This is a genomic window from Pectobacterium sp. PL64 (assembly GCF_022477975.1).
GTDB classification, from domain to species: Bacteria; Pseudomonadota; Gammaproteobacteria; order Enterobacterales; family Enterobacteriaceae; genus Pectobacterium; species Pectobacterium jejuense.
In genome coordinates this window covers 230686-288356 of the sequence record NZ_CP092070.1, presented here as the reverse complement: position 1 = coordinate 288356, position 57671 = coordinate 230686, and the positions used below count along the sequence as shown (strand labels likewise).

Below are 57671 nucleotides of genomic sequence, written 5' to 3'. Positions count from 1 at the left end.
AGCACGGGCGTCGCCACCGTGTTATCAACAATCACCGGGACGCCGTGACGATGCGCAATCTCCGCGATTTTGGCAATATCGACGATATTCCCCGCCGGATTCCCGATAGATTCACAAAAAACAGCGCGGGTGCGCTCATCAATCAGCGATTCCAGCGTCGTAAAATCATCAAAAGAGGCCATCCGTACTTCAACCCCCTGACGCGGCAGCGTGTGGGCAAACAGGTTATAGGTGCCACCATACAGTTGGCTGGTGCTGACGATATTGTCCCCAACCTGCGTGAGCGCCTGAAGCGAATACGTAATTGCCGCCATACCGGATGAAAGCACCAACGCACCGATGCCGCCCTCAATGGCCGCCAGCCGCTGCTCCAGCACCGCATTCGTCGGGTTCATGATACGGCTATAGATATTGCCCGCCACCTTCAGATCAAACAGATCGGCGCCGTGCTGCGTGTCGTCAAATGTGTAAGAGGTCGTCTGGTAAATCGGCACGGCTGCGGACTTCGTTGTCGCTTCAGATTCATAACCATGATGTAGCGCGAGGGATTCAAGTTTCATCTTACGGGCCTTTTTGTTGATCGTTGGAGTGAGGAAAATATCCAGACAAAATAGCAGACAGCGATCGGGAAACGCACTTGATGATGTAGAAGAAATGGAGATAAGTTAGTAAAAACAAGACTAAATTTCAGCGTTACATTATTACGCTGAAGCCGCCTCACAAAACCGAGCTCCACCGCTGAACCGAATCTGAAAAAGCGATAAAATTTGCGCAGAGAAAAAAACGTGCGCACCGTAACCTATCTGCGCGTCACGTATTGCACCGCCTGCAAATCACAGCTACTTTTAACGTTATAAATCCCCCCACCCGAAGCGCAATAAATGACTGATAAAATAAAAAATATCGCTACCTGCGAATTGCCTGCTAGCGTCCAATTCCCCCACTACGATCGTAAGGCGCTGAAGCCACGCATCGTCCATATCGGTTTTGGTGCTTTCCATCGCGCTCATCAGGCACTGCTCACCGATCGCGTGCTGAATATGGTGGGAGGAGACTGGGGAATTTGTGAAGTCGTGCTGTTCAGCGACGACACCATGATCACTGCGCTGCGCCAACAGGATCATCTATTTACCGTGTTGGAAAAAGCGGCGACGGGCAATCAGCCGATTGTCGTCGGTGCCGTGTGTGAATCATTACATGCAAAAGTAGAAGGCATTGCCGCCATTATTGAGAAACTCGCCGCACCCGAAACCGCCATCGTTTCCCTGACGATTACCGAAAAAGGCTATTGCATGGACGGGACGAGCGGCAAGCTGGATCGGACCAACAAGCTGATTCAGCAGGATCTCATCGATCCTCGTCATCCAGCCTCAGTGCCGGGGTTGCTGGCGGAAGCGCTGCGCTTGCGTCACGAACGCGGGATTGAGCCGTTCACCATCCTCTCATGCGATAACGTGCCGGAAAATGGCAAAACGGCCAAAGCCGCCGTGCTGGAATCGGCGGGGCTCAAAGATCAGAGCCTGATCGATTGGATCGAGGCTAAGGTTTCTTTCCCGAATACGATGGTGGATCGCATTGTCCCTGCCGCGACGCCAGAAGCGTTGCAGGAAATTGCCGATCACCTTGGCGTCGCCGATCCCTGTGCGATAGCCTGTGAACCCTTTATTCAATGGGTGATCGAAGATCATTTCACTGCCGGACGCCCTGAGTGGGAAAAAGCGGGCGTGCAGCTGGTGCATGACGTACTGCCGTTTGAAGAAATGAAACTGCGCATGCTGAACGGCAGCCACTCGTTTTTAGCCTATCTGGGCTATCTCGCCGGCTATGATCACGTCAGCGACTGTATGAATGACGAGAACTATCGCCGCGCCGTGTCTCATCTCATGCTGCTGGAGCAGGCACCGACGCTCAGCGTGGTGGATATCGACCTGAAAGATTATGCCGTTCAGCTACTTACTCGTTTTTCCAACCCCGCGCTCAAGCATCGAACCTGGCAAATCGCGATGGATGGTTCACAAAAGCTGCCCCAGCGCATGCTGGAATCGCTTCGCTGGCACGTGCGTAATGGAGGAGACTATCGCTGTCTGGCATTAGGGATCGCTGGCTGGATGCGTTATGTCAGCGGGAAAGATGATGCAGGCAACCCTATCGAGATCCGCGATCCGCTGGCTGATACACTCAGACAGGTTGTTGCGGAAACGTCAGATAGCGCAGAGCGGGTCAGCGCGTTTCTTAATATTCGTTCTATTTTCGGCGAGGATCTGTCAGCAAACCACGATGTCTTCAACGCTATCGCACAGGCTTATCTGAAGCTGCGCGATCACGGCGCAAAGAACACCGTGGCCGCACTGGTACAAGACTTTAAATAACGATAAATCCAAGCAGCGCAAGGTATAACGCACTCTGGACACCCAACACCAGAGTGCGACTTTTCCCCTTTGTTTCATCCAGCCACGGCAGCGCTGACCAGCTCATTCCCCCACCGATGACCGCGATCACTAACATCGCCACGGCAACCAACCAAACGAGCTTGTCCAACAGCGAATTGGGAAACAGAATTTGTAGTGCGGAAACGACGAGAAACAGCGTAACGCAACGCAATACCCCGACCAAAATACCTGCACGATCTCTCAGCCCACGCGGGGCGGACGAAGGCAACCACGCCTGAAAAGCAAACAATCCAACCACGGCAATAAAAATCACATAAATAATGGCATAGACCAGCAAATGACTCACGTTACGGCTCCTGATGAGGGAATACGATAAAGTAAACTGGGCGGGATGATGACGACATTTCCTCTCTGCGGTCAATGCGTTATTTCACATCACGCTATCGATTTGTGGGGTAGCGCCCACTATCACTTCGTCACCAATCTGCACGCGCGCCGCTTTTCCGTAATAAATCTACATATTTTGTAAATTAAGAACACAAATGCACTATCAAAAAATCATAAAAAGCAAATTAAAATATCTTATTTCATGATCTGTCTGACAGATCGTCATTAAAAGCGCGCTAAAGCGTGATCGTCAGTTTACTTTCTTTTCAATAGAGCAAATGATAAAGAAATGATAGTTCAATAGAACTGAAATATTGTTTCATCTTTGTAATTAGGCTGATCATGAATAAACCAATCTCTTTTAAACACACGTTCTGCTACGGCAGCGCGAACCTGCTTGGCAGTGGCGCGCTTGCTATCAGCGGCGCATGGCTGATGTACTTTTACACCACATTCTGTGGATTAACATTGGTTCAGGCTGCCGCTATCTTCTCCGTTGCCAGCATCATCGATGCGATCAGTAACCCCATCATGGGATACATCAGCGATAACTTCTACAACACCCGGGTTGGTCGCCGATTTGGCCGCCGCCGCTTCTTTATTTTGCTGGGTGTCCCGCTGGTGCTGGTCTACCCCATGCTATGGGTTGAAGGCTTTGGCTTCTGGTACTATCTGGCGACGTACGTGCTGTTCGAGCTGATTTACACCTCGATCATGGTGCCGTATGAGACGCTGGCTACCGAGATGACCTCTGACTTTAAACTGCGCTCTAAGCTGACAGGTTCTAAAGCCATTTTCGGTAAAATCGCCAACTTTCTGGCTGCGTTCATTCCTGGGCAGTTTATTGCCATCTACGGTAAAGATTCGGCAACGCCATTCTTCTACACCGGTCTGGTCTACGGTGCCATTATGTGTGCGGCGATGATCGCGCTGTATATGACATCCTGGGAGCGTCCGGTCAATGAAATCGTCCGTGAAAGCACATCCAGCCTGTGGCAAGCGATGAAAAAGCTTAGCGTGGATATGGTTTCCACCTTCCGTCTGCGTATTTTCCGCAAACATCTAGGGATGTACCTGTTTGGCTTCGGCGCTGAGTGGCTTTTCGCTTCCGCGTTCACCTACTTCATCGTCTTTGGTCTGAAGCAGAATACGGCGCTGGTATCACACCTCAATAGCTTCAGCTCAATTATGCAGCTCATTTCTACCGCAGCCTTCATCGGTATCTGCGTCAAAATGGGCTTTGCTCGACCATTCCGTCTGGCTCTGATGGTGGTGATTGTCAGCGTGATGGCGTATGCCGCGCTCTATTTCGCTAACTGGTCAGAAGACATGACCATCTTTGTTCTGTTCGCGATTACCGCCGTATTTGGCCTGAGCACGGGCGGTATCTACTACATTCCCTGGACGGTTTATACCTTCCTGGCCGATGTGGATGAAGTTCTGACCGGGCGTCGTCGTGAAGGGATTTACGCCGGTGCCATGACGTTTGCCGGTAAAATGGTTCGCTCTGTGATTGTCTTCGCGATGGGCTGGACGCTGAGCCAATTCGGCTTTGTCTCTGGGCAGTCAGTGCAGCCGGAAACTGCCGTACAGGCGATTGTTGGCGTGTTCTCGCTGGGTGTTATCGGTCTTGCGCTGGTTGCGATTTACTACACCACGCAGATGAAGCTGGATCGTAAAAACCACGCCATTCTGTTGGAAGAGATTGCACGTATCAAAGCGGGCGGCGCGATTGCCGATGTCCCAGCTCATGCTCGCGCTGTCGCAGAAGAGCTGACAGGCTGGGAATATGAGAAGTGCTGGGGTAACAACCCATTAGGCGTTCAGTCAGAAGAGGCTAAACCGCAGGTTGCCACTGCACAGCATTAATTGAAGACAGGTATCAGGTAAAGCAATCAGCCCAATCTCGTATTGGGCTGATTCATTTAGTGCGCCATGTTTTGATTAACCGTTCGGGCGGGATTAAATCAACGCAGCTTCTTTCAATTCGCTTTTCAGGTAAGCGTAATATATCGGAGCTGCAATAACACCGGACAAGCCAAACGCCGCTTCAAACACCAACATCGCCAGCAGGATTTCCCACGCGTGCGCTTTGATCCTCGTCCCAACGATTTGTGCATTCAGGAAGTACTCGAACTTGTGAATCAGCATCAAATACACCAGCGCGACCAGCGCAATCGGCAATGAAAGCGATAAGCCAGACAGGAAAACGATCGAATTGGAGATCAGGTTACCAATCACGGGTAGCAGGCCGAAAACGAAGGTAAGCACCACCAGCGTTTTGGCAAACGGCAGATGGACGCCACACAGCGGCAGCGCGCCAAGAATGAAAATGGCAGACAGCACCGTGTTAACCGCAGAGATTTTCACCTGAGCGAAAACGATGTTGCGGAACGAAGCCGACAGCAGAGAAACCCGACGGAGTAACTCCGCTTTGAGTAACGGTTTTTCCGTATCTTTATCGACGTTATAAAGCGAGACAATCGCGCCAAGCACCATACCAATCAGCATCGTCACAAAGCCATGTAGAAAACTTTTCCCCATGTTCTGCAACATCACAATATGCGCCTGAACCCATTGCAGCAGCTCATGTTGGAGCTCTTCAATACTGACTGGCAGATACCCCGGTAAGTAATGGACGATCTGCTGCTGAATATCATTGAGGATATAGCCAATGCGCACATTGAAGGCCGCCGTATCCTTCATTTCCTGCATCAACAGCCCGACCAGACTGCCAAACAATAGACTCAACAGGCTGACGACCAACGTGCTTATCACGGCGACCACAATCCAGCGGGCGCGCTTACCGCTGATGACCCGTTGAAAATAGGGCGTCAGTAAATTCACAATTTCATACACCAAAAAACCGGCGATAAAGCAGGCCAGCAGGCGTAAAGGCAGCAATAGAAGCAGGCCGCCCATAATAAAGAAAAAGCTCAGCAGGCGAGCTTGTTTCAGATTCAGTAACTGCATGATGACATCCCGTATGAAGAGGCAACGCTGAGGGTACTCTTTGTGGAGTATGTTACGCCTTTTTCGGTACCAACAGATTGATATATATGCGCCAGATTTACGTCTATTCTGTGAGTGATAACAAACGAGGGATATTTTTGGTGTTTTATCAGCGAAATACCAGCCGTGTTTTAGCTAGGACGGATATCCACCCACCAGGAAAAACGCCGGCTCACCTTCACTGGTAGCGTCCGCACAACGGCGTCAAGCAGGCGATCGGTTTCATGTAGCGGAAAAACGCCCGAAATCCGTAGCGTCGTCACCGCAGAATCAACATGAAAATAACCGTGGTGATAGCGGGCAATTTCATTAACGAACTGTCCTAACGGCATGTTATCCGCGACCAGTTGCCCTTTGCGCCAGCTCTGGCGGAAATTCTCAACGGGCGCGGGTTCACTGCTCCTGTCGCGGGTAAAGATAACCTGCTGCCCTGTCGTCACGCGCTGCGCAGCGGGTACAGCCGTTTGTAGCAAGACCTCACCGCTAAAAACGGAGAGAACGCTGTGGGCGGACGTATAGCGCAGCGCTAATTGACAGGAATGCGCAGAAGCTGCGAGATCGCCATGGGGCGTGGTCAACCGGGCGGCGTGAGCCGTTCGGTTATCCAACATCAATTCACCTTTGAGCAATTGAAACGTCAGCGGCTGAGACAACGCGGGGTTGCCCTGCTGATTCAATGCCGAATCCGTATTGAGCCAGACGGTCATCCCCGTTTCGATGTTGAGCTCACGCGTTTCGCCCGTTTCCGTGTGGTAATCCGCCGCATAGCTTTCCCACGGCAGACTAAAGCCCACGCCTCCGGTAAGGCTGGCAATCGCCAACAGTTTGAGCATGCGCCGACGTTCCCCACCCCGCTTGCTCAGCACCGAAGAGGCTAATTGGCTGTCTACCGCGTGGAAGCGGGCGTGAATCTGTTCAACCTGCTGCCAGGCAAGCCGGTGGGTATCATCCTGATGTAACCATCGCTGCCATGCCTGACGCTCGTGTTCGGAGCAGTCTTCGTCATACAGCGTGGCATACCACTCAGCGGCGGCATGAAGAACATCTTTCGGAATAGAAGAAGTAATAGAGGAAATCATAAGTCCTGACACAATAGACAATTCAGCATTGCCTGTGCCATATATTTTTTCACCATCCGCTCGGAAACGGCTAATTGTTCAGCAACCTGCCGATAGGTTAGGCCATCAAGATGCACAAGCAAGAATGCCTGACGCACTTTGCCCGGCAGCGTCGCCAGCATTTGGTCGATGGCCATCAGCGCATCCACCACCATAGCCTGCTGTTCCAGCGAGGGAGAAAAAGTAAACTCCTGCTCTGCCAGCACCTGAAGATAGGCATTCTCGATGTCTTTACGTCGCCAGTGATTGACCACCAGCCCGTGGGCAACCGTCGTTAGCCAGGCACGCGGTTCACGAATGCGATCGGCCTGATGCTGGCAGATCAAACGTAGAAACGTATCTTGCGCCAGATCCGCGGCCTGCTGAGAACACCCCAAACGTCGACGCAGCCACGCCTGTAACCAGGCATGATGGTCATGATAAATCTGCTGAACGTTTAAGGTTTCAGGCTGATGGGGGCAGGCAGCGGCGGGACTCTTCACGGTATTCGCTCAATGTGACAGCAATGAAATGATTTTCATTATCATTAAAAGCAAAGTCAACGACTATTCGCGTTTATCATGTCGATTACGCGAAAAAGGAGGGCGTGTAGGGATTGCATGCAAAAAGAAAGAAGCCCGAGGGCTTCTTCCAGTGAGAGTCGAGAAGGAGGATTACCAGCGATAGCTGACATTCGCGCTAACGTTACGGCCTTCACCGTAGTAGCACCAATAGTTACAGGCGCTGACATACTCGCGGTTTGTCAGGTTGGTTGCATTAACCTGCAACCGCCAGTCTTTGCTGAAATCATAGGCGATCATCGCATCCCACAGCGTATAAGCTGGAACCTTCATGTCCGCTGAATTGGCAATGTCACCGTAAGAGCTGCCAACATAACGCACACCGCTGCCGATACTTAATCCTTCCAGCTTGCCGTTAAAGGCATAAGTCGCCCAGCCAGATACGATCTGTTCAGGCAGTCCCGGTAGGCGTTTACCCACTTCACCGACGGTACCTGATTTGGTCGTTTCCACTTCGTTATATGTGTAGTTTGCCGTCAGCGTCAGACCGGTATACACCTCACCGCTCAATTCTAATTCAAGGCCGCGTGAACGTGCTTCACCCGCCTGAATAGTCAGACTTGGGTTTTTAGGATCTGTCGTTTTAACGTTTTTCTGTTCCAGATTAAACAGGGCAGCAGAAGCATAGCCGTTAAAGCCTTCTGGCGTATATTTCACGCCAACTTCCGTCTGCTGGCCTTCTTCCGGTACATAAGGACGTTCGTAACCATCACGACCCGACACTGGCAGAAACGATTCCGAGTAGCTGACGTAAGGAGAAATACCGTTATCAAACAGGTACATTACCCCAGCAGTCTTGGTAAATTTGGTATCGTCGGTGCGAGTATCAGCGCCTGATGAAAAATTACGGTCGCGAGACTTCGCCACGTCGTAACGTCCACCCAGCAAGAAGATCAGACGCTCGTCATACTTAATCTGGTTCTGAACATAATACCCGGTCTGATGGCGGCCAGAGCGGTGAGCAAACAGTTGGCTGTCCGGCGACGTATAGTTGCCGTAAACCGGATTAAAGATGTCGATAGGGCTACCAAAGGCGTACAGGTTTCCATCGCGACTTTGCGTATTGGCACGGCGGTAGTCGAACCCAAGCAGCAGGGTATTTTCAATGTCTTCCCACTGCCATTCCCCCACTAAACGGTTGTCCGTAGCCCAGTTTTGTGCAAAGCCGTCACGGTAGGTCAGCCCACGATTAGCCTGACGATCGTTCGCCATACTCAGCGCATAAGCATTGCGCAGATCCAAATTCAGATAGGCGTAATTCACATTCTGGTGGAACGTCCAGGTGTCGTTCAGATGATGCGTGAATTCATAGCCCAGAGTGAACTGCCGGGTATCATGGCGGTTCATACCCGGTTCGCCCAGCGACGTTTTATAGCCGACTTTGCCAAACGGCGTGCCCTGTAGTGTACCGTACGGCAGCTTAAAGCCGTTGGTCGTGTCGGATTTCGTATCCATGTAGCTGGCTAACACGGTCAATTCCGTGTCTTCTCCGAGGAACGTGACGCTCGGTGCCAGATAAAGGCGCTTGCTCTTCGAGAAATCCATCTCGCCCGAGGTATCACGCGCTAACGCAACCACTCGATACAGCACCGAGCCGTCATCATTTAGCGGACCTGCGCTATCGACAGCCAGATGGCGATAATCGTTAGAGCCGTATTCCAGCTCGACTTTCCCCTGCGGCAAACGCGTTGGTCGTTTGGAGATGACGTTAACCAGACCGCCCGGCGGGTTTTGCCCGTACAGAACGGAGGCTGGGCCTTTCAGGACTTCGATACGCTCGACGCCGAACGGCTCAATCTGCTGGCCGTAGAATCCATCTTCATTCAGCGTCGCCAGGCCATTTTGAAACCGAGACTGATCGCTAAATCCACGAATAGTCACCCATTCGGCTTTATTGTCCGGCCCGTATGGCGTCGCGAGAATACCGCTGCTATAGCGCAGCGCCTGATCGATCTTTTGCGCGCCGCGCTCTTCGATCTGCTTCTCCGTCACCACCGCCACCGCACGTGGTGTCTCTGAAATCGGCACATCCAGCTTCATTGCTGTATTCGGTGGAGCAGTAACGACGATCCGATCGTTTTTAGCGGTAGCAGGTGCTGATACAGGAACAGGCTCACTCGCCGTACGCTGCACCAGCGTCACGCTACCATCGGCACTGTACTGTGCGCTTAGGCCGCTGTTGCTGAGGATCTGCTGGAAACCCTGCTCAACGCTGTAGTTCCCCTGCAACCCCGCACCGCGCTTACCCGCCACGACAGCCGGATCGTAAGACAGTAATACGCCAGCCTGCTGGGCAAATTGATTGAGCACCTGATTGAGCGGGCCAGACGACACCGCATACTGCTGGACAGGTGCCGCAGACGCAGCATAGGCCGCCGCCATTGGCAGCACTGAGGCAAACGATGCCCCAAGTACCCCGGCACGTAAAGTACGCGCCAATAGGTGGGTACGGAATTTAACCATTATTTATCCCCTATCGCATAAGAAACGCTTGTTTTCAGAAGCTATGCCAATTGAGAAAGTAAAAAGGGGAACCAGAAATCGAAAAATAATTAAAGTAATCGTTATCAATCAGAAATATTAGGGAAAATACGTTGCCAATATTGGTAAACCGATACGGCGACTAATAAAAACTGACGTCGATTTTATCAAAACGTGCTATATGGCGATAAGCGCTATATAAGCTAAACCACATCCATAATTAGACGATAGTCTAATTATTTATTCGTCATCCTTTCGGATTCAACACGCTAAAAATAAAGAAAATTTACAGAGCTTATTGCTAGCGTTTAATAAACCATGGTGTCTACAGGAATAATTCACGCGTAATCAGAAGGGAGAGTGAATAGGCAAGAAGCAGGGTTGGATAAGAGCGAAACGTTTCGCTGATTATTTTAAACAGGCATAATATATGCAATAAAATAGTTAACCATCTATTTTTATTAATTTTTCACATCATTGTGGCTAATAAAGAACGCTTTTTATTCTCCATCCACAAAAGCTACGTGTTGCTTTATCATTCTGCTGGCCGTCAGTGAGTATTAGAGAAATCGATTACTTGAGAGAAAACGGGGCTAAGTTAGCCATAGCAACGTTATTAATAGCAACAATTTTTCTTTTGTCGTTATTTTTCACTGAAAAATACACAACTCTACTCTTCCGGCCAGATAATCTACGATTACTCAAGCTCACGACGCCAGATTTGTCGAAGGCTCAACTGCATCCTGGTTTAGGATCAGCAAAGAAAGCACCCGGTTTTCGACGTTCAGTTTCGAAAAAGACAGCGTACTTAGCTGCTTTTTGGTAAAGCCATCAGACAACAAATCCGAGACCACGCGCGTACTCAACATGTTGGAATTCGTCATAAAATCGTGATAGGCAAACTTCACGTTGATAGGTAGTACATCATCAATTGAGACGGGCGTATTCATTTCAGCACGCAATCCAAAATGGGCGTTGAAGGCAGAATTCGCACAGACGACCTTACATTTCTCGTCAATCACCGCCACTGCACGTCTATCATTCTGAACTGGTTGAGAAAGCATGCCTAAAATCTCATTCCGGCCAAATATCAGACTCATTGTTTCCTCTGCATCATGCTATGTAAAAAGATATCTCACAGCGCGCTATGACGCCACGGCGCACCATTGATAAGCAATCAACCTACCGGAATTTAAAAGGTTTCCGGACTAATAGTGTTCTTCCCCACCCCAGAAAATCACCTAATGAAAATAGTGAATTTCGCTAACCGGAACCGTTTACACGTTCTCAGGCTACCGGGGCTCAAACATCTGCCGCCTTACTCAGCGTCAGTGATGTTGGGTATATCTATGTTATTTATTTTTGGAAACCGAATATTTCTGAATCAGATACAAAAAATAACACTTCATTTTTCTTTTTCAGCGGCTAGCACACGGCATCTTTACGCTTTTAAGAAGGTCGACATCTGTGCTGTGGAACCCACCTAAAGTGTAGATTATTCACACTTATCCGCCCGTTGATAATCAGATAAATCTATTTCATTAATAGTCTACATATAATTAACAACTGGAACAAAATTTCAACACATCAGCCATAGTTGAACGCGCTAAATAGCTGGCCTACGTAGGAATATACTCTGAACAGGATTTTTACTATCGGCTGAATAAGCGGGATCTTTATGCCTTTTGATCGTAAAGGGCGATCAAAAACTTGATAACAATAGATATAATCTATTGAAAACAATGAATTGATCGTTTATGACATTATAACAGCCCTGATAATTCTGCTGGCAGTCATATTGTGACATACATCACTTACTGCATTTTGGCTACCACGAAAAAGTTGCCTGTTTTCTGAGCCGAAAGACTATCTTTTAAGTAATCCCCCACTGCTTTTCCTGCATTGCGTGATCAATCGCGCAAAAAAGAAACAAAGATAACTGGTTAACTAGAATTAACCATTATTTGACATAGCATTAACATGTTTAAGGAGAAGCGCTATGACACAACATAATAAACACGCTATTCCCGCTTCAATTGCGGAAAATGCACTGATAAATGCCCAGCAATACAAAAATATGTATCAGCTGTCCGTTGACGACCCCGACGCCTTTTGGGGCGAACAAGGAAAGATCGTCGACTGGATCAAACCTTATAGAACGATCAAGAACACCTCATTCGACCCCGGCCACATCAGTATCCGCTGGTTTGAAGACGGTACACTCAATGTGGCAGCAAACTGCCTGGATCGCCATCTGGCCGAGCGTGGCGATCAAACCGCCATCATCTGGGAAGGTGATGACGCGACAGAAAGTAAAAAAGTCACCTACCGTGAGCTGCATCAGTCCGTGTGCCGCTTCGCCAATGTGCTGAAGTCGCAGGGCGTCAAAAAAGGCGATGTTGTTGCTATTTATATGCCAATGGTGCCGGAAGCGGCAGTGGCAATGCTGGCCTGCGCCAGAGTCGGGGCGATTCATTCGGTGATCTTCGGGGGCTTCTCTCCCGAAGCGATTTCCGGGCGCATCATCGATTCCAATGCCAAATTAGTTATCACTGCCGATGAAGGCGTACGCGCCGGACGAGTGATTCCGCTGAAGAAGAATATTGATGAGGCGTTAAAGAACCCGAACGTCACCACCATTTCCAGCGTTATCGTTTTCCGCCGCACGGGTAAGATCGGTGAATGGCAGGACGGGCGCGATCTGTGGTGGCACGATCTGGTTGAAAAAGCAGACGATCATTGTCCGCCAGAAGAGATGAATGCGGAAGATCCGCTCTTTATTCTTTATACGTCAGGTTCGACCGGCAAACCCAAAGGCGTGTTGCACACCACTGGTGGCTATCTGGTTTATGCTGCCCTGACCTTCAAGTATGTCTTTGACTACCATCCTGGCGACATTTACTGGTGTACGGCAGACGTTGGCTGGGTGACGGGGCACAGCTACCTGCTGTATGGTCCGCTGGCATGCGGGGCGATTACGCTAATGTTTGAAGGTGTACCAACCTGGCCGGATGCCAGACGTATGGCGCAAGTGGTCGATAAGCATCAGGTCAACATTCTCTACACCGCCCCCACCGCAATCCGCGCACTGATGGCTGAAGGTGATAAAGCGATCGAAGGAACATCGCGTGAATCACTTCGGATCATGGGTTCCGTCGGTGAGCCGATCAACCCAGAAGCCTGGGAGTGGTATTTCAACAAAATCGGCAATGGCAAATGCCCTATCGTCGATACCTGGTGGCAAACGGAGACGGGCGGCTTCATGATCACCCCTCTGCCCGGCGCGATTGAAGCGAAAGCCGGCTCCGCGACGCGGCCATTCTTCGGCGTACAGCCTGCGCTCGTCGACAACCTCGGCAACCCACAGGAAGGCACCACGGAAGGCAATCTGGTCATCGTGGATTCCTGGCCGGGTCAGGCACGAACCCTGTTTGGCGATCACGACCGCTTTGAGCAAACCTATTTCTCCACCTTTAAAGGCATGTACTTCAGCGGTGACGGCGCGCGTCGTGACGAAGATGGCTATTACTGGATCACGGGTCGTGTTGACGACGTGCTGAACGTTTCCGGGCACCGTCTGGGGACGGCGGAAATCGAATCAGCGCTCGTTGCACACCCCAAAATTGCCGAAGCAGCCGTGGTCGGCATTCCGCACCATATGAAAGGGCAGGCTATTTACGCCTACATCACGCTGAACCACGGCGAAGAGCCGTCCAGCGAGCTGTATACAGAAGTTCGCAACTGGGTGCGTAAGGAAATCGGTCCGATTGCTACACCGGACATCCTGCACTGGACTGACTCTTTACCCAAAACGCGGTCCGGTAAAATCATGCGTCGTATTTTGCGTAAAATCGCCGCCGGTGACACCAGCAATCTGGGGGATACCTCAACGCTGGCCGATCCTGGCGTCGTCGAAAAACTGCTCGAAGAAAAGCAGGCTATGAGTACCGCCTCTCAATAACTCTCTGACCCACCACTCTCTCCATTCCCGTAAGCCATGATGTGGCTTGCGGGAATGTGGGTGGCGATAAGTCAGAAGGTGACGTCGCGGTCGCACTCAACCCTACAGATTACTGGAGACTTACGATGAATGATGCCATTTATCAACGGATTGAAAGTAACCCCTTATTCAGAGAACTGGTCAACAAGCGACAGCGTTTTGCCGCTTTTCTTTCACTCATCATGCTAGTGCTTTACGTCGGCTTTATTCTGCTGATCGCCTTTGCGCCTGGCTGGCTGGGAACGCCGATCGCTCCAGATTCCAGCATTACCCGCGGCATTCCGATTGGTGTGGGATTGATTGCGATTTCCTTCATTCTGACCGGCGTCTATGTGTATCGCGCTAACGGTGAATTTGATCGTCTGACCAAGCAGTTACTGGATGAGGTAAAGCAATGAAAATACGCTTTATGATGCTGTTCGGGCTTTTGACGCTGCCAGTGCTTGCGTGGGCCGCGGATGCCCTCACAGGAGATGTTCAGCGCCAGCCGCTGAATATTCAGGCCATCGTGATGTTTCTGCTGTTCGTCGGCGGCACGCTGTATATCACCTACTGGGCGTCGAAGAAAACCCGTTCACGTAGCGATTACTATACGGCGGGCGGCAACATTACCGGCTTCCAGAACGGGCTGGCGATTGCGGGCGACTACATGTCTGCCGCATCCTTCCTCGGTATTTCTGCGCTGGTCTATACCTCCGGCTACGACGGCCTGATTTACTCACTTGGCTTTTTGGTCGGCTGGCCAATTATTCTGTTTCTGATCGCAGAGCGGCTACGTAACCTCGGGCGCTATACCTTTGCTGACGTCGCATCCTACCGTTTGCAACAGCGCCCGATTCGCAGCCTCTCCGCCTGTGGTTCGCTGGTGGTTGTGGCGCTGTACCTCATCGCACAGATGGTGGGCGCCGGGAAACTCATCGAGCTGCTGTTCGGCCTCAATTACCACATTGCCGTGGTGCTGGTCGGTATTCTGATGGTGATGTACGTGATGTTCGGCGGCATGCTCGCCACCACATGGGTACAGATTATTAAAGCCGTCCTGCTGCTGTTCGGTGCCACCTTCATGGCTGTCATGGTCATGAAATCCGTGGGCTTCAGCTTTGACACTCTGTTCAAACAGGCAATGGCGGTTCACCCAAAAGGCGCGTCAATCATGAGCCCCGGCGGACTGGTTTCCGACCCGATATCCGCGTTGTCCCTTGGGTTAGGTCTGATGTTCGGTACGGCTGGTCTTCCGCACATCCTGATGCGTTTCTTCACCGTCAGCGATGCGAAAGAAGCACGAAAAAGCGTGTTCTATGCCACCGGATTCATGGGTTATTTCTACTTCCTGACCTTCATTATCGGTTTTGGTGCCATCCTGCTGGTCAGTGCGAACCCTGCGTTTAAGGACGCAACGGGTGCGCTTATCGGTGGGAATAACATGGCGGCGGTGCATCTGGCCGATGCGGTCGGCGGTGACTTCTTCCTCGGCTTTATCTCTGCCGTGGCCTTCGCTACTATCTTGGCAGTGGTCGCCGGTCTGACGCTGGCGGGTGCCTCTGCCGTGTCCCACGATCTCTACTCTAACGTGATCAAGAAAGGGAAAGCGACGGAGCGTGATGAGCTGAAAGTCTCGAAAATCACCGTACTGGTGCTGGGTGTCGTGGCTATTTCGCTCGGTATCCTGTTTGAGAACCAGAACATCGCCTTCATGGTCGGGTTGGCGTTCTCCATCGCCGCGAGCTGTAACTTCCCGATTATTATCATCTCCATGTACTGGTCGAAGCTGACCACGCGCGGCGCGATGATCGGCGGCTGGGCGGGCCTGTTAACCGCCGTCATTTTGATGATATTAGGGCCGACTATCTGGGTGAAAATCCTCGGTCATGCTACGCCTATTTACCCTTACGACTATCCAGCGCTGTTCTCGATGCTGGTTGCGTTTATCGGGATCTGGTTCTTCTCCATCACCGATCGCTCCGAAGCCGGACAGCAGGAACGCGCACGCTTCCACGCACAGTTTGTCCGCTCACAAACCGGCGTCGGCGCATCAAAAGGCAGTTCCCACTAATATTCCTCTCTCTGGCCCGCGAAATGCGGGCCAGTTCTTCTCTGCAATCCAACGCTTTGCGCTATTGAAAGATTTTTGCGGGGCGGCTTCACGATAGTTATCGGCCTTCTGTTCTTCCCTGAACGTTCCGCTAGGGTGTCTGCATAAACATCACAGGGAAAGGATGCGATGCAACCTCACGACGCCATCTTCAAACAGTTTTTGAGTGATATTGATATCGCCAGAGACTTTCTTGCCGCCCATTTACCACCCGCTATTCAGCAGCAGTGCGATTTCGGTACATTGCAGTTGGAATCTGCATCGTTTATCGAAAATACATTACGTTCGCGTCTGTCAGACATGCTGTACTCACTGCAAACCCGTTCTGGCTCTGGATATATCTATTGCGTCATAGAGCATCAAAGCCGCCCCGACAAGCTCATGGCTTTCCGGTTATTGCGCTATTGCCTTGATGCTATGCAGCAGCATTTATCCCAAGGCCATCAGTCGTTACCCGTGGTTATTCCGCTTTTGTTCTATCACGGCAAACGCAGTCCTTATCCGTATAGTATGCAGTGGCTGGATCATTTCACCGATCCACCGCTGGCAGCACAGGTTTACCATCATGCCTTTCCGCTGATAGACCTGACCGTTATTCCAGATGAAGAGATCAAAACGCACCGCCGTGCTGCGCTGCTGGAACTTGTGCAAAAACACATCCGAACACGGGATATGCTGGAATTAGCACACGACATCGGGCTATTATTTGAACACTGGAACCTGTCTTTGCCACTGCGGCACGCGTTATTACTGTACGTCGCGACAGTGGGCAATACATCTGACATAGACAGGTTCATTGACTCAGTGGCTGAGCCCCTGTCAACGCATAAGGAGGACACAATGACCATTGCACAGCAATTACACCAAAGGGGATTTGAGCAGGGGATGCAAGCAGGGCTACAGGAAGGTATGCAAGAAGGGATGAAAGCCAGCGCACTAAGCATCGCTCGCCAACTGCTGCAAAGCGAGATGGAGCAGGAGCTAGTTCAACGCGTTACCCAACTGTCCGATGAAGAAATGGCGCAGTTGCTCCGCAGCGAGCAGAAATAATTTTTTATCGTGGGCTATCCCTGCCCACGCCCCTTCGGGCCAACGCTACGCGTTGTTGAAAATCGCTCCTGCAATTTTTTATCGTGGGCTATCCCTGCCCACGACTCTGCGAAACCCAGTGCTACGAGTTATTAAAACGGGATTTATTCCTCGCTTAATGTCACCACGTCATACATCACGCTACCGCCTTTTAATTGCAGCGTGATCGTGTTGTTGCCGTTTTTCAGAAAGCGGGATGACACAGGGATACGGGCGATGTGATAACGACCACTCTGTAGCGCACCGCGATAAATGGTTTTGTCGTTTTCGTAAGTCAGCGTTTCCAGCATGCTGCCGTTTACCGCTACCGCCAGCTGTGGCATGGTCGGTTCGCTCATGCCACTGTTGCTCGCGGCCGCCAACGCGATGTTCAGGAAATAGGTTTTCTTCTCAGGTTGCAGGACAAAACGGATATCCCATTTTCCCGGTTTGGTCTGCGCGTAATACCAGTCGCGTTGATAGTCGCTGTGGCCAATATCGAACGTCAGGTTTGCCGGCACCTCATGCTGCCAGCGGGTGTTGCGGGCTTCATTGCCAAAGCGGAATTCACTCGCCTGCCGATTGGCCTGTCCAATGGCCCACACAACCGGTTCGGCTTTGGGTAGGGTTATCACTGGCAGCGCTTGTTTATCACCGGAAACGGACAGCGTTTGTTCTGCCAATATCCCTGGCTGCGTACCGCTGTTGGCGTATACCGCCAAATGGTAATTGCCCGGACGGACATGGGGAATCGCAAAATGCCCCTGAGTATCCGTGGTTGCCTGATACGAATAGCCGCGGGTTTGCACATCAAACGGTTCATCCAGCGATGACGAAAGCACCACGGTTACGGGCTGCTGGCTGGCAACGCGTCCACTCACCTGCGTGCGATCGCGCACATAGCGGGAATCGTCCACCCATTTGTACGGCCAACTGACGGTTTCCGTCAGCGCCTGACGCTGAGCATCCGCCAGCATGTGTCCGGTATCTCCCTGATTGATATATAGCAACCACGGACCGTAGAATTTTTTCCAGCCCGGTGGGGCCACCATATCCGGCGTGCCGAAGTGTGAGCCCGTCATGTAGTTCAGGATGATCGCATCCTGATGCACCAGCAGATCCTGCTTGAGCGCATCGCCGGAGAAATACTCCCGATTACCATGAATCAGCCACGCGCCTACGCCATTACCGAAAACGCCCCAGAAAGGCGCGGCACGCATGTAACCGGCGAAATCATACTTGGAATAAATGCTGCCATCCGGCAATCGCCAGGTTTCATCCTGCACCTTCGGCGACGCTTCAAGCTGGCTGTAGAGCAGCGGTTTACCCTGACGATCGCCATTGTAGAGATGATCTAACCGGGCGGGATCGAAGCGATAGACGTTACGCAATTCACTGACTTTAACGTCCTGAGTTCCGCTATTCTCAGCGACGACATAGCTATAAAGTCCGCTAACACCGCGACGCATAATCAGGTGATATTCAAGCCGTAACAACCCGTCCCGATCGTCGATATAGGCGACATGTGCCATATCACTATCGTTGCGCAGCACCTCTACCCGCTCGGGGACAAAATCTTTGACGCCTTTAGCATGAGCATCGTTAATACGGTCATTATTAATATAGTAATCGAGATAAGCGCTACGCGTTTTGCTTGGGTCGCGCGCTGCACCGGACAAGTTGGTAACGATATTCTTACCTCCGGTCACCATGCTCGTCGCGCTGCCGTCCTCCCCGAACGCGACTTTTAGCAAGCCGTTATCCAGAACAGTATTCAAACCAGAAACGGATAACGACACCGCATTATCCTGCGCGCTATAGCTGTAGGGTGCCAGCATGGCCCCTACCAACAACAAGACAGATCGCTTCACAGTCAGCCCTCTTGTGTTCAATTGGTTAGACAGAGTTTTTATCGCATCCGTTCAGGCCACTGCCGCTTCAATATCGAGATACTCGGGGCTACCACGGTGCGAGGTATCCCTGCGGGAACCTCATCACCGTGTTTCCCCTAATATCCAAAATTGGGTGTAGCCTGAGATATCAAAAAAATTCCCGCTATTTGAAATATATAGCCGTGATGGGAACAACATAATCGAGGGGGATAAGCGCCCTCCTTCACGCTACTGCCAGCACAAACAAGAATCTGGCAATAACGGGAAGAAAGTCAGGATCGACATCGCAGAAATCAAAACTGATCAGAATGACAGTTCGCGGATCAGTACGGCGGACACCACTTTCCAGCCGCGAATCAACAGGCTTTGCGCCTCACCGTCCATCACCACCGTGCCGCGCAGCACCTGCGGCTGAGCACGATAGTCGTCAGGCAGGCTGAGCAGCACGCGATAAACGGCCTGTTCAGGATGCAGCTTGCGCTGTGCATCGCTCAGCGTGGCAATATCACCGCCATAAATCGATGCCAGTTCCGGCGCGGCATTCAGATCGCGGGTTGCCGTGCTGGCAATCTCCACAATGGTGAGCGGCAGCGACGAGCGGCTGACATCCTGTAAATAAAACGTCCCCTTTGCGCCCGTGTGGAGCCGCTGCCAGTCTTTTTCCGAGACGAACGCTTCCACCAGTCCGCCGGTTGGCTTGGTGACAACCGCCAGCCATTCGCCCTGCCCCAGCCACTCGCCGATTTCCAGCGGCGTAGTCATGTCTGCCACCACGCCGTCTATCGGCGCACGCACCGTCAGCTGTTCAGACTGACGCTGCAAGACCTGTAACTTTTGCAGCGCCGCTTCATGCTCCTGCTTCACCCGCTGGTGATCGCCAGCCGCTTCCTTGTTGAATACCTGAAAGGTGCTTTGCCAGTTCAGCGTAGCGATTTGTCGCTCCAGCTGTTGCCGTTCGTGCGTCAGCGCGTCAGACGACAGCGTAAACAGCGTTTGTCCCGCTTGCACAGGCTGGCCGACCTTCACGTCAATGCGTTGAATCATCGCAGGCACGGGCATATACAGGCTACTTTGCTGTTCCGCCCGCAGCAGCGCCGGGGCGTACACGCCGCGCTGCCAGGGAATCATCAGCAAGAGCAGAACCACGGCACTCACGACCAGCGTTGTCGTCATATTACGATTCATACGGTAATCCTTACGGCGTTTACTCCATTCGCGCACTTCATTTACCACCGGCATCACCACGAAGTAGCCGATTTCAATCGCGAAAAGCAGCATCCCCAGCAGTTTGAACGTCATGTGATAAACCAGAATCGCGATACCGGTAAACAGGAAAAAACGGTATATCCACACCGCGAAGGCATAGCCCACCAGCGTGCGTTGCAGCCAGCGCGGAAAGTGCTCCGGTGGCGCATCGCCTAAACCGAACAGCCATTCCCGCATCTGCCAGCGGCCGATAGCGAAGCCTCGGTTTTGCAGGTTCGGCATCTGCAATCCATCGGAAAGCAGGAAATAGCCGTCGAAGCGCATCAGCGGGCTGAGGTTAATCGCCAGCGTCATGATCCAGGTCGTCGTCGCCAGCATAAATGCAGCGCTGCGCAGCATGCCGTCCGGCAAGAAGCTCCATGCCAGCGTCGCCCATGCAGCCAGCACCAGCTCGGTCATCATGCCCGCCGCGCCAATCGCCATCCGCTGCCGACGGCGGGTGAGCTTCCACGAGCCGGACGTATCGGTGTACAGCACCGGCATCATCACCAAAAACGCGACGCCCATGGTGGCGACCCGCGCACCAAAGCGCTTGCAGGTGTAAGCGTGGCCGAACTCATGCAGAATCTTGGTAAAGCACAGCGTCAGCCCCGCCAGTGCTGCGCCTTCCAGCGTGAAGAAGTGCAGGAACGTATGCTTGAAGGTTTCCCACTGGCGTCCGGCGAGGAAGAGCCCCAGCACGGCCACCAGCAGCGTCAGTTTAAGGAAAGTCCGGCTGAAAAACGGTTCGACCCACGGCAGGGTCGCGCCCAGAAAGCGATCGGGGTGCCATAAGGGAATGCGAAAAAACAGATAGTTCTTCAGCAATTTGCGCCAGATAGAAACGCGCGACTGCTCTACCTGACGGGAAAACTGCGCCAGTGCGTCATCACCGGAAACGCGCGTCAGGCTGTTGGCCTGCAAGAAGCGGTTGAAGTACTGCACGTCACTGTCATCGAGCGTCAGCGCGGAAGTCTGGTTAATCTCGGCTACGATCTGCGCCGCGTTCCCCATCGACCAGCGCGATAGCATCGCCATTTCTGCCCAGCCGATACGAAAATAGAGGCCGCGCAGCGGATCTTCCAGCGTCCAACTGGGCGATCCGTCGCGGTTAGCCGGCCCGGCGTGCAGGATTAGCTCATCACGCAGCGGGCTGAGCCCAGCGGCTGGCGTCGCGCCTCCGGCCATCGTTAGACACCCAGCCAGACGCGCAGGGAGGCCAGCGGTTTACGCAGCAGATAAACGAACAGCACCGTGCGTTTTCCGTATAGCTTAGCGGTACCCTTCAAGCCCACGCGCAGCTGCGGGTCATCCTGTGTAAAACTGGCCCGCAGCCGATAGGCCATCACATTATCCGGCGTCGGCGCGGCGCGATAGCCAATCTGCTCAAGCCGCGCTTCCTGTGCTGAATTCGGCGCAACGTTGAGGAACAGGCGCACATCCGCACCGTTTTCCAGCGCAATCGCATCCGCTGCTGGCAACTGGATCTCCAGCTCAACATCGTGCGGATCGGCGATCATCATGATGCGTTCCCCCACCGCCACCGAGCGTCCAATCCAGTCGCTGCTATCGTCAAAAATCGCCACACCGTCACGCGGGGAAGCGAGCTGCATGCGTTCCTGCTGACGTTGCAGAAAATCCACATCGCTCTGCGCCTGCTCGCGACGGCTTTGCAGCACGGCCAGACTGGCTTTGCTATTGGCATCGAACAGCGCCTGCTGCTGCGCCTGACGATACTGAGCATCGGCAGTAGCAAAAGCCTGTCGGGCCGATTCCAAGCGATTTTCCAATTCACGCACGTCCAGTCGTACCAGCGGCTGATTGGCGCTGACGGACTGATTAGGGCGAACCAGTATGTCATCCACCACGCCCGCCACAGGCGCGCGCACCATCACAGGACGATGCGCGACGATCTCTGCCGGCGCCAGCACCGATTGGCGAACCGGGATCAACAAGATCAGTACCAGCGCCACGATCGCAGCAACGATCAAACGGCGTCTGGCAGGCGGCGTTTTCGACGGGCGGCGACGCACTTTGCACAGGCTCGACCAGGCGTGTGCATAGGCATCTGCCATTTTTTCCAGCAGCACAATCTCGGCAGGCAGCCACGCGCTGTCCCGCGCTAACACCAGCACCAGCGGCGTATCGCCCTGCGACAAACGCAGCGGCAGCAAGAGTAAAAATTCCGGCAGATGTTCCTGCCACAAAATCTGGTCATCGGCAGGCAGCTCGCGACATTGCAGCGCCTGCGTTTGACGCCCTTCTTCCTGCCACTGGCGGCACAGGCGGCTAAATTCGGTACAAAACGGCGCGTTGTGATCGAGCGAAGCCAGCCCGGAAGCCGCCTGCAAGCGCTGTTTATCGCAGTCCCACAGCAGCGCCTGCCGATACTTCACTAAATTATGCGTCTCGTTGACGATGAAAAACGCCAGCTCATCCAGTGTCTCACGCGCTCTGGCACGGCTTTGCAGCTGTAACAATTCGGCCAGCAGTGCCAGCCGGGTATCCTGTTCAGTTTGTGCTGCCGTCGTGTTCCGTTCGGTCATGGCGACACGCTACCGGCATCAGGCGGTACGATTTGCGCCACGCCGCTCATGCCCGGCAGCAGTCCAGCGGTAGACTGGGTAATGCGGCCAAAGACTTTTACCGACTGACTAACCGGATCGATCGCCGAAGAAAGGCGGCTGATTTCCGCCGGATAGCTCAGGCCGGTTTCATCCAGCGTGACCTGAAAGGCGCTACCCTGCTTTAACCACACCAGCCAGCGCGACGGCACGATCATTTCCAGCTCGAACGCGCTGTCATCATAAATCGCCAACAGCTCTTTGCCTTCCGGCACGGATTCCCAACGCTTCACCTTGGTTTCCGTCACGCGACCGGAGAACGGCGCTTTAATGACACAGCGTTGCAGCATGGCGCGATTGACGCCGCTTTCGGCCTGCGCCATCGACACCGACGATCGCGCCTGATCGACATCCGACAGGCTGATCGAATTGAGCTTATCCAACCGATCGGCAATCGCCAGCTTCTTACGCGCGGCATTCTCTGCCGCGTTTGAGTAATTCAGCTTTTCGCGCAACACGGTACAGTCAAACGTCACCAGCGTATCGCCCTGTTTGAAGTGTTCGCCCTCTTTCACCGCAATATCCGTCACTTTTCCGGCAATTTCGCTGGATAACACGGTATAGCGCTGTGCGCTAAGCTGTACGCGAATGTCTCCCGTCGTCGCAGCCTGCCCCAACAGGGGCAGACCTAACGCACTGACCAGCAATAGCGGACGCATCATGCCGAAAGCCATTAACGCGAACCTCCCGCCTGTAGGGATTGCAGGTTATCCCACATATCCGTGTTCACCACGCGATAAGGTTTCCCCGTGCTAGCCGACGATGTCGTCGTCGTCGAGGCAGCAATCGGCTTCGCGACTGGCGTAGAGGATGGAGTAGAGACTGTTTTAGTCGACGCCGTCGTGGTGGCTGGCGTAGCCGGTGTTGCCAGAGACAGGCGTGGTACCGCAACGCCGCCTTTCTCAAGGTTACCCGTGGTGCGGGCAATCGAGTTGCTCAGCGCAGCCAGACTAACATCGCTTACGTTATCCGGCAGCACATCCAGTCCGGCAGCCTGATACACCGCTCCGAGCGCGTTCTGCACATCGGCAAAGCTGCGGTCGCGTGCGCGGGTCGTCAGAATCGTTTCCGTGCTGACGCGTACCTGTTCCATCTGCGTTTCGGCACGATGCTGTACGCTGAGCGTGGTCTGATTAAGGATGCCGCGCTGAATCCGCGCCAGTTCCTGATAGCGGCCAAACATCTGCGTGCTCTGTTGGTATTCCTGCCAGGCGACGTTCACCTGCGTCAGCACCGCCATGCGCAGCGCCTGACGACGAACTTCCGCCAGATCTTCATTCGCCTGTCCGGCGCGTTTCACCGATGACCACGACAGCACGTTCAGCAGGTTGCCGCTGACCTGAACGCCCGCGTTCGCCCACTGGTGATTGACCAGATAGCTGTTGCTGTCGCCGTTGATACCAGCAAACAGCGACACGCCCGGCAGCAGACGCAGCAGTGATTTACGGGTTTCCAGTACGCTATTGCGCGCCAGATAGCTCTCTTCGCGCACTTCAGGACGTTTCACCATCGAGAAGTTTTCCAGATCGTCGAGCGAGTAGGCCATCTTCGGCGCGACCAGACTGCTTTCGCTCGGCACGACGACATCGTATTTGCTCGACGGCGGCAGGTTCATCAGCGCCGCCAGACGGGATTTCGCCACCACCAGATCGCTGTCGACAATTTCTAACTGGCGCACCATCTCCAGCATGTTTTTCTGGAAACGCAGCGCCTCAACCGGTGCCAGCAAGCGCTGCTGTTCGGTCTGACGCGCATATTCCAGCGCCTGACGCGCCTGCGTCAACGCAGTGGTCACTTCTGGCTGCAAACGCTGTGCCGTTGCCGCTTCCCAATAGGCCGTCCGTACCTGGCGGGTGATATCCGCAACTACACGACGACGACGCTCTTCCGCCGCCAGCGATTTGTTCGCCTGTACTTTGGCATTGAAGTAGCTGATACCGAAGTCCAGCACATTCCAGCTCATTGTCAGATCGGCGGTACGCATGGTTTGATCCTGACTGGTCGACGCTTCCAGAGACTGCCGACCGGTGGTCACTGACTGGCTGCTGGAACCGGCCACGTTGTCGCGGGTTTGTAGCCCGGCGCGCGCGGTCAGTTTCGGTAACAGCATATCCAGATTCTGTACGCCCAACAGGTCATCTTCCATCGCCTGTTCTAGCAGCGCGACCCGCTGTTGCAGGTTATATTTCAGCGCACGGGCAATCGCTTCATCCAGCGTGATCGTGCCACGCACCGGTTCCTGATTGGCGAACATCTGCGTTCTGTCGCTCAGCGCCTGTGCAACCTGCTGTTCGATCGTCACCGGCTCAGGTTTGACGGCACAGCCAGCCAGCCCCAGACAGGCCAGAGCTACCGCGATCCGTAACGCCCGGGAACCCGCGGTACGTGGTGTAGCCTCGTGTTGAACGTTCTGCTGCTGACTGTCGTGTTGCTGGCTATCCCAGAAATGCGCTATGTGCTGATTCACCCGGGTTCTCCCCATCTTCTATTTGTCTGTTCCCTTCATCTTGCAGGTGGTGGTTTGGTTACCGCCTGCAAGCGCCCGGGTTAGTGGTTAAGTAATAAAATCTCGTCTCGATATTCGATCTGCGCTTTACCAGGTTTGCGCTTGGTTACGCGCGCAGACTGCTCAGCTCACTGAGCGCCGCCAGCAGCGCATCCTGTTCAGGCTGATGCTGACGCAGCTGTTCGGTAAAGGCGGTTTTCCCCGCAGGCGCTAACCGCTCTGCATCGCGGTTTTCTGCAGGGAGCGCATCAGAGTGGGCAGGCAGTTGCATCGCGCCACGGTCAGTTGCCATCTCTGCGCCATCGCCCTGCCCGGTTTGCAGCGTAATCGGTACGATCCGGCTGGTGCCGTCTGCGGCCTGCGCTTTCAGCGCCAGTTGGATCTGATTCACCTGCACCGCGCTGGCATCGGTAATACGCACCACGCCGTTGCGGGCATCGAACTGCACCCACGCAGGCAGCGGACGCCCGTTCGCCAGTTGCAGCGTCAGCGTGGCATTGCCTTCACGCACGCTGAACATGCGCTGCGGCAGGCTAAAGGCGAGTGCACCGGAGGCATCCGGCTGTAACGCGCCCTGCACGCTGCTGAAAGCCGATTCCAGCGCTGTTGTCTGACCGCGTACGCTCAGGAATAAGTTGGAATCAGCCGGACGCAGCGCGGCGTTATCACGTGTAGACGCTTCAGCGCGCGAAGAGAAGTTGACCTGCTCCAGCGTCGGCATCAGCGATGACATGACAGGATCGAGCACCCAAGGGGCATCCGACTGACGTGCCGTGTCGGCATCGCGCTGACGCACAGGTTCAGCGATGATGTTGGTTGGTAGCGGTTGCGCTTCCGGGCGAGACAGATCGGCGACAATCGCTCCCAGCGGCTGGTCGCGTTCTCTTTCGCTCAAATCAACAGGCAGGCTCACGCCCTGCTGCACCAGAATCACCGGTGCCGCTGTGGTGGTGTTATCAGGATTGACTGGTTCTGTTGGTGTGCCGGGGTCGACTGGCGTTGAAGCGGCATTGACCGTCAGCGCCACATTCATTGCCGTCGCGTTGCCTGCGCTGTCCGTGGCGGTAATTGTCAGGTTGAACACACCGGCTGCTGACGGTGTGCCGCTGAACGTCCGTGTTGCACTATCAAAGCGCACGCCGTCTGGCAGTTGCGCATCATTAACAGTAAACGTCAGCGCATTATTTTCAGGATCGGTAAATAACGTACCCGGTAAGGTATAAGACCAGTGGGTGCCCGCCTGTGCCGCTGGCGGCGTGAACTGCTCAGCATGACCCACTGGCGGCAGGTTCACCTCTCTAGACAGCGTAACGCCGAGCGCCTGCGCGGCAGAATCGGCTACACCGTCATTAAGCACCAGCGTCAGCGATGTCGCATTCCCCGTCAGCGGGGCGCTCGTCGCCCAGCTAATCTGGCGTGCCAGTGCTGTCGCATCCGCACGGGAAATGGCAGCAGTGAAGGTCACGGTGAGCTTGCCGTCTGCCTGCGTGAAGGTGGCTACCGCTTGCCCGTCTTTGCTAATGACGCCATTCGCTAAGGTGAAACCGTTGCCCGCAGTAAAATCGAAGCGATCGCCGGCTGATGCCGTTTCACCACGCTGTAGCGTGATGGAAGCCCCCTGATAATTTCCCGCACCGCCGTTCAATGCATCCAGTTCCGCATCGCTGAGGACGATAGACGGTGCAACGATAATTGCCGAGCCATCGACGCGATAAACCGGCAGACGAGAGACTTCATCCAGCACCGACACACCGTTGCCAAGCGCAATCAGACCACCGTCAACCGGCAGCAGATGAGCGAAGCTCGTACCCGCGTTTTTCAGCGTATCGAGTTTTGTCAGCGTTTGGTCGTTCAACACATAGCGAGTGAGCGCACCGTCGCTTTGCGTGACGTACAGCACCCGCGCATCCGCAGAAAGGGCAATATCACTCACCGTGCCTTCTGCCGCGACGCGAGCCAGATGCGTGAAGGTGCCCGTAGCGGTATCCAGCGAGAAGGCATCAATCTGCCCTGCGTTGGCGACAAAGATGCTACGTCCATCGGCGCTGACCGTTATCTGCTCCAGCCCTGAGAGTTGTACGGTATTACCTGTCGCGTCGGTAAAGTCGCGGACATGTCCCAACGGCGTCAGTTTGCCGCTGTCGTCACGCTGATAAACAATCACCGTCGAAGTGTCGTTGATTGCCGTGGTGACAAACAACAGATTACCGCGGCTGAGGATGCTGGTCGGGGCCCACAGGTAAGGCTCGCTCCACATACTACCGCCCAGCGCCTCAACATAGGTTAATGCACCGGTCGCAGTGTCGCGGCTGAAATAGGCTAACTGGTCGCTGTAGCTATTGATGAGATAAAGATTCTTCCCATCATCAGACAGAGCAATTCCTTTGATATTATTCAGATTGCCATTATCGATATCATAATCACTTGCTATCGTGGCTTTATGGGTCAACTCGCCGTTCGCATCGCGGCTAAACCAGACAATCGCATTGCCGTCGGCACGCAGCGCATACACGCTGTTACCCTCGGCGGAAACCTGTAGCTGGCTTATTCCTGTCACGCCCTCTGCGGCGGCAAAGGTACGCACATAGGTTAATTCGCCGCTGTTCGCATCGCGCTGGAATAAGGCAATCGCGCCTTTATCATCGCTGACATACAGCGCCAGCCCGTCTGTCGTGCGAGCGGCAGCCGTCAACGTGCCCAGTCCGCTAATGGCGGTATAGGTATTCACCAGACGCAGTTCATCGGCAGAGAGCACGGGATCGTTCGCCACAACCGGCGTGTCGTTGATCGCGGTAATCGCCACCGACAACGTTGTGACCTGAGAGTCCAGATAGCGATCGGACAGCGTCACCGTCACCGCAACCTGCGCGGCTGGCGTACGGCTGTCGCTGGCGTAGGTAATCTGGCGCAGCGTATTCTGCACATCTTCAGTGGTCGGGATCGTGCCTGCATTCGCGTTGAAGCGAATCGTCAGCACGCCATCCTGGTTACTGACCTGACCAATGGTGACACCGTCTTTCTGAAGCGTATTGCCCGATAACGTCAAGCCGTTATCAGCACTGAAGCCCAGCTTATCCAGCGCCGTTTTACCGTCACCCAGCGTAATCTTCAGCGTCGCGCCGTCGTAGTTGCCCTTGCCACCGTTGAGTTTATCCATCTGCGAATCGAACACCGTCGCGTCCGGTGCCAGCACGATAGGTTCGGCACGTTCGGTATACGTTGGCGTCGCGCCCGGAACCGTGATAACTGGCGCAGTATTGGGTTCTGCCGCAGGCACCAGCGTCAGCGTAATCGCCTGATCCAGCGTGGTTTCCGGTGCGCTGCCGTTATAGTTATTTTCCACAATCTTCAGGGTGACATGGCGTTCCCCGTTGGACTCACTGCCCAGATAGTTGTAGCCGATGCTGTCAATAATCTCGGCGGTTCCACTCCCGTCTCTCGCGACATACAGGAGTACCGTCGCTTTCCCGTCTTGTACCGTAACAGAATATTGCAACCCGCCAGCTGTGTGCGGCGCGCCCCTGGAGGCTTCAAGTACGATCGTCGAACCATCCACGCTGATCGTTTCGTTAGGCCCTGAGACATCAAACGTTAACACGACCTGCCAGATGGTTTGTCCACTCTCGATGGTGTCGACATGGGTATCTTTAAACAGCTTAACGAACTCACCATTGCCCGGAATCTGTGGATTGAGCACCGTCGTCGTCAATTCTGCCGGATTATTCACGCCAATAAGATTGACGGTGATATCCATACTAGTGGTGTTATTGTCGCCGTCATTAATGCTGAAGGTGAATGCTGGCGACGAGCCCGCCAGTTCAGGATCGTTACTGGTGTTTTGATAGGTAATCTGGCGCAACACGTTCTGCGCATCGGCTTGGGTTACCGCGGCAATAAATTTAACCGTCAGCGCCCCATCCGCCTGGGTAAAGGTCGCGATTACCGCGCCATCTTTTAGGATATTGTCGCCATCGAGCGTTAAACCGTTATCCGTCTTCAGGCCAAAGGTATCTTCCGGTTGCCCACCTTCCTGTCGACCCACCGTGATGGTGGCACCGTTATAATTGCCCACACCGTTATTTAGCGCATCTAGCTGCGGATCGGACAGGCGGCCTGATGGCAGTAGCACCGTGGCATCATTGCCTTCGGTATAGGTTGCGCCAGCCGTCCCGACATTCAACACATGAACCTTATCGCCGCCAATCAGGTACAGCTGTTTGCCATCTGTACTCAACTCTATGTTTTGTAACGATGAGAAACTAATGCCGAGTGAGCTATCCCAGCCGCTGCTAACCGTCTGTTTCAGCGTCAGGCTGCCATCTTCAGCGCGGGAGAAGATAGTGATGTTCTTCCCGATCACAAATAGCGCAGTACCATCAGCGGAAACTACCAGGTTGCTTGCCAACGCCTCACCGGAATCGCCACCGTCATCGGCAAACAGCTCCGTCGATACCAGCGTGAGTGCGCCATCCGCACCTACCGTTATCGTATTGAGCATGTACTGAATTCCATCAGCATTAATCGCATACAGGGTTTTGCCATCAGGTGAGAGGGCAAGCGAATTGATGTAATACAGGTCATCGCCTTCAGCACGAATCTGGGAAACCTGAGTTAGCTTGCCCTCTGCATCAATACTGAACCCAGTGACACCAACTGTATCGCCTAAACCCGATACGAACAGGTAACGCCCGGTTGGATCAAGCACCAGACGGCTCGCCCCAATCAGATTATCGGTCTGAGAAACCGCCGTCAGGAGACCGTCTGCCCCGCGCTTAAACACCAGCACGCTGCGGCTATCATTATCACTGCCAGACTGGGCAGCGGTGAGATAGAGGTAATCGCCCTGAGAAACAATCTGGGAACGCACATCCAGCGAATGCCCGCCCAACTCCGCCTGATCCAGAACGTCCGCTTGCGTCAATTCACCGTCGCTGCCAACACGGAAGATTGTCACCGCGTTGCCTTCACTGCCGACCACATACAGGTATTGTCCATCAGAAGACAGGGTGACATCTGATGCACCCGCCAGTCCTGCATGGTCAACAACCTCATCGTTTTGTTCCGTCTCAGCGTTATAAACGGATCGATAGTTAAAGAAGGTCTTCGACAGTGTGAAATTGCCTTCCTCATTGCGCACAAAGACGCTCAGTACCGCTGATCCACTCTCCGGTGAACTCACGACATAGAGCGTTTTGCCATCCGCAGAGAGTTCGCTGTCTTTCACCCCGCTCAGCACATCCACATAATTATTGGAGTCGTAGCCATCAAGGGTGCCGATACTCTGCAGGGCGCTGGATTCGCCGCCGATAGTTGGGACTTGCGCAGGATCGGATGCAATACTCAGCGTTAGCGTCTGCTCAGCCTGCGCGCCCGATTCATCGCTTACGACGACGGTAATAGCAAAGGATCCTGCACCATTAAGCGCTGGCGTACCGGAAATCGTACGTGTTTCAGGCTCGAAGGTTAACCCAGCAGGAAGGCCGCTGACCTGCCACGTCAGCGCTCCATTCTTAGGATTGAGGAACAGGTTTTCTGGCAGCTCTTCATTATACGATTGCCCTACCGTCGCAGATGGTGGAGTGTACTCATCGTTATCCACCACAGGTGCTTTGCTCGGTACCATCATCAGTAACAGACTGGTATCTTTGCCACCGTCGCTAAATCCGATCTTCAGAGAAATTGCTGAGCCTGCCGTGTCGCCCTCGTTACGGTAGGTCACCTGATGCAGAACCTGATTGACTACCGTCTTAGTGACGCTCTCGGTAAAGACAATCGTCACCGTACCTTCACTGACGTTAAAGGTGGCAATGGTCGCCCCCTGATACTGAATCTCGCTGCCGGACAGCGTCAGTCCGCTTCCGTTCTGAAAAGCAAAGTGGTCATTTGCCGATACTTCACCGTTACGGCTAATGGCGATCGCCACGCCTTTATAGTCGTCAGCAACGTCCAGATCCTGGTCCGACAGCGTGATGCTTGTGGTAAACGGCATCGCCACCGCCTGACTATAGTCCGCGTGTGCCGCTGCACTGGACGCCATCACACCCGTATTAAAATAGCGGGCCCCGGTATACAGCGATTTACCATCTTCTGATACCGTCAGCGTGGTGATAGGTCGGCCAACCGCCAGCTTTCCGGTTTCGGCGAGGCGGCCATCAGTTCCTATCGCATAAACCGTCACGGCACCGCCATTGGTGCCGACATAGAGCGTTTTGCCATCCGAAGTGGCGGTCACGCTCCATGGATTGGTAAACTGCCGCGCCTCAACCCGATTGACGGCATTCGTTTCGCTGTCGTAATGCAGCACCGTGAGACGATTCCCCACGTTACTGGTCACCACATAGATATATCCCTCATCCGTCACACTAAAAGCAGCATTGGCGTGATTCAGTTCATTACTGGTTTCCAATGTTCCGGCGCTTTTCTGGTTACCCTCACTGTCGGTATAGGTAAGCGTTACCCCATCCTCACCACGCGCCAGTTGCCCGGCATAACTCAATGCCCCCGTAGCGTCAGTCGTGTAAATCGTGATCTTGCCACTGCTACCCAATACATAAGCCGTACCGTTGGCATCAACAGACAAGCCAATCGGCGTCGTGCCATTAATTTGATCGAATGTCGCTGTATTGCTCAGTGTGCCACTTTCACCAATGGTATAGTGGTACAACGTACCGGACGTTAGCGCATACAGGCTTTTCCCGTCATCGGACCGTGCCATCTTCAACACATTGCCAGCTAACCCTTCCACACGCGTCGTCAGGCTTAACACACCGGTGTCAGCATCTTTACTGAATACCAGAACCGTCGAATCGGCACTCAGATAAACCGTGGAACCATCCGCCGAGAAAACGGCTGCGCGTCCGATCAGTCCACTGACTTCCAGACCGTTGTCTGCGTTGCCATCATCCTCTCCCGGAATAAAGCTCTGCGATAACGTCAATTTCCCCGTATCGGGATCGCGCTGGTAGAGGCTTACCCGGGCGTCACCACCATAATTGGGGGACGTGGTGCCAATGACCAGTAGCGTGCGGCCATCGTCGGATAGCACAATGCTACTCACATGGCTGCTATAGCCTGTGAGCAAGCCGTTTTGAGTAGTACAAATTAGGATCGACGGGGATATCGGTCTGGATGGTGGGTGCATTATTAATAGCTAACGTCAGGGTCGCGGCGACATTGAGCACCGCCGTATCTTTATTCTGCCCTGTCGAACCCCCGTCGTCGCGCACGCTCACGAGCGTCACAGTACGGTTGCCCGTTGTCGCCTTTGTCGTCTCATTAATGTAGGTGACATCGTTAATCAGCGTCTGCGCTGCCGCCATCGTCATGCCAGCAGCATCATCAATCTTCAGCACGCCGTTACCCTCACTTAACGTGTAGGTGTAGGCGTAGCCGCTTGTCGTTGTGCCCTCGCCAGACTGTGTCAGATCAATTCGCGTGCCATCAACTACCAGAAATTCGTTAGCAGCCTGTGCCAGACCGCCAACATTCAGGGTGATATTCTGTATTTTTTGTCCCGCTTCGCCCGCACTGATTTGCGTGTTGGCGAACAAATTAACCGCTGTCGCCGTCGTGTCGTAGCTTGAGAGCGGTGGGGCGGTCACCGTCAATGCCGGTGCAGTATTGGTTGCCACCATCACCGCCAGCGTCACCGACTGGCTATCCAGTTTGCCGTCATTCGCCCGCAGAGACAGCTGCACAACACCGCCATCGGCAGTATCGGTGTTCTGATAAGTGATCTGCTGTAAAACCGAATTCGCCTCTGCCCGGCTGACACTCGACAGGAAGGTTATCGTCAGTGTTCCACCACTTTGGCTGAATGCCGCAACAGCACGATCGCCCTGAAAAATCTGACCATTTTCCAGCCGCAGATCATTTGCGCTGTTGAAATTAAACACATCCTTGTCTGAAGCACCACCGTCACGCGATACGATCAATTGCATGCCAGCATAGTTGCCATTTCCCGCGTTCAAGGCGTCAAAGTTAGCATCTGATACGCTCAGGCCACTGCCAATCACGACCCCCATTCCGGGAACTTGGGTCAAAACCGTCGAGTAGCGGCTCACCCCGTCACCTGCAACGAGTAATGAACGGCCATCCTGCGATAACGCAATATCTCCGCCAGTCGTACTTCCCGCGACCTGACCCAGCAGTGCCAGAGTACCGGAAGTCGCAACCGCATAAACGGAGACCTTACCCTCCGTCGTTGCCGCGTACAGTCGCGTGCCTTCAGCATTCAACACCATGCTGCCGACGGGCGCGCTGGCGAAAGTATTCACTAAGGTCGGTTCGTTATTCGCCCCAAGACGATAGAGGGCAATGTCATTCGTTACGGGGTTCGCGACATAGATAGATTTCCCATCGGCCGTGACAGCCAACGCATAATCGACGGGGGATTGTCCACTTATGCCGAGAGAGATACGGCCCAGTAAGGTCAGTTTACCCTCACTATCACGCTGGTAGACTTGCAACTCATGATTGTCAGTTACTATCGCGCCGCTGTGCGCAATGTAAACATAATCGCCAACTGTCGCGATCACCCCATTACGGTGGCGGAGTGAGTCACCACGCGTTAGCTCCCCTGTCTCGATATTGCGCTGATAGACAAGCACATCGCGCCCAAAACCACCGCTGGCATCGACATAAACCTGTGAACCGTCATCGGCAATCGCTAGCCCGCCGTTCGATCCTCCCCCGACGGAGATCGTTGCGGTATGGCTGAGCGTGCCATCCTGAAGGCTAAACTGCATCAGGTTGCCGTTGCCCGATAGGGTATACAGCGATTTACCGTCGGCGCTGACCTCCACACCGTTAATTTTGCCCAAATTCTCAACCGACAAAACCTGCTTCTGCGTCAAACGCCCCAGATCGCCTACGGTAAAGACCGTGATAGTGTCATCCGAACCGACGACAAAAACCTGTTTCCCATCGGCGGAATAGGCGATGTCCGTACCGGCGGTTAATGACTCAGCCTCCAGTAACACTTCCCCCGCCACCACCGGTGCAACATTGATCTTGCTGTCTATGGTGACCGTCGCGTCAATATTCAGCTCGGCAGTATCGCTCTCGTCGCTGAGGCTTTTCAGCGTGACCACCACATCACCGCCAGCCACGGTGTTATCTAGCGGTTCATAGGCGATACCGTCAATTAACGCCGTGGTATCCGCCAAGTCACTGGTAAAACTGTCGATATTAACGGTTATCGTGGTCGTTTCGCCGCTCACCACCACGTTGTATGCGAAGCCATCATTCTCTGCTCGTGTCGTACCACTTCCCGATACCAGTGCGATACTTTTACCGTCAATGACTAATGCCTGATTCGCTCCCGTGCGGTTGACGGTAATCACCAGATCTTTCAGTTCCTGCCCGTCTTTATCTGCTGACACGCGAACATCGCTGAACAGATCGACCGCCGGGAAGCTGTCACTGGTATCGGTAATCGTGACTGTCGCCTTGGTGGGTGTCGCATCAACACCCGGCGCGGTATCCGTTGCCACCACAACCTGCGCGGCTACATCCGCCACCGTTGCCACGGCAGCGGCATCAAACATCATGCGCGGTTCCAATACCCACGCCTGACGCGGCGTGCGCGTTAAGCCTGAACCAGATTTTGAGCGGGAAAAAGTCATCGTGTCATGTCCTGTAATAAAGGGGCAAATCGCGTCATTCCTGGCTACCTTCAGCGGTCATTCAACCAGCCGAACATAGCCGCCCTCGGTTTCGATCTGGCCGGCAATACGATCCAGACGTCGGATCAATTGATCCTCAACGCCCTCGGCACCGAAGCCTGCACCGTCGATAAAACTCATGCGTTTCTCACCCTCGGTGCAGACCAGCAGGCCTGGCGTCGCTTCGGCGTCGAACAGGTTGCGGCCAAAATCCTCTGGGTCGCCGGGGCGAATGCCGACAAAATAGAATTTGATGTTGCGCGCGCGGAAGCTGGAACACAGATCGCGGAAGCGCTGCGCAGCAAAGGTACGGGCGGGATCCGTGCCGGTTTGACCACTGAATGCATTTCGGTTGAAGTTGTAGCTGTCGGTGTCGAACCAGTTACCAATCGTGTTAGCCATCATCACGATCACCTTTTGGCCGTCACCGTTGCCGTCCAGATTGAAATCCAGCGGCAGCGTGGCATCGCCCCAGCCGTCTGAACCACGCATAGCGGGCGACAGCGCCGCGCCCGCCCATGACATCGCGATGGCGTAATTCGTATTGAAACGGGCAGAAAACTGTTCGATACGCTGATTCAGCCTGTTTTCTTCATTGGTCAGCGGCATCAGTGCGGCATTGGGGCACCCTTTGTCTGCCACGATCCAGCGGGTATCCACCGCATTGTTATCGTCAAAATCAGGATTAGGGCCGCGCCAGGAGATCGGCGGTGCGCCGGGACTGCCGTTTTGCGGCAAATCGTGGCGGTAATAGATCTGGAATTGAGCAACGGGAGGTTCATCCCAGAAGAAATTTTCTTCCCGCCCCAGCCCGCGGTACATGCACAGCAGGTTAGCGCGACGATCCGGGAAACGGCGGTCGGCCATGCTACTGACCACGCCGCTGGCAAACAGCGAACGCAGCTCTGGCGGGTTCAGCGCACCCGGTGCAGACCAGCGCCGAATGCGGTTGGCGTCTTCCGCATCGTACACATTCACCGACTGGCTGTACGGCACCAGCGATAGCCACAGATTGTCACGTTTGCCGTCTGCGCTACTCAGCATGCGCTCGACGAAACTGCTGCTAACACTTTTCAGCGAACGGATATCCCCTTCGCTCATATCCCCCGTCACTGGCATGACAAAGGCCACTTCGGTCGGGCGGTTGATAACTTCGGCGGTCGAGTACACTTCCTGCTTCCTCGCCCCGAGGTTCAGCAAACTGGGCTTGGTTTCGAAGGCGACGGTGACGGTATAGGTTTTACGCGTCTCGCTGTTGCGCCCTTCCGTGACAGCCACATCGCCCACCACCAGTTTTTCACTCAGGGCATTATTCATCCCCAGATTATTTTTGACGTAGTCATACGCCAGCTTATTGGTCTCTTCCTGACTGTATTCTTCGCCATTAATGGTCGCCTGATGCCCGACGGCCAACGCGGCGGCATCCGTCGCGCGCTTGATCTGCGTTGCATCACCGGTTGCCGTGGAGGTATCCACGATAAAAGCCGCTGTCACCAATAACGCCATCGCACCCAGTGCATAGAATCCGGTGCCCGCGCCTTTTTCCTGCTGAATAAAGGCAGACAGGCGTTCACGCCAGAACAGAGTAATTCCGGTAGCGTCTTTTTTTACTCTTCTGTTCTGTAAGGTTTTTTTCATTCCTTCCTATCCTGTATTCCTGGATTCAGCGCGTACTCAACCCGCCCATAAAACGGGAAAATAAAAACGACATTGCTCATATGCCTATAGATTTTTAATGGTTTCATTATTCCGGTAACGAGAAGCTCGCTGCCGTTTGCGGTCTATTGCCGCTTCTGTGTTTTGTATAAAACCTGTAGCTATTGATCTTTTTCTTCCAGACCGGCCTCTTTTCTGAGTACCTCATCCAGTTCAACCACGTCGACAGCGACCCGGTTGACCGACGACGCATGCAGCAGACCGCCCAACGACAGGCCGCCCAGCAGGCTCACATCTTTCCCCTGACGGCAGATCTCGACCACGATCATGGAGATATTCTTGCTACCCTCTTCACGGTCTCTTTCCGGCAGCTCAGGAAGGTACTCCTCGCCCGGCAGGGTTTCACTTTCTTCGCACAGCGCCTCTGCCGTGCCTCTGCTCAACTGCCAGTGCAGCTCACCGGTCTGGCGCACGTTGCTGATTAACAGTTGGTAATTTCCTACACCTTCCGTTGGCAACATCGTATCGAGCAGCCCCTGTAGCCCACTCTCATCCAGCTTCTGCTGCATCGCTAATACTGACGCGATGGCGCCCGCACGCTGTTCCATGCGTGTACGCTCAAGCCCGACAGTGTAGATATCCGCGCACAGCGACCCAATCGCCAACACAATCGGGAACGCTAACGCCGTTTCTACCGCAGTAGAAGCACGGCGAGAAAACCAGAAGCGGCGTATCCCGCTCAGTAAACGACTGGTTTTCAGTAAACGATCAGTCATTGCGCAATTCCGTCCCAAACACATGCTTGTACTGATAGCGGAAGGTGTCACCCAGCGTTAACACTTCCGGCAGCGGCGTAATAAACGCCTTTTTAATCTGTACCGTCACGGACCACACCGGCAGCGTCGTCGTTTCCTCGCCATTCGGGTTGTCCTGATTGCCATTTCCGTTGGTCAGCCCGCCAAGCTGGCTCAGATTGTCGAAATGCAACACGCTGACGGTTAAATCGTCTTCTTTGAGGTAGCCGTATCCCGCTTCAACCATGCGCGCCTTTAGACGGGTTCCCATCTGTTCCGCGCTGTCCGATGCGAGGTTATCAAGGCGGAAAGCCTGCACGGCCTTATCCAGCGCGGCGCTGCCAGCGGCGATCACCAGCCCGATACGTGCCAGTTCAAACAGCATCATCACCCCGACCAGCACCACCGGCACCAGAAACGCCACTTCCGTCGCGATCACGCCGCGCGTACTGCGCCAGTGGCGTTCATGGCGCGGCACAATACTTTGCACTGCGCTTTCATCACGCCACGGGCCGAGATTACGAAGCCACGCCATTACTCAGGCGTACTCAATTGCAGGCGTTGACGGCTGGATAACAGCAGCGCTTCACCACGTGATTTATCCTGCTGCATCTGCTGTAAACGCTGATTCAGCTCGTCAATCAGGCCATCAATACGCTGTGGCTGTGCAATGGTCGCCAGCGCCGAACGCGCTTCATCGTCTTTGCCGCCAGAGAGGTAGGCCAGTGCCAGATTCAATCTGCCCGTCGCGTTGCTCTCATCCACTGAACGCAGTAGAGAAATCGCTTTGTCCGCGTTGCCGCTTGCCAGCCATGAGAGCGCCAGATTGTTGAGTGCCGCGACATCTGCCGGGTTTATCTGCAATGCTTTTTCAAACAGCTGACGCGCTTCGGCGTGTTTACCTGAAGCATCCATCACCACGCCCATGCCATTGAGTGCACCAGCGTCGTTCGGTTGTGCTTTCAGCGCACAGGCAAAGTCGGTTTGCGCCATCGCATTACGTCCTAATGCTAACTGTGCACGCCCCATTCCCAGACACACCGCCAGTGCTTCTTCCAGCGTCATTTTGTTGGTATCGCCACCCAGTGCCTGACGTGCTCGTCCGTACAGCTCCAGCGTTTGCTGCGGTGAACGTGCCAAAGCCGCCACGCTGGCATACTCCAGCATCTCTGCGCCTTTCAGCGCATCGCGGCTGTCGAGGCGCGCGTACACTTCCGTCGCCGCTTCAACACGCCCTTGATCGCGCAGCAGACGTGCCAAACGCAGGCCTTCATCTTTACTGCCTTTAATCGCCATCGAGCTGCTGCATCCCGCCAGCACGGTACTGACAATCAGCAGTGCCAGCATGGGCGCGCCGCGCTTAAGTTTTGCTACCAGATCGACCATCTTCGATAACTCCATCGGTTGTAACCGTTGTGATTTCCGGCATATACCGGGAATCGATGATTTTAAAATAAACACATTAAAATCAATGTGTTGCAAATAAAACGCTACTGCGCCAGCAGGCGGACCACTCGCACCAGTGCAGGCGACGCCATAATGGCGATAATCGGTGGCAGGATCAGTGCCATCAGCGGCACGCTCAGCTGCGCAGGCAATTTACCCGCCTTCTCTTCCAGACTCAGAATCAGCGTCTTGCGGCTTTCATCCGCAATCGTACGCAGCGCCTGAGATAGCGGCGTACCGTAGCGCTCCGCCTGAATCAGCGTCGCCACCATGCTTTCGATCTCGCTGACGCGTGTACGCTCCGCCAGATGTTTCATCGCCAGCGTACGATCCGACAGGATCTGTAATTCGGCGGCGGTGTAGTGCAGTTCATCCGCCATTTCCGGTGAAGACAGCCCCAGCTCTTTCGATACCACCTGCAATACGCGTCCGATAGGCAGACCGGCTTCGGCGCAGACCACCATCAGATCCAACGCATCCGGCACCGCTCGTGCCAGCTTTTCGCCCCGGCTTGCCGCACGCCACTTCAGCCACCATTCCGGCACCATCGAACCGACAAAGAAGCCAATCAGCCCCGCCGCGACGCCCGTCAGGCCTGCACGGTCAGCAGGTGGCAACCATCCCCACACCAGCGCGATAGCGAGCAGCGCCCCGGCAGCAAATTTTCCCATCACCAGCCAGCCCACCGCTTCGTTGCGGCGGAGCCCGGCGAGATCCAGCAGGCGGCGCAGATTGCGGCGATCGCGATCCGATCCTGAAAGGCGCTCGCCCTGCGTGGCGAGAGGCTGCAACAGCTTTTCCAACAGGGGAGATAATGTGGTTCCCTGGCCTCTCAGGATGTTTTCCTGAGAGGCCGCCTCTATAGAGGCGCTGGGTAAATGCCCACGCATGCGGATTTCCAGCTGTTTGTATTGCTGGATTTTATGTTGTGTACGGGCCAGATAGATTCCAGCCACCATCAGCACAAGCGCCAGCAGCAGTAAGGGATCGTCAAAAACAGTCATGAGTGGATCTCCCTTTACCCTATCCGTTTAACCATCACGTGCGTGATCAACATGCCGACCGAGACGCTGCACAAGGCGTAAATCAGTACCGTCGTTCCTACCGGATCGGAGAATAAGAAACTGAAATCCTCCGGTGACTTCATGTACAGATAGGCCAGACAGCCTGGGAACAGTGCGGCGACAATCTTGGCGGACGCCCGCGCTTCCGACGTTTTGGATTGCACTTTCAGTTGCAATTCACGACGTTCACGCAGCGTCGCGGACAGACGCTCCAGCGTTTCCCCCAGTCGCCCACCCGCTTCCTGATTGATGATCAAAATCACCACGAAGAAACGGTATTCGGACATCGGCACCCGCGTAGCTGAGGCCTGGATTACCTGACGCAGCGGAATCCCCAGCCGCAGCCAGTGATCGATCGTCTTGAATTCATTCGCCAGCGGCCCGGTCAGGTGCTCCGCGACAATTGAGAAGGTATTCGCCACCGGCACACCGGCACGGCAGCTGCGGGTAATGGCATCAATGGCTTCCGGCAGGCTCTCGCGCAGCGCTTTCAGGTGTTTTTGCAGCGTCGAACGGAATAGCAGCATGCCGATGCTGATAAACAGCACCAGCGTAAATATCAGCCCCATCGTGAGCGGCAGCAGGGTACGTTGACCCAGAATCATGCCGAGAATCAGGCTCACCGCCGCCAGCGCAAGGGAACGCTGGAGCAGGTTCTTTTTCCAGCCGATGAACGTCATCTGCGCCCAGAGGATCGCCAGCCAGCGTCCAATCACCGGGACACCCATCAGCGGTGTTCTGATCTCGTCACGCAGAATGGAATCAGACGCCACGGCGGCGGCCGACGGACTGACCTCATCCAAAATCTGCTGCCAGCGTTGTTCGCGCTGCATGCGCTGCTGCCGTGACTTTTTCCAGGCGTTGATCGCCAGAAACAGCATCAGCACGCTGCCAAATACCAGCAGCGTGATCAGATTCAGGCGTAAATCACTCATCGGCGTCTCCTCAGTCCGTCATTGCGCATCAAACAAGTGCGCTTTATCGCTGTAGAACTGCGGACGCTGAATGTGCTGAACATATTCACCGGTCAACAGACCCTGTCCATCCATCCCCTGAATATTGAAGCTGAACAGATCCTGAAGCTGGATTACTTCGTTCTCCATGCCACACACTTCGGTGATGGATACCACGCGGCGCATGCCGTCGCGCATACGTTCGATCTGCACGATCAGATGAACTGCACTGGCGATCTGACGGCGGATCGCCATCAACGGCAGCTGCATGTTCGCCATCATCACCATGTTTTCCAGACGCTGTATCGCATCGCGCGAGGTATTGGCGTGCACCGTACACAGCGAACCGTCGTGACCCGTGTTCATCGCCTGCAACATGTCAAAGCTCTCGCCGCCGCGCACCTCGCCCAGAATGATACGGTCAGGGCGCATACGCAGGGCGTTACGCATCAGATCGCGCTGATCGACGCGGCCAGTGCCTTCGGCGCTGACAGGACGCGTTTCCAGTCTCACCACGTGCTCCTGCTGCAATTGCAGTTCGGCGGCATCTTCTATGGTGATGATGCGATCGGTGCTGCCGATCTTCTGCGACAGCGCATTCAGTAAGGTGGTTTTCCCCGCGCCCGTGCCGCCGGAGACGATCACGTTAACGCGCGCCTGCATCGCTTTGTTCAGGACATCCGCCATCGCGTAGGACATACAGCGGCGCTCTGCCAGCATTTCCAGCGACAGGTTGCGACGCATAAATTTACGGATCGAGATCATGGTGCCGTCGATCGCCAGCGGATAGGTGATGACGTTGACGCGGCTACCGTCCGGCAGACGCGCATCCACCATCGGGCTGGCTTCGTCGATACGACGACCCACCGCGGCGGCAATACGCTGCGCGGTGTTAAACACATGCTCTTCATCAATGAAGGTAATCGGCGACAGTTCCAGCTTGCCAAAGCGTTCGACAAACACCTGACCGGCACCGTTGACCAGAATATCGTTGACCGTGTCATCCGACAGCAGCGGCTGGATCGGCCCGATCCCGGTCATCTCATCCAGCATTTCGGTGGCGATCGCTTCCTCTTCCTGGCGAGAAAGCTGCAAGCGCTGCTCATCACAGATGCGGCGGATCACCGTTTCGATCTGTACCAACAGCTTGTCGCGCCCCATCATCGCCGCTTTACCCGCGTCGATCTGATCGTAGAGCTGTGCGCGGATAATCCGACGCTGGCTGTTTCGGTTGTCCGTCTGGCGGGTAGCCGGTGCAGATCCAGAAGACGTGTTCGCCGCAGGCTGTGTGCGGTTCTCCGCAGCCGGGCGCGTTTTCAGTTCTGCCACATTGGCAGCAGGCGCAGGCTGAGGCGTGCTTTTTCCTGCTTCACTTTTTTGCAGGTTGTTCTTACGAATCAACATGTCCGTAACCCTAAAATAGTCCGTTAGCCCTTTGAAAAACGGTAAACGCTGAACATCATCAGGCGCGTTTTAACCAACGCGAGAACCAGCGTTTTTCCGCCGGTCTGGCGCGCACGCCGCAGGCCAGATCGACCAGCTGACGTAATCCCTGCTGGAAAGCGGGTGCAGCAGCCAGATTCAGTGCGCCGAGCATCAGGCTCTGCGATAACGCGTGGCCCGCATTCGGCAGCACGACATCAATCTTCCGGCCGGTAAATTGTTCGAACTGATCGCGGCTTAACGGCGCTGTCGTAGCAAAACGGCTCTGGTTATGCACCAGCAACAGGCGCTGTCCTTCGCTTTCGTCACCGATCTCATTCAGCACGCGCCGTACATTACGCGCATCCTGAAGCGTCAATTCCGTCACGATGATGCGCAGATCCGCGTAGGTCAGCACGTCGAGCGCACCGGTCGGGTAGCTGCTGGGCAGATCCCAAATCACCTGATTGAACATGCGGCACAGCGCGCCGCCGAGATTCAGCACGTTATCGACGTCAACCGGGGCCAATTCCCCCAGTTCTGGCTTCTGTGCCAGCAGGTGCAAACGGGTATCCACGCGCAGCATGGCGCGCTGCAGCAGTCGGGTATCCAGTTCCTGCGTTCCCAACACTGCCGCCAGACCCGCATTATCGGTTTGCCCCTGCAACAGCAGTTGGTCGCCGTTACGACGGTCAAAATCCACCAGTGCCACAGGCAAATGACGCTCGCCGGACAGCAGGCGGCTCAGCCCCATCGCCACAGTACTGGCACCACTTCCGCCGCTGGCGCTGACGACCGCAATCGTCCTGCCCATGCGGGCATATTCCGGTCCGGCCTGTTGGCCTTCACACTTCGCCAGCGTTGCTGCCAGCAGATCCAGCGTGAACGGCTTCACCAGATAGTCCACCACGCCCGCCTGAAGCAAGGCGCGGTACAAGCCGACATCCTGTTCTTTGCCCGTCGCTATCACCTGACTGGTGGGGCCGCAAACGCTCAGCAGCTCTTCAAGTGCCGGAAGCGGCCAGTGCGCCCCTTCCAGATCCACCAGCAAAATGCGCGGCGGGACATTCAGTTCACACCATTGACGCGCCGCAGCGATACCGCCGGACATCACCGGTACATCCGGCTGTTTCAGGCGAGTAAAGAGATCGCCGATATCGGCTACATCGCGTACGTCATTGGCGAACGCCACCAGCGGCAGCGCCAGTTCTTCACCATCGTTAGGGGTAATTTCACTCATGGAATGTCACGCCCTTAATCTTCTTCAAAGTTAATGTCGATGAGCTCTTTCACTTCACCTTTGTGATAGCGTTCGATGCTATTGACCGCCGCCACACCATCCGCACTATCCAGTGCTTTTGCCTGAATCAGATCGCGTGGTTCGGCGACCATCATCGCCAGATTGTTTTGCGTGGCGCAGCCGAGAGAACCCATTGCCTCATAGGGCTTCACCATCAACTGATTGGGGTCGTTGATCGTGCAGCGGGTAGTTTTGACCACCAGCGCTTCGGAGATCACTTCCAGATCGCCATTCTGTCCACTCGTCGTAGAGCGGCGCATCTGCTTCACATTCTGTGGATTAGCACCGGCATTTTTCAGCACGGTAGCCAGTCGTCCTGCCATCTGCTCACCGCTTGTGCTGTGCGGGATAAGCGTCAGCGTCTGTGCGGATAGCCGTCCCTGATCCTTTAGCATGATATTCAGCTGTTTCAGGGATTCAGGAAGGAACCCGCGCCCGCTCGGTGCAACCAGTAACGGCACTGATACCGATGAAGGCTGGACGGCAATCGGTTGAAGCCCAGGCTGATCGAAGCGCTGCATACGGACGTCGTTAATCGGCTTATTCCATCCGCATCCCGCCAGCAGAACAACGGCGGTCAGCACCGCCACACGCATGTGCAGCGGGCGAAGCAGGGGGTAACTGTTGTTGATCGTTTTCATGTTTTATTGCCCCTTGCGGACTCAGTAGAGATAGCCGATAGATGCAGAGCGTGGCATGGACGAATCCAGCATTTTTACGCCTTGTCCTGGCGTCTGAAGATCGCCCGCGTTAACGGGCTCAACGACATAGGCGGTCGCAATAATCACCAATTCCGTTTCTTCCTGACTGGTAGATTCGCTTTCAAATAGGCGGCCAAACATCGGCACGCTGCTTAATCCCGGCACGCCGTTGATCGTCTGGCTACCAGCGCTACGCAGCATGCCTGCTAAGGCAAAACTCTGTCCGCTGGCCAGCTCTACCGTGGTATCCGCACGACGTACCGTTAATGCAGGAATACGCGATCCGCCTTCCAGCTGCACGGAACCGACGTCAGTTAGCTCACTGACTTCCGGTGCAATATGCAGGCTGATGCGATTGGCAGACAGCAGCGTTGGCGTCATGCGCAGAATCACACCGTAGGATTTGTAATCGATGCTGACGCTGTTATTGGTGATCAGGACGATTGGCACTTCACCCCCCGCAGCAAACGCCGCGGTTTCCCCTGACATCGCCGTCAGGTTAGGTTCAGCCAATACCGTTGCCATGCCCTGTTGGTTCATCGCGGTTAACAATCCGCTCAGTCTGGAACGGCCGAAGTTCAGGAAGCCCGCATCCGTTGGGTTAGCAAATCGTCCGGTCGTGGCGTTGAACAGATTAAGACGCGATCCGCTGCCTGCGGTCATGTTGCCGCTGCCGGTGCTCAGTGATGCCGCCCAGTTGAAGCCCAGTTCGCTGGTTAACTTGCGGGACACTTCCACTACGCGCACCTGAATATTGATTTGCGAAGGCGTTTTGATTTTGAGCTGGTTGATCACTTTGCCGGAGGATTCGCTGGAGCCTGGCAATCTTTCGCCACCGCCTCCACCACCCTGCCCGCCACCGCCGGCGGACGCGCTGATATAAGCCTGTATGCTGTCGATCACACGCTTGGCATCCTGCGGGGTATCGACGCTACCGCGCACAATCACGCCGCTGGGAATCGAGGCTTCCAGTTGGATATCCGCACCGGGGAATTCACGCTTCATGCGTTCACCCAGCGCTTTCAAATCATGCTCGGATACCAGACGAATGGCGTTGATCACATTGCCATTTTCATCCATCGCGTAGAGCGTGGTGGTACCGACGCTTTTAGCGTAGACAAATAGATTACCCGGTGAAGGCAGTTCGAAACTGGCAATATTCGGATCGGCCACCAGCACGCTGTCCGGCAGCTCGTTGAGTTGCAATAACCGTCCCTGGTGCACGGTCAGGTGCACCTCATCGGTTACAGGCGCTACCGATACCCCAGCCGCCAGCGTGGTTGCAGGCAACATCATCGTCGTCAGCGTGACAGGCAATACCGCATTAAACAGGCCAGCGGCCAGCAATCGTTTGCACGTACCCCGAAAGTCCGATTTCAAAAACAGCGAAAACATCGTCATTTACTTAATTTCCGTAATGGGCTTCATTTTTCCATGAGCAGCTCGCGGCTCCCCGCAGGCTGTCAGATTGCGTACTCGTTCTATCGGGAGGGGAACGTCACCACGTCTTTTTGCTCAGCGCGATAGATTTTCACTTTGTGTCCACCGGATCCTACGGATAGTGCTCCGTAGATATCGGTCGCTAGCGGAACCGTGGTCACATGTGGTCGCCCTGTGGCCGGATCGACCGAGTCATCCAGATCGGCACTGCGCAGCGCCAAATGCAGAATGCCCAGCTCTTTGGCAACCGCCAGCGCTTCAGCCTGCTGAGGCGTCACTTCCAGCGTAACGGTTTGATAGGTTGCAGGACGAGAACGCACGGCAGACTCACGGCTTTTGGCGGTAGCATCAAGCACCGTACCGTCTTCCGTGGTATCAAAGCGTGGGTATACCGGCGTACCGGTTTTATCGTTCAGCGCCAATACGCGTAAATCGCGCACGATCGTTTGTGATGCCAGCAGCGGCATCACAACAGGCTGATTACGGCTTGCAGGTAGCTCTGACTGATCGTCTCGTCTCATACTGAGGATCACATCAACACGATCGCCAGCGGACACTAGCCCGGCATTGCTCGCAATAGCGCTAGTGGGAACGGAGATAGCACGCATCCCTTTACGCAGCACAGCAGCGACAAAACCCGGCTCATTGGGGTTCACCACAACATTACTGCTGAGCCACGCGCCTTCCTTCACCGTTTCACGCAGGGTCGCACCCAATAGCAGGGACTGCTTGTCCTGACCGCGAACGAAGTTAAACGCACGGGAAACCGATTCATCCGTGGTCTGCCAACGTAACGAGGTAGAATCAATGAAATCACCGGGATGCAGATCTTTCGCGGCCACCAAAACAGCCGTTTTTTCCGGCGCTTTAACCACGACCGGAGGCGGCGCAGGGGGTTCAGAAGAGAGATGGCTACGCACCATCAGCGCAACAATACCTGCCAGAACGAGTGCGCCTGACAGTACGTATGTAGAGTTCACTTTCATTTCAACTTGCCTACCCTAGCGTGTGTGTCTTAAAGCTGCGACAGAATTAAAACAAGGGAAAAATCAGGACATACATCGCGCCGAACGCAATGGCGACTCCGTAAGGTATGCCTTGAGAAAGATCGGTGGGCAACGCGGGTGGCATAGGCAACCGACTCTTGAATATCCGGTTGGTGGTTTGAATGCCCATCGCCACCGCTGTGGGTACGGTATTCAGCAGCGGCAGGCTGAGCGCCAAAACACCGCCAGCCAGCGCCGTCACCATGACGAAAACGATCTGGTGTCCTTGCCCAACCCACAGGCACAGTACACTCATCAGCTTGACATCCCCGGCGCCTAATCTGCCGGTGAGGAAAAGCATAAATCCCACAACCAGTACTGCCGCCGCACCTGGCAGCGCCCAGAGCGTTTTCCGTAGTGCCAACATATCTAACGCACCGGATTGCAGGACATGTGAAGCGCTGAAAAACAGCCAGCCCAGCAATAAAATCAGTACCGCCTGATTGGTAATTTTGCGTACTAACAGGTCGGTACTGATACACCACACCAGGCACCCCATCAGCAGTACCGTCTGTGGCCAGTGCGTGTAATCCGCCATCTCGCGCTTATTTCGCGGCGCCGGATGTACCGCCGCTGGTGCCCGTACCGGTAATTTGATCGGCGATTTGGCTGAATTTCTCATTCAGCGCTTTCACGAAGATACCGTCGCCGCCAAAAATAGCGCCGATAGCTGCCGCCATTGCCGCCGCAAGAATGCCGTATTCGATTGCCGTTACACCGCTCTCGTCACGCAGGAAAGAACGCAATTTTGCTTTCATGTTTTTCATGGGAAGACTCTCTAATCCGCAGGCAAAGAAATCATGGCCTACTCGGAAATTCGGGGGGAGCCATGATGATAATAAGATTAATAATGAGACTTATTATCAAGAGCCGCAAGCAGTAGAACATTAATATTCGTTAATCTTTCCATACAAAAAATTATCAATACAAATCAATAATTAACACAGTTTTCATTGCGGGGAAAATTAATAAATATTCATGTTTTTTGCAGGGATATTCATAAACGATCAAGAGAAAATCGTCATGGTAAGCAGAGAAAACCCACTCACCGCGCGCCATATTTCATCGAGAAAAAGAGGATTAGCAGCGATTAAGGCACAGGTAAACGTTCAAACCCGGCTCTGAAGAGTCCAGATAGAGTTTGCCACCGTGCAGGTCGGTAATTGCCTGAACCAGAGATAATCCCAGCCCATAGCCAGACTGAAACCAGGTATCCAGCCGCTGAAAGCGTTGTAGCGCTTTGGCATGCAGCGCCGGCGGAATGCCCGGACCGCGGTCAGCAACGCTCAGAGCGATCCAGCCACGATACAGCGTCACGCTCAGCGTGATGTATTTTCCCTGCGCCGCGTATTTCAGCGCGTTCTCTACCAGATTGGCCAGCGCCTGAAACAACAGCGCCCGGTCGCCAAAGAGCTGAATTCCGGCTTTGATTTCAATCTTCAGGCGACAGCCGCGCTCTTCCGCCAGCGGCTGATAATATTCGGCAATTTCTTCCAGCAGTTGGCGCGCTTCAATGTTCTCAAACTGGTGCACACAGCGCCCACTTTCGATTTCACCGATGCGCATCACGGTACGGAATAGCCCGAGGATTTTATGCACCTCGTCCACCGCCAGATTCAACTCATCACGAATGTCGTTATCCAGCCCTGCCCGCTCTGTCAGATTGAACAGGCGATTTTGCAGATGCGTCAGCGGCGTACGCAGTTCATGCGCAACATGGCTGGAGGTGCTACGCACCTGCTCCATCAGGCGCTCAATGCGTTCCAGATTCTGGTTAATATCGGCACTCAGGCTGTCAAAATCATCGTCGTAAGGCGACAGCGGCATACGCACCTGTTGCTCACCGCTGCTGTAGCGATGTAGCGCCGCACGGATTTTCTCCACGCTGCGCAAACTGCGTAAGCTGAAATGGCGGCTGACAAACAGGCAAAAGAGCAGCACGACAAACAGTCCCGCCCCCGCCACGAGCGGGATGGTTCTCACCCGTTCTAACATGGGCCGAATGTTGTAAGCGGTAAACAGCACGCCCCCGTCATCCAACATCACGGATAAACCGATCAGATTCGGGTCGTCAGGGCTGGAAATTTCGGCTTTAAGACAGCTGACATCCATCTGGCAATCAGTATGCTGCCGCATTTCCAGAGGGTGTGAGTTTGCAGAATGGGGAGGGAGTAGATGCGTTCTTAATGGATGATTGTGATACAGAATATCACCATCTTTATCCATCACCAGAAACAGCGGTAATTCATCCCCTTTCGCGCGATTATCCTGCCGTAATTGCGTAATCAGGCTATCGGCATTCGTTAAACGCGACTGCATCGAATAGTCGTAAATATTACCCAGAATAACTTCGCGGACATGCGTTCTAATCAGCGTTTCACTTAATGAACTGAAGCCGACAATACACATCAGCATCATCAATAAGAACAGAAAAACAATGGTTATTGCCTGGCGAAAATTAGAGGTGCATAAAAAGCCGGGATATTGGCTTGCCCCCAGTAATTGCCAGTGTTTTATTTTTACCTGCCAGCGCTGCCCGAGCTTCTTTATTTTTATTTTATTCAGCGTGGCTGCCAACATCGGTTTTGTCCTTATCTACCGCGCCTAATGCGTAGCCCATCGCTCTTAGCGTTTTAATTAATGGACGCGGGAAGCCTTTATCAATTTTCGCCCGCAGTTTTGACATATGAACGTCGATCAGATTGGTCTGCGGATCAAAATTATAGCCCCATACGCGCTCTAACAGCATCGTACGCGTAATCGCCTGACCCGGATTTTCCATCAATATAATCAGTAACTTGATCTCTTTATCGGTCAAATCGATGCGCTTGCCGCCGCGCCATGCAACGCGCTGCATACGGTCAAGCTGCAGGTCTTCAAAAGTCAGCATGGAAGGATTATCGACATGGCGTTTACCGCGCCGCGCCATAATATCCAGACGTAATCTAAGCTCATTAAAATTAAAAGGCTTGCCGAGATAATCCTCCGCACCAAGCTCTAAACCCATCACCCGATCGACATCACGATCCAGCGCCGAGAGCAGCATAATAGGCGGATGGCGTGATCCTTGTAATTCACGTAATACCGTAAATCCATCCATGATGGGTAACATTCTGTCTAACAGAACGACATCATAAACTTCATCCTTGATCGCTTTTAATGCGTGTGCGCCATCGTGCACCATTCGGCAAGAATGGCCGTGGGAATGTAATTTAGACCCCAGCCAATGGCACAGCACAGAATCATCATCAACCACTAATACACGCATAATGTTCCCCTATAAACGTGGCTTATTACCTAATTAATTTAGGGTTAATGTCCGTTTATTTTATCTGGTCCTTCAAACAGCCATTCACCCCACACGATGTTGATACCGTGCGGGCCGTTTTGTGCTTCTGGTTTTTTAGTTTTCTGTTTTTTACTGCTCTACTTTTCACTTATGAGAAAAGTCCTACGGATAATAACAATCATTATCATTTAGTGACAAGCAGTTTACAATCGCCTGACGTCGTTCTTAGACTGGGCGCATAAAAAACATCCCCATCGCTTACGCCATGGGGATGCAGAGGAAGAAAAGAGAAGAGAAAGAAATCAACGCGGTAACGAGGATCGTCTCACCGCGTCTTACTCATTTTCGATCAGAAGCGCTTCCATCAGATCGAGGTCGCGCAGCATTTTTTGCAACGTCTCATTGCTGATTTGCTGCGTGGCACGCAGGTGATACAGCTCCGCACGTTCGGAATTCAGCGCGGTCAGACGAAAACGCCGCTCCAGATTCTCAATCAGCAGGCCATTTTCAGGATCGTCTTTATCAATGAGCCGTCGGCGCAGATTACCAATGACGCGCGCGCTGACTTCTTTCAGCACCTGCTCATCAATGTTTTCCTCTCGATCGGCGGCCAGACGCTCCTCCATTTTGTGCATACTTTTGATCGCCACTTCTGCCACAGCCATGCGCGCCATGCGGATTTCTTTGGCATGCGCGGCCTTGTCCGCCACTACCACACCACGCAGCAGAAACGGCAACGCCAGCACGCCACACAGCAGAGAAAACAAAATAACGCCCGTAGCGATAAACACCAGTTGATAACGTGATGGGAACGCGGTGCCGTCCGTCAACAGCAACGGAATGGATAGCACACCCGCCAGCGTAATCGCCCCGCGCACGCCAGCAAAGGACGCGATCCACAGCTCGCGCGTGGAAAACTCGGCAAAGATCATCGGGCGCTTTTTCTGGATGTGCATGCTGTATCTTTTCATCACCCACAGCCAGCAGAAACGCAGCAGCAGCAAAGCACCATAGATAATCACGATATCGGTAAACAGCATCCAGGTTTCAACCGTTGGATCCAGCTCTGCCTGCGTCACCGAGGTTTCCAGAATGTCCGGCAATTGCAGGCCCAACATGATGAACACCATGCCGTTAAACACGAACTCCAACATCGACCACACGCCGTTCGCACGCAGCCGCATCGTCAGCGGCGCACTACGAATCACGCCCGACTGCCCGATGGTCATCCCCGCCGCCACCGCAGCCAAAATGCCCGACACGCCGATGTGTTCAGCAATCAGATACGACGCGAAAGGTAACAGCAGCAGCAGTACGATCTGCGTTGCGGCATCATCACCGCTCCAGCGGCTGATAGCGCGCAGCGATTTACCGAATAGCCAGGTCACGCCGACGCCCGCCAGCAACCCTCCCAGCGCAACCTGCATGAATTCCAGAGTCGCACCGGAAACCGTAAACACCATCGTGCCCATCGCAATCGCGACAGCAAATTTCAGCGACACTAGGCCGGACGCATCATTCATCAACGCTTCGCCCTGCAAAATGCCCATCAGCTTTTTCGGAATACGATCTTCACCGACGATGCCAGACAGCGCGACGGCATCCGTCGGCGATAGCACGGCGGCCAGCGCGAAGGCCGCAATCAGCGGCATGCCCGGCACCATCCAGTAGATGAAATAGCCGATGCCCACCACAGTAATCAGCACCAGAACCAGCGCCAGACCAATAATTTCCCGGCCGTGTTTCAGGAACTCACGCGTCGGCGTTTTCCAGCCGTCGGCAAACAGCAGCGGCGGAATGAAGAGCACCATAAACAGCTCGGGATTGAAATCAACGTGCAAACCGAACTGGGGCCAGGCAAGAATGGCACCAAGCGCGATTTGCATTAAAGGCAGAGGGATTTGAAAAGGTAAAATGCGGGTAACGACCCCAGACAGGGATACAACCAGGGTCAAAATAAGAATCGTAAAAAATATTTCCATGCTTTCCTTAGACGTACTCCTAAATCAAAAAATTCTGCCTGTTAGCGAGCAAACTGCCCTTCCATATTTAACGCATTTAGCTCGGTATGAAAATGGATTTCTGGTTGGAGGAGAGAAGTAATTACTTTACTGATTATCACACAAGTTACATCAACCCAAAGCCAATAAAAGGGCACATAAAATCGCGTTTGGCGTGAGAAATGCTAAGGAAGGGAAAGAAGAAGGAAAGACGAGGAATAACAGACCTTCTGGACGGCGCCAGAAGGTCTGTTGGAAGGGATTACAGCGCCCAGCCGCCAGCGTAGAACACCACCAGTGCCACCGCGATAACCACGGTACCGATGTTCAATTTACGCCATTCACCAGAGAAGATGCGGCCTAATACCAGCGCGCCAAAGCCCAGCATGATACCGGTCACGATATTACAGGTCAGCACGATGAATACGGCACATACCAAACCGGACATGGCATCGACGAAGTCATCAAAGTTCAGTTTGGAGACGTTGCCCAACATCAGCAAGCCAACGTACATCAGTGCAGGTGCGGTGGCATAGCCAGGCACCAGATACGCTAACGGAGACACAAACAGCAGCAGCAGGAACAGTACACCAACAACGGTTGCCGTTAAGCCCGTTTTACCACCGGCTGCCGTACCCGCTGCGGATTCGATGTAAACCGCTGCCGGAGACGTCCCGACCAGACTGGAGAAAATGCTGCTCACGGAGTCTGCGGTCAAGGCTTTACCACCGTTGATGATTTGCCCGTCTTTATCCAGCAGGTTCGCCTGTCCGGCTACCGCGCGGATCGTCCCCGTGGCATCGAACACGGCAGTCATCACCAGCGCCAGCACGCTCGGCAGAACCATCGGCTGCAATGCGCCCATGATATCCAGACTGAAGATCAGCGACGAACCGTCAGCCGCCGTCAGGCTCGGCAACGCAAAGAAGCCCGCGTATTTTACATTCGGGTCAAAGATCAGCCCAAGAATAGAGATCGCGATGATAACCAGCAGAATACCGCCCGGTACACGACGTTTCTCTAAACCGATAGTCGCCGCCAGCCCCAGCAGGGACATAATGACGGGGAAAGAAGTGAAATCACCGAGCGCGACCGGCAGGCCGTCAATCGGGTTTTTTACCACCAGACCGACACCGTTGGCGGCAATAATCAGCAGGAACAAACCGATACCAATCCCCGTGCCATGCGCCACGCCCATCGGCAGGTTACGCAAGATCCAGGAACGGATGCCCGTGACGGAAATGATGGTGAACAGCACACCCATCAGGAAGATCGCACCCAGCGCTACAGGAATGCTGATTTGTTGCCCCAGCACCAGACTAAACGCGGTGAACGCCGTCAGCGAAATCGCACAGCCAATCGCCATTGGCAGATTAGCCCACAATCCCATCAGCAGCGACCCCAGCCCGGCAACCAGACAGGTTGCAACGAACACGGCCGCCGGTGGGAAGCCGGCCTTGCCCAGCATACTTGGCACCACAATCACGGAGTAAACCATCGCCAGGAACGTCGTCAGGCCAGCTAACACTTCCTGACGCACGTTACTGCCGCGCTGTGTAATTTTGAAAAAAGCATCAAGCGAGCCCTGAGAGCCTGCCTGACGGGTGGTGTTTGACATGGTGGTATCCCCTGAAATGCCATTATTATTTAAGATCGATTCTGACGGTTCCCGCGGCCTTGCTCCGCGAACGCACCAGCATCGCTGGCGCATCATGAACCGTATATATCCGTCATTCTTCAAGCTGCACGTGCGTTGGCTGCGTTCAGTCACCCGAATCACTTACTCAAGTAAGCTCATCGGGATTCCCTCTCTTGCCGCGTTACGAGGCCCATCAATGGGTCTCGCCCTAGCGGGCCAACGCTTTGCGTTGTTCAAAACGCTAACGTTTTGTCCTGCAACTCGAATTATTTAGGGTATAGCCCCGCACGCAAACGATTAACTCACTGGATGCAAAGCTGGAAAACGTTGCTATATCAAGACACTGCTGTATCAAAAACAGGCTGAACTAAGACAAGCTGGATAAGACGGTGTCAGGCAATGTGAAGCGCGTGATTATCCCGCTTCACCCGCGCTTATTTCAACTGCTAATCGAGACAATTTACCTATCTCACTTCATCTGTCCGATAAGGAAGCGCACGGCCAGTACAGGTAATACTCAATCAGACCACTCGCTGAAAGTGGGTCAGTATGAAGAAAAAGCAGAAAGGGTTCTTAGACAAAAATCAAAACAGCGGTTTACTCCTCACAAACTGATCGTTCATTTTTTTGTGATTCGCATCACAAAAAAGTTGACCACCCGTATCAGTGCGAGTATTCTTAAAAACGTGAACAGCATCACAGAAAACAAATCAACTAACAACGAGGAAATGACCATGAAACTGCTGAACAAAATCATCGCTATGTTTGAAAACATCAACATCAACTTTGGTACTTTCAACCAATAATTATTTAAGAATCGTGGGGATAAAAAGATGCGCGTTGTCCGCAAAATCAATCAAATATTAAAAGCGTTGGGCAAAACCTATCGCGGTGTTAACCCCCACGCTATCTTCCGTTAATCGTACTCAAGTACGTTAACCACCATAAAATGGCTGCCATCCGGTAGCCATTTTTGTTTTACACGATGCGTAACAGATTCTGCTCACCATACCGTGATGGCGCAGAAGCGCCATCCGATATCACACGTGCTTTATGCCATCAGGCATAGAGAGACACTTCCCCTGCAGGACGGGTTTTAAAGCGACGGTGCAGCCAGAGGTATTGTTCAGGCGCACGCATGATTTCTTTCTCGATCACCTGATTCATGTAACACGCCGCAGCCTGTTCATCGTGATAAGGATAATCCTGTAATTCAGGCTGAATCACCAGTTGATAACCCAAGGCATTGGGTTTGCGGATCAGCACGGTCGTCATCATCGCCGGTTTTGCGAGACGGCTGATAGTGTACGTACCGTTAGTGGTTGCCGCATTTTTCACCGCAAAGAACGGGGCAAAAACGCTGCCTTTAGGGCCGTAGTCCTGATCGGGCGCGAACCATACCGCTTCGCCCCGTTTTAGCGCTTGCACCATGCCACGCAGATCTTTACGGTCGATCATCGCTTTGTTGGAACGAGAACGCCCCCAGGTTTGTACCATTTCCATCGCTTTATTATTGTGCGGACGGTACATCGCCATCATCGGTCGACATAATCCCATCGCCCTACCGCCCAGCTCCAGCGACATAAAGTGAATACCAATCACCATTACGCCCTGACCTTTTGCGGTCGCGTGCTGTAAATGCTCCAGCCCTGAAACATCAAACCACTGGCGCACGCGGCGATCGGACCAGAACCAGGCCATACCGGTTTCGACTAATGCCATCCCGAGCGAAGCGAAGTTACCGTCGATCATTGCTTCTCTTTCATCGTTGGAGATCGTAGGGAAGCACAATTCAAGATTGCGTCTGGCAATCGACACACGGCGTTTCAGGAAGATGCGGGATAGACGGCCCGCACTGCTCCCGAGTTTCATCAGCAGCGGGTAAGGGAGTTGAACTAATAAAAACAGCACGCCAAGGCCGAACCAAGTCGTCCAATAGCGCGGGTGGAGTAATGCCCTGGTAAATGTTTGCTTAATCTTCATGATACTCGTCTTTAAGTGATTAACAGCGTACCGCATAAAGAGTCGTTCTCATCGCGCTACATCTATCATGACACTTTTTTATAGGGATCGTTTCAACTGTGTGGAAAACTGTTTCTGGCCGTTATCGCGCGTGAGGTTAAAAAGCAGAATAAACATGCTGATAACACTGAGGGGATTTTGAGCAGCCGATGAACGGTTAACGGCAGCGGCATCATACCCGATTCACGTTTAATAAAGGAGTGGTCGGACAAGAAATATTCGCAATATCACGCCGTCTAACGCTAACATCTTGGTATATTTCAAAAAAGCGGCTGCTTTGTTGCAGCTAAAATAGGCCGGCAGCAAGCCACAATATAATCAAGGACTTGATGGAAAATGACTTTTTCTCTCCCTTCCCGTATCTCTATACTAACCGCACTTATCACGGGGATTCCTGTTCTGGCGTTCGCCACAACCTTCGCCGATAGCACTTTCTTTCATAAAGACTGGGAAGTGGTCTGCGATAACACGCTAACGTGTCGGGCTGCCGGCTACTCGCCAGAAGAGAAGTACACGGGAGAAGAGGAGGAGATTCCCGGTGTCTCACTGCTTCTCACACGTCATGCCGGGCAAAATACGCCAATAACGGCCGACGTCATACTCGCAGAGGTATACCAGGCAATTCCTAAAAGCACCACACTCACGCTAACCGTTGACGGCGTAGATAAAGGACGACTCATCTCAACCGGAGACAACCTCTGGCAGCTAAATGAGAAGCAAATTCCCCTCATCCTACAGGCCCTAAAAGGAAGCGGGAAAGTGGCGTTTCATCACAATGGCGTCGTTTCCGAACTGTCTGGGGCCGGTGCCTACGCGGTACTGCTAAAGATGGATGAGAAACAAGGTCGCATCGGTACAACGGATGCCATCACCAAAAAAGGAAATAAAAGCAGTGTGTTACCTGCTGTAGACGCCCCCGTTATCTACGCAGCAGTCACTAAGAAGGAGGCATCGCGGACTCTGACGGACGCAGAACAGTCTGCTATCCAGAAAAAACTGCTTAAAACGCTCAATGCCGACTGTGATAGCTTGCAACCGCAAGATGACCAAAAGGCCGAACCCATTGAGCTCACACCACTTAATGACAGCATGTCCCTGCTCAGCACCCTTTGCTGGCGCGCGGCTTATAACGAAGGCTACGCCTACTGGGTCATTGATAACGCCATGCAGACTCAGCCGCAGCTTGTGACGACAGATGGCACAGATTACGAAAACGGTGAAATTACCTCAGTGCAGAAAGGGCGCGGACTCGCGGACTGCATGAGCTATGAAGCCTGGACATGGGATGGTAAAACATTCCAGCGGAGCAGTGCATCGCTTACAGGCTCATGCCGCATGATTCAACTCGGCGGCACCTGGGATTTACCCTACTGGACGACGACGGTGGTGAAACCGGGTAAATGAAAGGAATTGAGGTTACTCGCTGGCCTCAAATTCAATCATAGTAGCGGACGTGTTAGAGCCGCCACGTTAATTCAATCAGAGTAAAGCGCGTCAGGGTAACTTCTCTGAACGCGCCTGCATTGCTCAACAGAATCAGTCAAGCAGTGTCGTTCCATAGGAGTTATCAATCGTGCAACGCCAGTTCCCATCAGTTTCTTTCCTGAACACGTAGGTCGCTCGTCGCGTGGTGGTGACAATACTCCCCTGCTCATCTGGGTAATGAAGAACGGTTTCCATGATAACTAAAGCGTCTCCACCGCCCTCAATGACCTGCATATTTCCTTGTTCAACAATGAGTTGGTTTTTAAAATAATCGGCAATAGCGACAAATGCTTTTCTTATATCATCTTTGCCTCTCGCAACCATGCCTGGCTTGATGACCAGCGCCGCATCCTCAGCGTAATAACTCATCAGAG

41 protein-coding genes (2 of these 41 only partly in view) are annotated in these 57671 nt (G+C 53.8%); 8 read left to right on the top strand and 33 right to left on the bottom strand.

Annotated features, from left to right (window positions below; translation table 11 throughout):
* Positions 1-560: the 5' portion of an O-acetylhomoserine aminocarboxypropyltransferase/cysteine synthase family protein gene (locus HP572_RS01290; protein WP_014914227.1), read on the bottom strand. Its footprint begins 721 nt before the window's first position; only the first 560 of its 1281 coding nucleotides appear in the window; its start codon is at positions 558-560; its stop codon lies beyond the left edge, outside the window.
* Positions 561-881: 321 nt separating this feature from the next.
* Here HP572_RS01290 and HP572_RS01285 point away from each other — a divergent pair, with 321 nt between their 5' ends.
* Entirely contained in the window at positions 882-2369 is a 1488-nt protein-coding gene (locus HP572_RS01285; RefSeq protein ID WP_240584562.1) for a mannitol dehydrogenase family protein, read from the top strand.
* Here HP572_RS01285 and HP572_RS01280 read toward each other — a convergent pair.
* Positions 2362-2736, bottom strand: a complete 375-nt coding sequence (locus HP572_RS01280) for a hypothetical protein (RefSeq protein WP_040032715.1) — start codon at positions 2734-2736, stop codon at positions 2362-2364. The genes HP572_RS01285 and HP572_RS01280 overlap by 8 nt on opposite strands.
* A gap of 383 nt (positions 2737-3119) precedes the next feature.
* On the opposite strand from HP572_RS01280, the gene HP572_RS01275 reads away from it, so the two are divergent.
* A complete protein-coding gene (locus HP572_RS01275; RefSeq protein ID WP_039274273.1) occupies positions 3120-4646 on the top strand; it encodes an MFS transporter in 1527 nt (508 codons plus the stop codon).
* Positions 4647-4739: 93 nt separating this feature from the next.
* Here the strand turns inward: HP572_RS01275 and HP572_RS01270 are convergent, their stop codons facing one another.
* The 5 genes from HP572_RS01270 to HP572_RS01250 all read right to left on the bottom strand — a co-directional run bounded on the left by HP572_RS01270 (position 4740) and on the right by HP572_RS01250 (position 11048).
* The gene (locus HP572_RS01270; RefSeq protein ID WP_240584561.1) at positions 4740-5750 is read right to left on the bottom strand and encodes an AI-2E family transporter; all 1011 of its coding nucleotides are present in this window, start codon (positions 5748-5750) and stop codon (positions 4740-4742) included.
* A gap of 170 nt (positions 5751-5920) precedes the next feature.
* Positions 5921-6868 (bottom strand): FecR domain-containing protein, encoded by a 948-nt coding sequence (locus HP572_RS01265; RefSeq protein WP_240584560.1) that lies wholly within the window; start codon positions 6866-6868, stop codon positions 5921-5923.
* On the bottom strand, positions 6865-7389 hold the full coding sequence (locus HP572_RS01260; protein WP_240584559.1) for a sigma-70 family RNA polymerase sigma factor: 525 nt from the start codon (positions 7387-7389) through the stop codon (positions 6865-6867). Before HP572_RS01260 ends, HP572_RS01265 begins: the two co-directional genes overlap by 4 nt.
* A gap of 171 nt (positions 7390-7560) precedes the next feature.
* On the bottom strand, positions 7561-9930 hold the full coding sequence (locus HP572_RS01255; RefSeq protein WP_240584558.1) for a TonB-dependent siderophore receptor: 2370 nt from the start codon (positions 9928-9930) through the stop codon (positions 7561-7563).
* Positions 9931-10655: 725 nt separating this feature from the next.
* Positions 10656-11048 (bottom strand): hypothetical protein, encoded by a 393-nt coding sequence (locus tag HP572_RS01250; protein WP_010282300.1) that lies wholly within the window; start codon positions 11046-11048, stop codon positions 10656-10658.
* A gap of 899 nt (positions 11049-11947) precedes the next feature.
* Here HP572_RS01250 and acs point away from each other — a divergent pair.
* The 4 genes from acs to HP572_RS01230 all read left to right on the top strand — a co-directional run bounded on the left by acs (position 11948) and on the right by HP572_RS01230 (position 17090).
* The gene (gene acs, locus HP572_RS01245; protein ID WP_240584557.1) at positions 11948-13909 is read left to right on the top strand and encodes an acetate--CoA ligase; all 1962 of its coding nucleotides are present in this window, start codon (positions 11948-11950) and stop codon (positions 13907-13909) included.
* 125 nt (positions 13910-14034) lie between these two features.
* On the top strand, positions 14035-14346 hold the full coding sequence (locus HP572_RS01240; protein ID WP_011092414.1) for a DUF485 domain-containing protein: 312 nt from the start codon (positions 14035-14037) through the stop codon (positions 14344-14346).
* Entirely contained in the window at positions 14343-16001 is a 1659-nt protein-coding gene (actP, locus tag HP572_RS01235) for a cation/acetate symporter ActP (RefSeq protein WP_010295745.1), read from the top strand. Before HP572_RS01240 ends, actP begins: the two co-directional genes overlap by 4 nt.
* Before the next feature lie 168 nt (positions 16002-16169).
* On the top strand, positions 16170-17090 hold the full coding sequence (locus tag HP572_RS01230) for an Rpn family recombination-promoting nuclease/putative transposase (RefSeq protein WP_240584556.1): 921 nt from the start codon (positions 16170-16172) through the stop codon (positions 17088-17090).
* A 143-nt stretch (positions 17091-17233) separates the two neighbouring features.
* Here the strand turns inward: HP572_RS01230 and HP572_RS01225 are convergent, their stop codons facing one another.
* From HP572_RS01225 to HP572_RS01110, 24 genes are all read right to left on the bottom strand, one after another.
* Complete coding sequence (locus HP572_RS01225; protein ID WP_240584555.1) at positions 17234-18979, bottom strand: polysaccharide lyase family protein; 1746 nt, start codon at positions 18977-18979, stop codon at positions 17234-17236.
* Positions 18980-19303: 324 nt separating this feature from the next.
* Positions 19304-21433 carry an HlyD family efflux transporter periplasmic adaptor subunit gene (locus tag HP572_RS01220; protein ID WP_240584554.1) on the bottom strand — a complete coding sequence of 710 codons (2130 nt, stop codon included), beginning with the start codon at positions 21431-21433 and terminating at the stop codon, positions 19304-19306.
* Between the two features lie 2 nt (positions 21434-21435).
* Positions 21436-22791 (bottom strand): efflux RND transporter periplasmic adaptor subunit, encoded by a 1356-nt coding sequence (locus HP572_RS01215; RefSeq protein WP_240584553.1) that lies wholly within the window; start codon positions 22789-22791, stop codon positions 21436-21438.
* The gene (locus tag HP572_RS01210) at positions 22788-23543 is read right to left on the bottom strand and encodes an efflux RND transporter periplasmic adaptor subunit (RefSeq protein WP_233966129.1); all 756 of its coding nucleotides are present in this window, start codon (positions 23541-23543) and stop codon (positions 22788-22790) included. Before HP572_RS01210 ends, HP572_RS01215 begins: the two co-directional genes overlap by 4 nt.
* Positions 23543-25336, bottom strand: coding sequence for a TolC family protein (locus HP572_RS01205; protein WP_240584552.1), 1794 nt, complete (start codon positions 25334-25336; stop codon positions 23543-23545). Before HP572_RS01205 ends, HP572_RS01210 begins: the two co-directional genes overlap by 1 nt.
* Before the next feature lie 145 nt (positions 25337-25481).
* Positions 25482-32432, bottom strand: a complete 6951-nt coding sequence (locus tag HP572_RS01200) for a beta-propeller fold lactonase family protein (protein ID WP_240584551.1) — start codon at positions 32430-32432, stop codon at positions 25482-25484.
* Positions 32433-32439: 7 nt separating this feature from the next.
* The gene (locus HP572_RS01195) at positions 32440-35001 is read right to left on the bottom strand and encodes a lactonase family protein (RefSeq protein WP_240584550.1); all 2562 of its coding nucleotides are present in this window, start codon (positions 34999-35001) and stop codon (positions 32440-32442) included.
* Between the two features lie 57 nt (positions 35002-35058).
* Positions 35059-36678: a Tad domain-containing protein gene (locus tag HP572_RS01190; RefSeq protein ID WP_240584549.1), complete on the bottom strand. Its 1620-nt coding sequence runs from the start codon at positions 36676-36678 to the stop codon at positions 35059-35061.
* Positions 36679-36857: 179 nt separating this feature from the next.
* The gene (locus HP572_RS01185) at positions 36858-37472 is read right to left on the bottom strand and encodes a TadE/TadG family type IV pilus assembly protein (protein ID WP_240584548.1); all 615 of its coding nucleotides are present in this window, start codon (positions 37470-37472) and stop codon (positions 36858-36860) included.
* Positions 37465-38025, bottom strand: a complete 561-nt coding sequence (locus HP572_RS01180) for a hypothetical protein (RefSeq protein WP_174868614.1) — start codon at positions 38023-38025, stop codon at positions 37465-37467. The genes HP572_RS01185 and HP572_RS01180 overlap by 8 nt, the downstream gene beginning before the upstream one ends.
* Complete coding sequence (locus HP572_RS01175) at positions 38025-38876, bottom strand: tetratricopeptide repeat protein (RefSeq protein ID WP_240585816.1); 852 nt, start codon at positions 38874-38876, stop codon at positions 38025-38027. The genes HP572_RS01180 and HP572_RS01175 overlap by 1 nt, the downstream gene beginning before the upstream one ends.
* Positions 38877-38980: 104 nt before the next feature.
* On the bottom strand, positions 38981-39940 hold the full coding sequence (locus HP572_RS01170) for a type II secretion system F family protein (protein WP_205604377.1): 960 nt from the start codon (positions 39938-39940) through the stop codon (positions 38981-38983).
* A gap of 14 nt (positions 39941-39954) precedes the next feature.
* Entirely contained in the window at positions 39955-40935 is a 981-nt protein-coding gene (locus tag HP572_RS01165; protein WP_240584547.1) for a type II secretion system F family protein, read from the bottom strand.
* Positions 40936-40953: 18 nt separating this feature from the next.
* On the bottom strand, positions 40954-42357 hold the full coding sequence (locus HP572_RS01160; protein ID WP_240584546.1) for a CpaF family protein: 1404 nt from the start codon (positions 42355-42357) through the stop codon (positions 40954-40956).
* A 58-nt stretch (positions 42358-42415) separates the two neighbouring features.
* Positions 42416-43615, bottom strand: coding sequence for a hypothetical protein (locus HP572_RS01155; protein ID WP_240584545.1), 1200 nt, complete (start codon positions 43613-43615; stop codon positions 42416-42418).
* Between the two features lie 14 nt (positions 43616-43629).
* Positions 43630-44316 carry a CpaD family pilus assembly protein gene (locus tag HP572_RS01150; protein WP_240584544.1) on the bottom strand — a complete coding sequence of 229 codons (687 nt, stop codon included), beginning with the start codon at positions 44314-44316 and terminating at the stop codon, positions 43630-43632.
* A gap of 21 nt (positions 44317-44337) precedes the next feature.
* On the bottom strand, positions 44338-45777 hold the full coding sequence (locus tag HP572_RS01145; protein ID WP_205564203.1) for a type II and III secretion system protein family protein: 1440 nt from the start codon (positions 45775-45777) through the stop codon (positions 44338-44340).
* A gap of 80 nt (positions 45778-45857) precedes the next feature.
* On the bottom strand, positions 45858-46802 hold the full coding sequence (gene cpaB / locus HP572_RS01140; protein ID WP_240584543.1) for a Flp pilus assembly protein CpaB: 945 nt from the start codon (positions 46800-46802) through the stop codon (positions 45858-45860).
* Positions 46803-46848: 46 nt separating this feature from the next.
* Complete coding sequence (locus HP572_RS01135) at positions 46849-47400, bottom strand: prepilin peptidase (RefSeq protein WP_240584542.1); 552 nt, start codon at positions 47398-47400, stop codon at positions 46849-46851.
* Between the two features lie 7 nt (positions 47401-47407).
* Positions 47408-47629 carry a Flp family type IVb pilin gene (locus tag HP572_RS01130; RefSeq protein ID WP_010285252.1) on the bottom strand — a complete coding sequence of 74 codons (222 nt, stop codon included), beginning with the start codon at positions 47627-47629 and terminating at the stop codon, positions 47408-47410.
* A 313-nt stretch (positions 47630-47942) separates the two neighbouring features.
* Positions 47943-49442, bottom strand: coding sequence for a HAMP domain-containing sensor histidine kinase (locus tag HP572_RS01125; RefSeq protein WP_039282097.1), 1500 nt, complete (start codon positions 49440-49442; stop codon positions 47943-47945).
* On the bottom strand, positions 49420-50130 hold the full coding sequence (locus HP572_RS01120) for a response regulator transcription factor (protein WP_010285248.1): 711 nt from the start codon (positions 50128-50130) through the stop codon (positions 49420-49422). Before HP572_RS01120 ends, HP572_RS01125 begins: the two co-directional genes overlap by 23 nt.
* Positions 50131-50486: 356 nt before the next feature.
* Positions 50487-52133, bottom strand: coding sequence for a Na+/H+ antiporter (locus HP572_RS01115; RefSeq protein ID WP_039485846.1), 1647 nt, complete (start codon positions 52131-52133; stop codon positions 50487-50489).
* 280 nt (positions 52134-52413) lie between these two features.
* Complete coding sequence (locus HP572_RS01110; RefSeq protein ID WP_014914197.1) at positions 52414-53769, bottom strand: NCS2 family permease; 1356 nt, start codon at positions 53767-53769, stop codon at positions 52414-52416.
* 410 nt (positions 53770-54179) lie between these two features.
* On the opposite strand from HP572_RS01110, the gene HP572_RS01105 reads away from it, so the two are divergent.
* Positions 54180-54596 carry a hypothetical protein gene (locus tag HP572_RS01105; protein WP_240584541.1) on the top strand — a complete coding sequence of 139 codons (417 nt, stop codon included), beginning with the start codon at positions 54180-54182 and terminating at the stop codon, positions 54594-54596.
* A gap of 253 nt (positions 54597-54849) precedes the next feature.
* Here HP572_RS01105 and lpxP read toward each other — a convergent pair whose 3' ends face one another.
* On the bottom strand, positions 54850-55773 hold the full coding sequence (gene lpxP, locus HP572_RS01100; protein WP_205553472.1) for a kdo(2)-lipid IV(A) palmitoleoyltransferase: 924 nt from the start codon (positions 55771-55773) through the stop codon (positions 54850-54852).
* 375 nt (positions 55774-56148) lie between these two features.
* Here lpxP and HP572_RS01095 point away from each other — a divergent pair, with 375 nt between their 5' ends.
* Entirely contained in the window at positions 56149-57216 is a 1068-nt protein-coding gene (locus HP572_RS01095; RefSeq protein ID WP_240584540.1) for a DUF1176 domain-containing protein, read from the top strand.
* Between the two features lie 132 nt (positions 57217-57348).
* On the opposite strand, the gene HP572_RS01090 is transcribed toward HP572_RS01095, so the two are convergent.
* Positions 57349-57671: the 3' portion of an SgcJ/EcaC family oxidoreductase gene (locus HP572_RS01090; RefSeq protein ID WP_240584539.1), read on the bottom strand. The gene runs 70 nt beyond the window's last position; only the last 323 of its 393 coding nucleotides appear in the window; the start codon falls outside the window, past its right edge — the gene reads right to left on this strand; its stop codon occupies positions 57349-57351.

Coding starts and splice junctions, on each gene's coding strand:
- HP572_RS01285 (WP_240584562.1), top strand. CDS start 882: ATGACTGATAAAATAAAAAATATCGCTACCTGCGAATTGCCTGCTAGC.
- HP572_RS01275 (WP_039274273.1), top strand. CDS start 3,120: ATGAATAAACCAATCTCTTTTAAACACACGTTCTGCTACGGCAGCGCG.
- HP572_RS01270 (WP_240584561.1), bottom strand. CDS start 5,750: ATGCAGTTACTGAATCTGAAACAAGCTCGCCTGCTGAGCTTTTTCTTT.
- HP572_RS01265 (WP_240584560.1), bottom strand. CDS start 6,868: ATGATTTCCTCTATTACTTCTTCTATTCCGAAAGATGTTCTTCATGCC.
- HP572_RS01255 (WP_240584558.1), bottom strand. CDS start 9,930: ATGGTTAAATTCCGTACCCACCTATTGGCGCGTACTTTACGTGCCGGG.
- HP572_RS01250 (WP_010282300.1), bottom strand. CDS start 11,048: ATGAGTCTGATATTTGGCCGGAATGAGATTTTAGGCATGCTTTCTCAA.
- acs (WP_240584557.1), top strand. CDS start 11,948: ATGACACAACATAATAAACACGCTATTCCCGCTTCAATTGCGGAAAAT.
- HP572_RS01240 (WP_011092414.1), top strand. CDS start 14,035: ATGAATGATGCCATTTATCAACGGATTGAAAGTAACCCCTTATTCAGA.
- actP (WP_010295745.1), top strand. CDS start 14,343: ATGAAAATACGCTTTATGATGCTGTTCGGGCTTTTGACGCTGCCAGTG.
- HP572_RS01230 (WP_240584556.1), top strand. CDS start 16,170: ATGCAACCTCACGACGCCATCTTCAAACAGTTTTTGAGTGATATTGAT.
- HP572_RS01220 (WP_240584554.1), bottom strand. CDS start 21,433: ATGGCCGGAGGCGCGACGCCAGCCGCTGGGCTCAGCCCGCTGCGTGAT.
- HP572_RS01215 (WP_240584553.1), bottom strand. CDS start 22,791: ATGACCGAACGGAACACGACGGCAGCACAAACTGAACAGGATACCCGG.
- HP572_RS01210 (WP_233966129.1), bottom strand. CDS start 23,543: ATGGCTTTCGGCATGATGCGTCCGCTATTGCTGGTCAGTGCGTTAGGT.
- HP572_RS01195 (WP_240584550.1), bottom strand. CDS start 35,001: ATGACTTTTTCCCGCTCAAAATCTGGTTCAGGCTTAACGCGCACGCCG.
- HP572_RS01190 (WP_240584549.1), bottom strand. CDS start 36,678: ATGAAAAAAACCTTACAGAACAGAAGAGTAAAAAAAGACGCTACCGGA.
- HP572_RS01185 (WP_240584548.1), bottom strand. CDS start 37,472: ATGACTGATCGTTTACTGAAAACCAGTCGTTTACTGAGCGGGATACGC.
- HP572_RS01180 (WP_174868614.1), bottom strand. CDS start 38,025: ATGGCGTGGCTTCGTAATCTCGGCCCGTGGCGTGATGAAAGCGCAGTG.
- HP572_RS01175 (WP_240585816.1), bottom strand. CDS start 38,876: ATGGTCGATCTGGTAGCAAAACTTAAGCGCGGCGCGCCCATGCTGGCA.
- HP572_RS01170 (WP_205604377.1), bottom strand. CDS start 39,940: ATGACTGTTTTTGACGATCCCTTACTGCTGCTGGCGCTTGTGCTGATG.
- HP572_RS01165 (WP_240584547.1), bottom strand. CDS start 40,935: ATGAGTGATTTACGCCTGAATCTGATCACGCTGCTGGTATTTGGCAGC.
- HP572_RS01160 (WP_240584546.1), bottom strand. CDS start 42,357: ATGTTGATTCGTAAGAACAACCTGCAAAAAAGTGAAGCAGGAAAAAGC.
- HP572_RS01155 (WP_240584545.1), bottom strand. CDS start 43,615: ATGAGTGAAATTACCCCTAACGATGGTGAAGAACTGGCGCTGCCGCTG.
- HP572_RS01150 (WP_240584544.1), bottom strand. CDS start 44,316: ATGAAAACGATCAACAACAGTTACCCCCTGCTTCGCCCGCTGCACATG.
- HP572_RS01145 (WP_205564203.1), bottom strand. CDS start 45,777: ATGACGATGTTTTCGCTGTTTTTGAAATCGGACTTTCGGGGTACGTGC.
- cpaB (WP_240584543.1), bottom strand. CDS start 46,802: ATGAAAGTGAACTCTACATACGTACTGTCAGGCGCACTCGTTCTGGCA.
- HP572_RS01135 (WP_240584542.1), bottom strand. CDS start 47,400: ATGGCGGATTACACGCACTGGCCACAGACGGTACTGCTGATGGGGTGC.
- HP572_RS01130 (WP_010285252.1), bottom strand. CDS start 47,629: ATGAAAAACATGAAAGCAAAATTGCGTTCTTTCCTGCGTGACGAGAGC.
- HP572_RS01125 (WP_039282097.1), bottom strand. CDS start 49,442: ATGTTGGCAGCCACGCTGAATAAAATAAAAATAAAGAAGCTCGGGCAG.
- HP572_RS01120 (WP_010285248.1), bottom strand. CDS start 50,130: ATGCGTGTATTAGTGGTTGATGATGATTCTGTGCTGTGCCATTGGCTG.
- HP572_RS01115 (WP_039485846.1), bottom strand. CDS start 52,133: ATGGAAATATTTTTTACGATTCTTATTTTGACCCTGGTTGTATCCCTG.
- HP572_RS01110 (WP_014914197.1), bottom strand. CDS start 53,769: ATGTCAAACACCACCCGTCAGGCAGGCTCTCAGGGCTCGCTTGATGCT.
- lpxP (WP_205553472.1), bottom strand. CDS start 55,773: ATGAAGATTAAGCAAACATTTACCAGGGCATTACTCCACCCGCGCTAT.
- HP572_RS01095 (WP_240584540.1), top strand. CDS start 56,149: ATGACTTTTTCTCTCCCTTCCCGTATCTCTATACTAACCGCACTTATC.